The sequence below is a fragment of the Lachnoclostridium sp. genome, from assembly GCF_031997925.1.
GTDB lineage: Bacteria > Bacillota > Clostridia > Lachnospirales > Lachnospiraceae > Lachnoclostridium.
Genome location: NZ_DAMADT010000020.1, coordinates 1 through 52317, shown reverse-complemented (window position 1 = coordinate 52317; position 52317 = coordinate 1). Strand labels below are relative to the sequence as shown.

Sequence of the window (52317 nt, the reverse complement as noted above, 5' to 3'; positions counted from 1 at the left end):
GTTATTGTAACAATTACAAAAAATAATAAGTGTTAAGATTCCAATGATCATCAATATTTTTCTCTTATTCATTTTACCTCCAATATAATCCCTTATTTTTACAACTAGTATCTAAAAGATGTTTGTCAATTATATGTCATAATTTGGTATTATATATGCACATTAATAAGTTTATTACTTATTCTAAAAATAGGTTTTTTGTCTAAAATTTTTATCTAATATTCGAGATGCGCTTAAGTATTGGCGCGTGGGCAATGCACCTCGTACCTCATCACCTGACAAAGAGCCACACTAACAAAGTCAGAAGCTTAACGATGTCGTAGGCATCTGTAGCATACAAAAGGGAAGGTTCCTTTTTGAACCTTCCCTTACGTATTATTTTCTATCTTAAGAGGGTATTACTGATATAAACAAGGTGCAATATCAGCTGAATTGTAATTTTCTGAATTATACCACTGGCAACCAGTATCTACATCTTCTACCTTCTCACCCTTTGCTGCTGCAACAGCTAAGCGAACTGCATTATAGCCAATGGATACTGGATCTTGTGTAACAGAACCATAGAAAACCTTATTCTTAATGGCATCAATCTGAAGTGCACCTGAGTCGAAACCAACTGCTATAACTTTACCTTCACCAAGCTTATTTAGACCTTCATTAGATCCATAAATTGCAACTAAGTCTTCTCTGTTTAATAATGTTAATGCTTCGGTCTTTCCTGCATTATCAGTAACTTCTGCTGGAATACGAACTTCAATGATAACTTTAGCACCATCTGATTTACGGTTATACTTATCATGACCTTCTACGCAGGAATTATTTTCACCAATTAAAGAACTCATCTTGTCAACAAAACCTGAAGTACGTTTTACAATGGAATCTGAGTTTGCTTCTTGGGATACTACACCTATACGAACAACATTGGATGGATTTGTTACTTTGTCTTTAATCGCTTCGTACATCTTTGTAGCTGCTAATTCACCTGCTGCATAATTATCTGTAGCTGCATTTGCTTTCACAGCGCCTTCTGGAGCACCTGGTACACCTGAATCAAAACCAATGATTGGAATACCTTGTGATTGAGCCTGGCTAAGTGCATCCAAAGCTGCTTTCGTATCAAGAGCTGCAAGACAAATTGCAGAAGGTTTTTTATTAATTGCATTGTTGATTTGTTCTACTTGCGTAGCAATTGCACCTTCACCCTCTGGACCTACAAAGTTTGTTTTAACTTTAAATTCTTGTTCTGCTTTCTTACTTCCTGCTAATACCGCTTGCCAAAAGTCATGTTGGAACCCTTTTGCTACAATTTCGATCGTCATTTCTTTACCGGTACCACTTGTAGCTTTGTCATTGGAATTGTCCTTCTTACACCCAGACAGTAGACCTAACATCATAACTGCTGTTAAGGAAATCGCGATAACTTTTTTTGCTTTCATAAACAAATCCTCCTTTTTTAATAGCTTTTATGTAAACTAAAAGCATACAAAATTAAGTTTTAACTTCGAAATAAGTTAATGTGATTTATTTTTACGGTTTTCTTATCTTTTTTAACAAGATTTTCTTTTACGATTTCTAACATCTAAGTAAACAGCGATAATCAATACAATACCGGTTATTAATAACTGATAATGTGGTTGTAAATCAATGAATGGAAGTCCTGTCTTTAATACGCACATAATAAATACACCGATGATTGTACCAATTACAGTACCAACTCCACCTGCCAAAGAAGTACCACCAATTACAACGCCTGCAATTGCTTCAAGCTCAAATCCATTCCCTGTACTAGGCATTATTGTAGAGTTGATTGCGGCATATGCGATACCAGCAATTCCAGCAAAAGTACCACTTATGACATAGGCTAATATCTCCCATTTCACGATGTTCACACCAGATAGTCTTGTTGCTTCCTTGTTACTTCCCAATGATAATATGTATCTTCCTGGTTTTGTTTTTGTTAAAATAATAGTCATCACTATCATGCATATCAACAATAGAATAATACCTGTTGGGAATCCAGATGGAAAATGCTCTGTGGAACCTGTACGAAAAATTGATTTATACCAACCATCTGTAGAGGTTCTAAGTGGAAATGTTATACTCTTAGTCTTTGTTATAATAGAACCTAATCCTCGTGTCACCATCATGGTTCCAAGTGTTGCAATAAATGCTGGAAGTTTCATAACTGCAACCATAATTCCATTACATAAACCAAAGAAAGTGCCGCATAAAACGATAATAATAAGGCATAACCATAACGGAACTCCCTTTTCATATAGCACACCACCAGTAAGTGCGGAACAAATTAATACCGTACCTATAGACAAATCAATTCCACCAGTTACAATAACAAAGGTTACACCAATTGCCATGAAACCAATATAATACGAGGAGTCAAAAATACTGACTAATGTACTCATGGTACGAAATGCTGGACTCATCAAGCAGAAAAATAGATAAATTACGATTAATGCAAGTAGCGCTGCAACCTTCTGAGTTCCGATTGACTTTATTTTGTTTACTAATTTATTCATTAATTTTCCTCCAATTACTCCCTTAACGTTGCGTATTGCATAATATTTTCTTGACTTGCTTCTTCAATAGACAGCTCTCCTGTTTTCTTGCCTTCACACATCACAACAACACGATCACTCATACGAAGAATTTCAGTTAATTCCGAAGAAATCATTATGATTGATTTTCCTTCTTTAATTAACTCATTCATCAAGGTGTATATTTCACTTTTTGCACCAACATCAATTCCTCTTGTCGGTTCATCAAAGATTATGATATCGCTATTTCTGATTAACCATTTTGCAATAACAACCTTTTGCTGATTTCCACCGGAAAGGTTCTTAACATAGGTATCTGCCGATGGAGTTTTTGTATTTAGTAGTTTAATATATTTTTTTGAGTCCTGCCTAATTTTCTTATTCTTTAGAAAAATTCCTTTCGTATAGTGCTCTAGGGTAGCTAGAACAGAATTATCCGCAACTGACTTTTCCACTATAATTCCAAATCGTTTTCGATCTTCTGAAAGGTAACCGATACCATATTTAACCGCATCCATTGGAGAATTTATCGTTACCTGTTCACCTCTAACATAGATTTCACCACTATCTATCTTATCTGCTCCAAAGATTGCTCTTGCAAGCTCTGTTCTTCCAGCTCCCATAAGTCCTGAGATACCAAGAATCTCTCCTTGTTTTAAATCAAAACTAACGTCTTTTACCATTCTACCTGCATTTAAATTCTTCACTGATAGAACGACCTTAGCATCCTCTTTTACATTACTAAACTGTTTTGGATCTTCATAGATAACACGTCCAACCATCATATTAATAATGTCAAATTTACAACATTCATTGGAAATTAACGTACCGACATATTCACCATCACGCATGATTGTTACGCGGTCTGTGATTACCTTAATTTCATCCATACGATGAGATATGTATATTATAGCTATCCCTTTTTTCTTTAAATCTCTAATAACTTTAAATAATTCATTGATCTCTACTTCTGTTAAAGCAGCGGTTGGCTCATCAAAGATAATAACTCTTGCGTCTGTTGATATTGCTTTTGCTATTTCAACCATTTGCTGTTTTCCAACTGTAAGGTTACCCATAATTTCTTTAGGATTAATTGAAATATTCAATTTATCAAACAATGCAAGTGCTTTCTCATTCATTTTATTGTCGTTGATAAAATAACCTTTCATATCTTCTCTGCCTATGAAAAGATTTTGTGCGACGGTTAAATGATTCATCATGTTCAACTCCTGGTGAACAATTGTAATACCTGCATCTTTTGCTTCCCGTGGATTTTTAAATTCGATTTCTTTCCCGTCATAAAGAATCGCCCCTGAGTCTTTGCTATAAATTCCAGTTAGAATCTTCATCAATGTCGATTTTCCAGCACCATTTTCACCCATAAGTGCATGTACTTCTCCGGTACAGACTTCTAACCTCGCATCATTTAAAGCTGGTACTCCTGAAAAGGCTTTATTAATACCCTTCATGGTAATAATAACGTTATCCAAAGTCCTCACCCTCTCCTTAGTTGTTCATATTTGCTAACTTTTCTATAGTATAGAGCATTTATTTGTGTATTTTAATAGATAAATCTATGAAAAAAGGTTAAAAAACTACTTTTAAAGTAGTCTTTTAACCCTTTCACTAGGGATCAATTATTCTTCATTAAATGGAAATATTAACTTTCGGTTCATTCCAACAAACATGTTATCTTTTGTGATTAGAGCACAACCAGAATCTAATTGCTTTGGGACATATTCATTATTTAGAAGCTTCATCGCTTTTTCAATCCCTAGATATCCTATGTTAAATGGCTTCTGTACTACCATTGCTTCAAAAATACCTTCTTCTAAATATTGAATTTGTTCCATTGAACTATCAATACACACTAACTTAACTTTTGATTCCAATGACATATCTTTTATTGCTCTTGCTGCTCCTGTTGCTGAATATTGATTGAGTCCAACAATAACACTAATGTCTGGATACTTCGTTAGTAGCTCTACAGTACCTTCATACGCTTTGTCATAATTAGAATCACAATAGTAAATAGCTTCAATTTTATTGCTATCATCACTCAGTCCGATTTTAAGTCCTTCTTCGCGGTCCATCGCTGTCTTCGAATTTTTTACAAAACTAATGACACCTATTTTCCCACTCTTTCGAACCAAATTTTTGGTAACCGCACCTATTCTTATTCCCGCTTGTATATTATCCGTAGCGACGGTAATATCTGCAATATCTTGTTTCATTCCAGAATCTATTATGACTAGCTTAATACCTGCATCCTTTATTTCTTTTGCAGCATCATATGTTTTTTCATAATCTGCGGCTGCCAATAAAATCACATCGGGCCTTCTCTTAATCGCCTCTTCAATAAGTTCATTCTGTACCAAATAATCCTCTTCTTTTTCAGGAGCCATAAACTCTAATGTTATCTCATATTCCGAGGCTGCCATCTCCGCCCCTTCTACTAAGACACTCCAAAAATCGCTAGAATCATCTAAAACTTTTGGGATGCAAATCATATAGTATTGTTTTGGTTTTTCTAAAGACCTTATGTAACTAAAGAACGCAAGACTTAACACGAATAACATAATTACACTGATCAAAAATACCTTCTTTTGTTTCACTTTAACCTCCAATCCTGAGTTTTCCTTTATTGACCCATTCTTTTTGGAAGAGTAATCATTACTTTTGTCCCGTAGCCTTTTTTACTCTCAAAACTTAATCCAAACTCTTTCCCATAGTGGAGTTGTATACGATTGTGTATATTCCGTACTGCCACACGATTGGTTTTATGTGTAGACTTTCTTTTTTCAAATAGATGAGAAACTTCGTCTTCATCCATCCCAATTCCATCGTCAATTACCTGAAGAACAACCGTACTTTCCGTTTCATATCCATCAACCAAGATTGTTCCTCTACCTTCCTTATACTTCACACCATGGTATAAAGCATTTTCTACTAACGGTTGTAAGATTAATTTAATCACATAATAGTTTAGAATAGATTCTGGAACTTGAATGTCATAATTTAGTTGTTCTTTGTAACGCATTTTTTGAATGACAAGATAATTCCTTACATAGTCAACTTCCTGCCTTAGCGTTACTTCTTCTGCTTCATTGCTGATACTTTGACGAAATAGTTTTGCTAAAGATGCTGTCATCGTTACTACTTCTTGATTCTTACCTTCCTCCGCCATCCAGACAATGGAATCCAAGGTATTATATAAGAAATGAGGATTAATCTGTGCCTGCAAAGCGCGAAGTTCACTCTTTCTTTTCTGCTCTTGATCTTTTACCCTCGCTTCCATCAGTTCTTCAACGGTCTGAATCATAATGTTATACGATTTACCTAAGTTTGCGATTTCATCACTACCATAGGTTTCTACTTTTTCGTGGAAATTTCCCTTTTCCACTTCCTTCATCGAATTTCTTAATTTCTTTATAGGTTTGGTTATCGCCCTTGATATCAGTATGGATAGTAACATAGCGATAAGAAGAATAACCACCGTACTAATGAAATAAAGTTTCTGTGTCTGTGTTCTTTGCAAGAATAATTCCGATACATTGGCAACACCAACTGCTGTCCATCCGGTTTTTTCCGACCTAGAAATCACATAAAGTTTTTTATCTGTTCCTTCCGTTAGGAAATAACTCTCCTTACATTCCTTTACTTCTAAAGTCTTCTCATTGATCAATCCATTATAGATCAGTTGTTGTTTGGGATGATAAATAATATTTCCTTCTTCATCAAGCAAAAAGATATAACCTTTATAGCCTAAATTTATTTTTTTACAAAGATTATTAATAACATTGTAATTTAAGTCAACCAATAAAGCCCCAATCACATCACCACTTTTTTTGTCTTTGATTGCTCTACTTAAACTAACAACCCATTGATATTTTCCATTCACAATATTTTGTACATGAGAGGAAGAAATATAAATCTTTCCATTTCCTTCAATTGCTTTTTTGTACCATTCTTTTTGTTTTACATCGAGGTAAGGATTAACCTCATCCACCCCTTGATTAAGTATGTATCTGCCATTGGTCCCAATGATTGCGAGATTTGTAATATCACTTCTTATGTCTAGAATTGTTCCAAATTGATTCATTACACGCTCTCTCGCCAACTGCCTGCTATCTAGTTCCTCATAATCACTATTTAAAAAAGTATGTACGTCCGAATCCATCAATACCAATTGTGAGATATTTTCCATATAACCAATATAAGAATCAACATCCGAATTCATTTGATTAATGAGCTCTGTTGTATATTCCATTGAATTCATAACAACAGAGTTTTCTGTATAAGTCATAGATATCCTAGTCGCTATAATAATCATTGGAATTATCAATATAAGAAATGACACTAAAATCTTTGATCGTATTGTCTTAAATTGAAAATTCATCGTTTAACCCTCAATCATTTCTCTTAGCAAATTCTTTTGGAGTCATCTTCGTTGCTTTTTTAAATGCGATGTTAAAATAATGAGGATCACTAAATCCTACTTTTAAAGCAACTTCATAATTCTTAAGGTTTGTATTTCGTAATAGTAGTTTTGCCTGCTCTAAGCGTATTTGATTTAAGGTATCTAAAAAAGTCTCTCCAGTGGATGCTTTATAGATCGAGCTAAAATACGATGGGCTGATTAATAGTTCTTGACAAAGAATAGATAAACTTAAATTAGGATTGCTATAATGTTTATTCAAATAAGCCTTCGCTTGTGCAACTAACTTTTCGTTATTACTTTCCTTCCCAATACTTAACTGACATGCTATTTCATTTAGATAGTTCTGTAACAGCTTCATTGCTTGCTCTAAGTAAGGTGCTTTACTTATCTGTTCTAATATGTCGTTTTCTTTTGGTATTTGACTATTATTTTTCATATCTGCTTCTTCTAATAACTTACGGGTTAACAATATAATCCTTTGTAAATAAAGCAAGATTCTATTTTTATCGAGATATCCAATATAAAATTCCGTTTGCAGCTGCTCAACTAATTTTTTGATGCCTTCCTTATCATTCCCTTTGATTGCTGTCTGGAAATTCTCCAGATACTCGTAAATGGCTACTTTATCCACCATTTTAATCTTATCCATTTCCCAAAGATAAATATTTTGATCTAAATAGCGATAGGAAAGTGCACGTTTTGCTTCTTCAAACGAGGTTGTTAGGTTATGAATGCCATGCACCCATCCTCCCATTCCAATCTGAATATGAAAAGACATAGCTGCTTCAATATTTTTTTTGATATCGTTTAGAATTTGGTGAAGTTTATCCTCAAGATTTCTTTTCTTAGACGTATGAAAGATTAGGTATATACCATTATCCACACCTTGAAAAACGATACAATCTTTATAATCTTTTATCGTTGTCTCAATAATTTTTACTATAGTAATTAATATTAAAGCACTTTGTTTCGGCTCATCACTCTCAAACGATGTCACCATAAAAGATACGACTCGTAAATTAGAGTCTTCGATATGTATTTCTAGACGTTGTAAATCAGTTTTTAACTGTTCGCTAGGGTTTCCTTGAAGCATCAAATCAGATAATACTTGTCCTTTCACCAAAGTTAAACTTTTATTGTATTCTTGTTTCATTATTGTTATTTCTTGCTGTTCTTTCCGATTCTTATTTAAGTCATTAGTAAGATTTATTAAAACATCTCTTAGCTCTTGTGCGGTAACGGGCTTTAATAAATACTCGACTACTTTATACCTCATTGCTTGCTTTGCATATTCAAATTCATGAAAACCACTAAGTATTACAATCTTAATGTCTTTATGGTTCTCATATAAGAATTTACTTAATTCCATACCATCTAAATATGGCATACAGATATCAGTGAGAACAATGTCCACTTCATGTTCCGTGACAAACAGAATGGCTTCCTTACCGTTTTTACATGTTCCAACCAATGATAATCCCAAATCAGACCACTTGATACAGCGGCTAATTGACTCTCTTGCTAAATCCTCATCATCCACAAGTAAAACCCGATACATCTCCTTCTCCTTTCAAAAATCCTACTCCGTGTTTATTGGTATGTAACCCCTCGATTTCATTGTTTGTTTCATTGTTAGTCCCCTCTGACTCACTGTAATTATACAGATATTTTAGTATCATTGTTAGTTCCCTGTACTTCATTGTAAGTATACAGATATTTTAGTATCATTGTTAGTTCCCTGTACTTCATTGAAAGTATACAGTTATTTATTTTCTTGGTAAGTACTTTCTTTGTATGTATCGCTTTTTGTTCCTAGCTAGTGCACTTTTTATTGTATGTATCTGCTTATTTTTGTTACATATATAAATTAATTATAAGTTCTCTCTCCTATTAAGATTTTATCTTCTGTACCCCCTCTTATATCGTATGAAACAAGAAAACTCCTAACTGATTTGTAGTAAAATTGAGTTAATAACACAATAACCATATCTCAGAAAGGAGCTGCACTTATAGGATAACACATAATAGATGGTTTTTATATATTTTTTTCATTCCACAAAAACGTTGGTTAAAACTTTAGTTAAAACATTGCTAGATACCTAGAGAACTAGTCAACGTCTAAAACAATAGGTTTTCGTTTGCTTTATTTAAGGCATGAAAAAGTTCCAAAGCATGGCTTTCTTGTATTTTATCTGCTTATACTAACTTTTCGACATTTTCCTTTCATTGTACGCTTAGGAAGTTCGTTCAGAACTAAATTTCCTTTTCCATTTAGGATTTCTACATAGGTAATACTATCTCGTATATCAATTACACCAATATCTTCATTTCCATTAACACCTTCAATACCACTAATTGTTCCGACAACCTCACACGTTCTAAGCTTTGATTTTCTACCGCCACTGATCGTCAGTTTCATAATTTCTTTTTGAAAGACATCACCCTTTTTCTTTTTTCGTTCCTGTTTTTTTTGTTGATCTTCGTTGAATTTTTCTTTATAGAAAAGCTCTCTAACTTCTTCCTCGGTCGGTGGTGTAACGATTTGGATTGGAGTACCAGTAAACTTTTCAATTAAATTAAGCATCTTCATTTCTTCCTCACGAATGAAACTAATTGCTTTACCACTCTTTCCATTTCGTCCTGTTCGTCCAATTCTATGAACATAGGTTTCTTTTGACATAGGTAAATCATAGTTAATAACGTGTGTTATATCATCAAAATCAACACCTCTAGCTGCCACATCCGTAGCGATCAGATAGCGAAATCCGCCGGTACGAAAATCATCAATCGTATGAATTCGTTGCTTTTGATCAATCAGCCCATGCAACATACCACACCAAACTTTTTCTTTTTTCAGTTTATAATATAATACCTCTACCATTTCTCTGGTACCACAAAAAATCATCGCGTTCGTTGGATTATTTTTATATAACATACGAAGGAATAACTCGTACTTATCCTCTTCTGTTACAAAACAACCTAACTGTTCAATACTATCCACAGTTTCGGTACCATCTTCAAGCTTTACTTCAACCGGAGAATTCATAAACTCATCGGTTAAAGCATACAACGCTTCTCCCATGGTTGCAGAAAATAGCATTATTGTTATATTCTCTGGTAAATAGGAAAGAATTCGCTTCACATCTTCTAGGAATCCCATATCAAGCATAAGATCAGCTTCATCTATGATAACATATTTCATATTATTGCATTTTAACGTTCCGCTCTCACAATGATCCAACACTCTTCCCGGTGTTCCTACAACAATATGAGATTTTTGCTTTAGAGTAAGTGCTTGCTTATCAAATGGAAATCCACCAAATACCACTGGGACCTTAACTCGTTTCATACGTCCAATGTTAAAGATTTCATCCTTAACCTGGTAGGCTAGTTCTCTTGTCGGCTCCAAAACAAGAGCTTGAGGTAAATTCTCTTCCCAAACAATTGCTTCACATATCGGAATGGCAAAAGCTGCTGTTTTCCCACTTCCTGTTTTTGATTTTGCTATAATGTCTTTTCCTTCTAAAGCAAGTGGTATTACTTTTTCTTGAATTGGTGTTGGTTCTATATAATGAAGCATAGATAATGCTTGAATAATCTCCCCACAAAGTTTGTATTGTGTAAATCTATTATCTAACATGTAGTAGTTCCTTTCCTACGAATGATCTGTTTCTATTATACCCATACATACGATGAATGCAATGAAAATTTGCTATTCTACAGATTATTTTATGTTTTTAAATCGTAAAAACTTCTATTCTGTAATCGATATTTTCTGTCTTATTCTTTACATTCTTGTCCATTCGTACTAAAATAATAATATGTTTTTAAAAAAGAGGAGAAAATAATGAAAAAATTTTTAAAAGAGTTCAGAGAATTTGCTTTAAAAGGTAATGTTATGAACTTAGCAGTCGGCGTTATTATCGGTAGTGCGTTTCAAGGAATCGTAACTTCTTTAACCGATAACATTCTATCCCCTATCATTGGTTTGTTTACTCGCCAAAATTTTGACTCATTACAGTGGGATATCTTTGGGATTACACTAAGATATGGTGCCTTTATAACTGCATTAATTAACTTTATCATCATGGCTTTTGTTGTCTTCCTTTTAGTAAAAGGGATGAACAAAATACTGTCCTTTGAAGATAGGAAGAAAAAAGTTGATGTAAAACCAACAGAGAAGGATTGTCCATATTGCATGACAAAGATAAATATCAATGCAACTCGTTGTCCTCACTGTACTTCTCAACTTGAAACAATTACGGTAAATGAAAGTGACAAGTCTTAAAAAGACTTGTCACTTTTTTCTGCCTTATGGGCTAAATTTAATGCGTTACGGGACTCAGTTATACATGCATTATCTTACTATATTTTTGTTTCGCTATGTAAATTTGACTACTATAAAGTATAGTATCTCACATTCTAATTTATGAAACAATAAGTACCACCCATATTTTAACTGTTGCTATTTTGTTAATTATTTATTACAATAATATTACATCTTAATTAGTAGGTCCCCCTACTAACCTTACTTATATACCTACAGGAGTAACTATATCCTGTTTTGTAACACCAAGACAGTTATAATGAAAAGAGGTATTTATGTTAAAAACAAAGCAGCTACTGATAAAACGTATGATTGTAATGTTTGGTATTGTATTTACACTTGTTTGTCTTAGTCCTAAAATAGTAACTTGGGCAGCAAGTAAATCAGAACCAAACGTTGGAGTAAGTACCACGAAAGAGACACCACTGAATATCCGTGCATCTGCCAGTACATCCTCTACAAATGTTTCTTCCTTAAATCCCAATGCTCCAATTCAAGTAATCGGAAGTTCTGGTGACTTCTATAAAGTAATCTATAGTACAAGTGGAAACGTTGGATATGCACATAAATCATATATCAATATTTCATCTACCCAATATGGAACTGTAGTTACCAATGGAGGAACACTAAACTTACGTTCATCCGCATCCACTTCTTCTCAGATCCTTGGTAATATCCCAAACCAAACTGTTTTACCAATAATGAGTACAGAGAATGGATGGTATAAAGTCGTGTGGGGTAAAACGGTTGGTTATGTAAGTAGCAACTATTTTAAACCTGTCACTTCTATAGAGAATTCAGCACCAGATAGCTCTTCTTCAACTTCCCCTACTAGAAATGAGATTATAGAATATGCGAAAACATTTCTAGGTGTTTACTACCAATGGGGTGGAAATTACCCTCAAGGAAGTAGTTACGGTTTAGACTGTTCTCATTTTACTTATCAAGTATTTAAGAAGTTTGGTTTAATGAATTCCTATATGGTTTCTGCTGACCAAGCTAATTACGTAAAGAAAATTGCGCGAAGTGAATTAAAGCCGGGAGATTTAGTATTTTTTAAATCAAAATCAAGTGGTAATGTAGTACATGTTGCAATCTATATTGGAGATGGACAAATCATTGGTGCTAATGGTGGAGATTCCAGTGTAAATTCAATAGAAACCGCAAAGAAAAAGAATGCAAAGGTAAAGATTCAATCCATTGATTATGATTCAAGAGAAAAAATATATGGACGTATTCCAGGACTATAACAATCTGAATCTGAAATAACAATACTTTCACAGAAAAATAGTATTTATATTATAAAAATGCACCTTGTTTAGGATTTTACAGTCCAAACAAGATGCATTTTTTTCACCATTTTTAATCAAACTATGATTGAAACCATTCACTAGGAGTTGGATTAAAGTAATGAGTGGAGAACTCAAGTACTTTATATTCTTGAATTCCATTCATTTTTAGAGGTTCATTCGATAAATATTCCTCTACTTCATTCAGAGATTCTCTTTTCATAATAGTTAATCCACCACTCATATCTGATTTAAGACCAGACATTAATACGAATCCTTTATCCATAGCTTTTTGTGTATAAGCCATATGTTCTTTCAAAATATCATCATCCATTAAATCTGGATTTATTATATTACCTTCAATAATAAAATATTTCATTTTTTCTCCTTCAATTACGAGTAAATCTATTGTTTTCATAGACAATAGAATATATCTTTATCTTAGTATTCTCTATATTTAGTTTCATTATGACATATTAAAATTGTAAAACTTTAAAAAAATCATAGGATGAAAAACATAATGTTAGATAAAATTACTTTGAAAGAGACTTGTCACTTATCTTATCTCTTTCCAGTAACCGTTTTTTTCTTTCCAATTGCCGTTTTCTTCTTTCCAATTACCGTTTTCTTCTTTTCTTGCAACTGCTGCTTCTTATCTGGAATTGTTTTCTTATTACCTAATGTAGACACTTTCTTCTTCGTAGAGGACATTTTTTTACTTTCCTCTCCCTTTTTAGATTCAGATTTCTTGTGAGCTTTCGTTTTCTTAGCACCTTCGTTTAGTAAAACCTTTTCTTCATTCTTTATAGATTCCTTGCCTACATTCTTTGAAGCATTTTCTGACTTTTGACCTCTGACTGGCTTTTCCGTCTTCTCAAGTATTAACATTGGCCACTTGGATGGAACTTCTGGAATAAGCACACCAATATGTTTTTCAATTTCTCTTAAATAATCCAAGTCATCAATATTGCATAAATTGATTGCATTTCCACCTAATCCGGCGCGTCCTGTTCTTCCGATACGATGAATGTAAGTTTCCGACTGATTTGGGATATCGTAATTTACCACGTAGGATAACTCTGAAATATCAATACCTCTTGCTGCAATATCAGTTGCAACCAATACTTTAATTTTCCCCTCTTTAAAATCACTAAGAGCAGTCTGCCTTGCATTCTGACCTTTACCACCATGAATTGCTTGTGTCTTAACTTTTGCCTTGTTTAACTTATCTGCCACACGATCAGCACCATGTTTTGTTCTTGTAAATACGAGAACCCTTGACATCTTATGCTCTTTGATTAAATACGTCAATAATGAGATTTTATTTAAACGATCAACAAAATAAACACTTTGTTCGATGGAATCAACCGTACTTGTTACAGGACTAATTTTAATTATTTCAGGATTGTGTAGTAAATTAGTTGCTAGTGATTCAATTTCCTTTGGCATCGTCGCACTAAACAGTAACGTCTGTCGTGTTTGCGGTAATAATTTTATCACTTTTTTTATATCATTTAAAAAACCCATATCAAGCATTTGATCTGCTTCATCCAGTACAAACATCTCGATTTTATCTAACGTAATATAACCTTGACCGATCAAATCATTAAGGCGCCCAGGAGTTGCTATTAGAATATCTACTCCCGCTTTTAAAGAATTAACTTGTTCGCTTTGTCCTACTCCACCGTAAATAACACTTTGCTTAAGCGTCGTATACTTACCAAAACAATCAAAACTTTCATATATTTGAATTGCCAATTCCCTTGTTGGTGTAATAATAAGGGCGCGGATTCCACTGCCCTCATCTTTCGATAAACTCTGTAAAATAGGTAATGCAAATGCTGCTGTCTTACCAGTTCCCGTTTGGGCACATCCTAGGATATCTTTACCTTCTAGTACTAGAGGGATCGTCTTTTTTTGAATCGGTGATGGCTCTACAAAGCCTTCTTCCTTGATGGCTTGCAATAACGGTTTTATTAAATTCATTTCATTAAAATTCATTCTACTTCCACTTCTAAATATAACATTGTTTTTTCATCTGCAGGCAGATTTTATTATTATTATATTTTCTTTTTTTTAGGTAGCCTCTAGTATAACACATAGTTCTATGATTTACTATTTATTTAAAAAATAACAATAACAACAAATTTATTTTCACATTTCTAATCTTTTTTTTGAACTGTCTCATGTTATATATAGGATGTTAACTTCGAATTTTTTTATTAGACACAATTTATCCCAATATCACTTTCTACAATAATCGATATTTGTTTTTCGATTCATTATCAAAGTAGCATCGTCATAATTTTACATATAAAAAGACCCAAGTCCGAAGACTTGAGCCAATCTTTTATCCCAATATATCTACCAACTAATGTCAGCCTTTAATCCCAGTATACCTACCAACTACCTCTCCATAAGATTCACAATCTTCTACTTTTCCGAAGTACTCAGAATAATAACCAATAATTCCATCAAAATTATGATTACCTTTCACAAAGCCTTCATGAGCACTAGATTTTACAATTCCTTCATATGGCATTGATCCAACAATACCACCAACCATACCATATCCATCAACCATAGATTTATTAATACATTCTACAATTTCACCAGTGTTATAGCCACTGATCCCTCCAGTTGCATTATAGGAGAAGATTTCACCTGTGCTAATGCAATTTGACAAGCCACGATAATTGTATCCGGTAATTCCACCAGTATTTATAATTCCTTTGACCTCAACATTAGTATTACACTGTACAACATTGGAACCATTTCTCCCAATCAATCCACCAACATTTTCGTTACCCCGAACTCTTCCACTAGTATAACAGTTTGAAATCTTCCCTTTCAACGTATCACCGCATAAGATTCCGACACAAGCATCTCCAGTGATATCAGCATCTTTTATTATTAAATTCTTAATTTCTCCTCCTATCGCTCCAAATAACCCTAATCCATTGGAATAAATTCGATTGATTCGTAAGTTATAAATTGTATGATTTTTTCCATCAAATGTGCCTCGAAAGATACGATACTGGGTCGATGAAAATACACCTATAGTTTCCCAATTTGGATAACAAGATAAATCTAAATCATTTCCTAGCATGATTGTCTTATTTGACATACTTTTCCCTCGAATTACTAATTTTGCAAGTCCAGCAAGTTGATCCGGATTATTTATTGTAAATGTCGTCTTGCTTTCATTATACCAAGAAATATCTGGTTTCCCAGTTCCTTTAATTGCATTTGATGGTGCTTTGCTTGTAGGGGATATAGTAGTTGTGGTTGGTACTAAATATTTAACAGTAGCACCTTGTTTCTTCAAATAATCAGCTATTTTAATTGCTTCTTGATACAGATATACAGTAATATTATTTTTAGTACTTTTCTCGACGGAAATCCATGTATACAAACTGTAACAATATATTACACGGTTTTTTACTTCAGATAAATTTTCTGGCGCTTCTTGTATACTCTCTGGTAGTACTATTGATAATAAGTTATTACATCCTTTGATAGCATCTTGATAAACATAAAGCAACCCTTTTGGAAAAGTAAGTTCTTTTAACTTAGAACAATATAAAAATGCACCTGCTTCAATATTCTGTAATCCTTCGCACAATTTTACCTTGATTAAATTACTACAACCTTTAAACGCTTCTATTCCGATGGAATCAACAGTTTCTGGTATATAGACAGAATTGAGGGTCTGATTCCCAATAAATGCACCTGGATGTATTCTTCTAACTCCGTATGGTACATAATAATAAGTGTCCTTCACTCCTTGAGGATATAAGTATAAAATCTCGCCGTCTTTACTAAATAATACATTTGACTTTATCATGAAATTTGTATTATTCGAAGACACTATAAGTTTGTTTAACTTTGAATTATTTCCAAATGCCCCATAATAAATTTGCTTTAAAGAATCCGAAAAAGTTATAGAAGTTATTTCAGTACATCCTTGAAATGCCATTAAATCTATCTTTTCTACTTCATCAGGTAGAACAACCGCCCCTACCTTCCCTGGTGGACAATAATATAATACTTTTAGGTCTTTACTATATAAAATTCCATCAACAGCAGTAAGATATGGATTTTCAGGATCTACTTCAACTTCAACCAGATTAGGATAACCTGGTGTTATTGGTTGAAAGCCTTGAACTCGGCTGTAATCAATCTCATAACATGAATCGGGTAATACATATTGTACTTCCTTAGGAATCACAACTCTTCTTACCGTAGAGCTATTCAGAATAGACCAATCTACAATACATCCTCTAATATCTTCTCTTGATTTTAAGTAAATTACTTCATCCTTCTTTGATATGGAATCAGCTGCATCGACTTTCAAAGGAATCATAATTATGTAAATTAAAAATAGCATAAAACATGCGTTCAGTTTATAATACGTCTTTCTATTCATTTTTCCTCCTTCCCATCGCTTGGTTTTTATTATATTTTGATATTATTTGCCCCCAATGGCCTATACGTTTATATGAAATCCATTTGCATAAAATATCTGTAAACTTTCCGAACTTGCGGTAAAACAAATTAAAGGCGAGATACGGTAAAATTTGATTTTTTGATTTTGGCATACGCATGATGATGTTCTTAAAGCTGTATACTTTCCGATAAATCCATAGGTATCCTTGATCTAGCTCTTCTTCCGTCATCTTAGTTGGAGTAAAAACTACATGCGCTGTGTTATAAAGTGAAAGATCTGAAGTTATAATCCGTCCTTCTGATTTCATTCTCTCATATAATGCTGTCCCAGGGTATGGGGTCAGAATATGAGATGTGACCGTTTCTATTTTATGCAATACTATCCAGTCAAGCGTGGATTGAAATATCTCAGAAGTATCACTGTCAAGTCCAAATACAAAACTTGCATTAATCATAATACCTCGACTGTGAATAGCATTTACTAGCTCCTCGTACTTATTAACAACATTTTGCTTTTTATGAACATCCTGTAATGAACCTGGATTTATACTTTCAAACCCTATGAACAAACTTTGACAACCGCTTTCTTTCATTTCATCTAGCAGATCTGACATCTCTAGAATGTTTGCAGAAACAGCAGCGTTCCACTTCAGACGCATGGGTTTTAATTCCTTTAAAAGAGCACGAGTCCAGGTTGGATTTCCTATGAAATTATCATCAATAAACATAATATGACGTGATTTCAATGCACTTATTTCATTCATAACATCCTGTACGGGGCGATTTATATATCGACGTGAAGCACTACTGTTATAGCAAAAATCGCATCGATACGGGCATCCACGACTAGTATGAACCACATTACAATACAAGTATTTGTCAGAGTCAATCAAATCATATGCAGGCGAAACAATATCTTGGCCTGTAAGTTTACCGGAACATATGTATTTACTTTTTAGGCAGCCATCTGCAAAATCCTGCATGATATAGGGCCATGTGCCTTCTGCCATACCGATGCAAAGAACATCGAAACTCCCATCCGAAATTGTACTCGTTGCTGTCGTGATATGTATACCACCTGCAACAACCGGTATGCCTCTTTTTCGAAACTCATCTGAGATCTCAATAGCACGTGGAAGGACATCTACTGTCACTGTTATACCAACAATATCTGGATTATCATCAAATGAAATAGCTTGTATATTTTCATTTTCAATTGATATTCTATGCGATTCACGAAGTATGGTTGCTATCGTTAGCAGTCCAAGAGGAGGTGCCATATGAATTTTTATTTCTGTATCCATTGGCCTCTTTTCCATTTTAGGTTGGATTAATTTAACATACATATCATTACTCCTGTTGAGTTTGTCATTGAGAAATAATTTTAGTTAAATCAGCGTATATACTTTATATTTTCTTATCACGAACTACATAATTAAAATTCTATACTTTCCTCTATCTTATTTGATTAGCTTTGGAAATTTCAATATATCATAGATTATTTTGTTCTTATTATTTATTGTAAAATTAATCATTACGGTGAATTTCATAAAAATACAATAGAGAATTATTGTTTTCATCCTTAGATTCAGCAACAATACGACGACCGACAAGACTCACAACAATACCATAGCTTTCACCATACTTAGTTCCTCTGTAAAGATAAAAATTTAAAGCATCTTCATTTTTTGAAAGTAATAAATCACAATCTGCAAATATAGACTCAAGAATTATAGGATCTTTTATATTGTCAATAAACTGAACATTCTCATAACCGGTGTCTCCTACAAGCTGTCGCCCCTCCTTCACTGTGATTGGATTTGCAATTATACAGAAGAGCAAGACGTCTACGGTTAGAATACCAAATATAATAGAAACTAACCATCTAGAATCTTCTATCCTGTTTTTTTTCTCACATTCTTTTCGTGGTAAAATATATGTTATAATTATATAAAATAATATCACTGATAAACAAAGATATATGTTTATTAAATAAGGATTTCTGAATACTATTACCCACAGAAAAAATAGCCCAAGACATACCAAAATGATATCATTAATTATATTGCTTATCTTCAATTTTGATTTGGATTTCTGTTCTAATCGTTCTTTTCTATCTTCTTTATTTAAAAAATAAGATAAAGCATATATAGGCGGACATATTAATGCATAAGTAAAACCTGTTTTCAAGTTGCCACCATATACTTTGTACTCATAATACCAGAATATCAATAACATTAATCCCCACGATAATCCAGTGCAAATATAACTAATATAATGTTTGATAAAAATACTTATTTTTCTCATTTTACCCACCCTGCTACATCCTGTTAAGATAAATAATGGTAATGCCGATGAATTCTATACATAACCAGTTTATCTCCTCCAATCGTTCTGGTAACTCTTGATAATCGTTTCCCTAGTTACCTCCAAAAAGTTGAATACACTTGTTATTATAATGACATTAATTTTATTTAATGGATAGTTCAAATAAACATATTGATACAGAAAATTCAATGCAAATTACGGAGGAAATTCAAAACGCAATACTCATACTTTTGTCCCTTCTCATTTAGAATATAGTTCATTTCACATATTCATCGTTCATATCGTGAACTTCATAAATCATTCTTCTTTATAAATTTCAGTTACTCTGTTGTTTTCTAACTTAAACAGATAATTTCCGTACAGTGTAATTTGTTGGCTGTCTTTGTACATAAGAAAAGATTCTGAGTAAATGTATCCATCTAAGAATCTAGCTGAATAAACATTAAACCCAAGCACTTCAAAATTCCCCTTAATAACTTCACTACAATTGACAATAATATTATCCATTTTGCTTCTAAGCATTTTAATATTGTCATTGTAAAAGTTCATTACATCAGGTTCAATAGTAATATCTAACTTTCTATAAGGTGTCTGCTCAATCAATTTAGAATAGAATATCTCCAATGTATCTCCTATTTCCAAATCAAGTGGCAAGTTATTTTGAAAACAAATGCTTAAGAATAAAGCGCCAATATCATAACTAATAATTCTGATTGGGATCAAGTTATTTATGTTACCAATTCTTTTAACTAATCGATTCAATAAGTCCAAGTATTTTCTTTCACTTAAAGTTCTTAAAACTTTGTTCACTCTCCCATTTAGATACTGCCTGTCGAGATACTCCTACCTTATCAGCAAGCTCTTCCTGTGAAATTCCTTTTATTTTTCTTAAATTTTGTATTCTATCTGCTATATTCATAACTGACACTCCTTTCATTTGATGGTGTTATGATAGCAAAATTTGTGGTTGCAAAGCCACCATTTAAAGTTGTTTTTTTGTCAACTGTCGGTTGCAACCGTTATATTATATGTGAAGAGATGATTTTATAAGATTTCTATAGCTTTTTTAATTCCGTCTAAAGAAGCAAGTTCACATTACTCACTAGCATCTGGCATCAACACTATTTATTTTTAATCCCTCTATTTTTAATTCTTCATATGTTATTCGTATTTCATTTTAATTTCTCTATTAATGTATTCCACAAATTTTTCTTATTTACTAATTGTATCATTCATAGTAATTTTTTACAATTACTGTTTCATAGTCTCTAAAGGCTGGTATAGTCTGGTAATAATGAATATCCAATACCATCACAAGTTGTATCAGGTAATATATTTTACAAATTTGCTTTATGTAAGTTAGTGGACAATAGTTTCGGCAAATTAAAACAGCCTTGACTGCATTCCGGAAGAATAGTATAGTACAAGAAAAATAATAACTTTTTTAAATTAACTTATAATCAAGCAATTGAAGAAAGAGGTCTATATGAATAAAACAATTTATATTGCTGCCGGATGTTTTTGGGGTGGAGAAAAATATTTTTCTTTAATACGTGGAGTTTTGAGTACCAAAGTTGGATATGCAAATGGAACCACCTCAAATCCAACCTACGAAGAAGTTTGCCACAACAACACTGGTCATGCAGAAACTGTTGAAATACAGTATGATGACTCCATCCTTCCTCTTGAAAAGCTTTTAAATTTATACTATGATGTTATCGATCCAACTTCCATCAACAAGCAAGGTGGAGACAAAGGTATTCAATATCGTACTGGAATTTATTATATCGATGAAGCTGATTTAGAGATTATCAAATCATCATTAAAAGAATTAGTAAAAAAGTATGATAAACCTATTGCAATTGAAGTAAAGCCATTACTTCAATTCTTTGATGCCGAAGAGTATCATCAGAAATATCTAGATAAGAATCCAAGTGGTTATTGCCACATAGGGCAATGTGCGTTTGATTCAGCAAGGAATGCATAATTAAAATACATTAATCTAAATAAAAAAATTCCTCCAATCAAGAATTATTATACTTAATTCTTGACTAGAAGGAACCATTTACCACCATTGACACAGAATAATTTACACTACCAGATAATTTGTTGTGCTGTAATAGTAGAAGAAATCCAAACGGTACTTTTTAAGTAACATCGAAGCTACCGTTTGGCTTTTTATATGCAAACACGTACTTTTTACTTATCAATATTCTACATATTTAAAGTACTTAGACTAATCTTTTTTATATCTTTGGACAACATCCCTGAAGTTCCCATCCACCAGTATATCCCTAAAAGTACAACCACTCACCAACTATATTAAGGCGAGTAGTATTTCCATTGACTAAAACGGTTCAAGTGACATCCTACACTTTAGATATTATATTCCGTTGTATTAGCTGTAGATTCACTATTGTTTGTATCTATATTGCCGTTTAATTTATTATCAATATTTTTTAGAACTTCATAATCTCTCTAAATCCATAGATCAGGAAGGATGAAACAGCCCCAACAAAAAATAACATCACAGGTGATAATAAACTTAATTTCACCCTCAAATCATAAAAGTTATGACGATAATTTAGTTTAGCATTAAAATCAATAATATAGATTCCCCATAATATACCGATTATAAATGATAGCCAAAATATTAATTTAGCAAGTGATTTTATTGTTTTCTGAATATTATCAAACATAACAAACCTCCAACTATTTTTATGTATCGTAGCATAAATTACATAATATTACAATACATAGCTTGATAGAGTGGTAGGAATAATATATTACACGGTTGAAGTCCTACAATAAATCTATAAGTTATTCCTCTAAATCTTTCCCAATGATACAAAATCTCACTAGCAGAAATTAATAATACAATCTTCTTCACAATATCTACCATTCTGATCTACTAATGCAGCTTCAATAATTACAGTTTCATATCCATAATAGAATCTAGTAGTTTCAATATTGTAGCGATGAGCATTAATAAACTCCAAGAATTCAATATCATAATACGTCATTCCTTCAACAATTTAACCATTTCTTTTTCTGACTTCTACAACCATATCTGCATCATCTACATATTAACATTTGATGACCTTCAACTAGTTAAAAAGCCCTAACTGTTATTTTATTAGTTGTATATGCCGAATAGTTGATTCCATTTTTGAGAAATAAGCTCTATTGATGTAATAATCGAAACTATAACGTTTTCCTAACTTCTTTCTAAGAGTTTCTTAATTATTTATACTATTTGACCAAATTTATATCATATTATTATGTATGTTGCATAATTTTACTAACACATCTTTCCTTTTATAAACAAATACAGTATAATATTGTTGTGTTTAATGTCATTTTACGTCATGTTATTTATACGAAACATCCATGGCAGAAAGGTTGAATTATGAAAAAAAGTAAAAAATTTAATAAGAAAAAGAATACTAGTATTATTATGAAATTACTTGCTTTAGGTCTACTTCCTTTATTAGTCTTGGATATTGTTCTAACTGTAAGCAGTACTAAAATACTAAAAGAAAGCATTAAGAGTGAAATTGAGAATTCACTCAAGTATGTATCTGCTTCCTTAGTTGAAACCTATACTAATTTGTATCCAGGTGATTATACTACGAACGTCTCTGGTGGCATTAATAAAGGAAAGCAACATATCTCCGGTGACCATCGACTCGTAGATTCTATCAAAGCAAGTTCTGGCTTTGATTGTACCTTATATTTTAATGGTATGAGAATTATTACGACCATTAAACGAGAACAAGATGGTGGACGTGCCGTTGCCTCCTCTCCAGACCCAAAGGTAAGACAGTATGTTGAGATGGAGGGAAACATCTATTATAGTGATTCCCTCGTCATTGAAGGACAACGCTATTACGCATATTATCAACCACTTCGTGATCCTGATGGTAAAATCGTTGGAATGGTTTTCGCTGGAAAAGAATATAGTTCCGTTCAAACATCGATTGACTCGCAGATTTTACGTATTTTAATTATTTCTATTATATTTATTGTACTTTCCGCTATACTTACTGTTCTTATTTCTCGTAGACTCAGTAAAGCCATGATAGAAGCAAACAACTTTTTATCCAAGGTCTCTGAAGGTAACTTAGCTACTTTCTTGCCAAGAAAATATTTGAATCGACGAGATGAAATTGGGCATATCTTGCAAAACTCTGCATCCTTACAGCAGCAATTACTACATATCGTAAGTAAGATAAAAGCATCCACTGAAGAATTAATCATCTCCTCAGATACTCTATCTGCTGCTTCTGCTTCCACAGATACAACAGTAAATGAAGTATCTAATGCAATGGATGAAATCACGAAACAGGCAATGACACAAGCAAAACAAACACAAACTGCTTCAGATAATATTTCCATGATTGATACTCAGATGAATTCTATTACAGAAGCAGTTGATGCTCTTACTAAAACAGCACTAACAATGTCAAAAGCAGAAAAACAATCCACTCAGATTCTTCATCAACTAAGTGAATCCAATGACCAGACGATGAGCTCCGTTGACAAAATATCAAAGCAAACTGATATTACGAATCAAGCTGCACAAGAGATTCAAAAAGCAGTTGGTCTTATTCAAGCTATTGCAGAAGAAACTGATTTGTTATCCTTAAATGCAAGCATCGAAGCTGCTAGGGCAGGCGACTATGGCCGTGGATTTAGTGTGGTTGCTGAAGAAATCAGAAAGCTAGCAGACCAATCTAGAGCTTCCGCTAACGAAATTGAATTAATTATAAAGAAGCTTCTTCATGAATCTAATACAACAGTTGAAGTTATGAAAGAGGTAAAATCCAGTATTGATACTCAACAATCCTATCTTCATCAAACAGAACAAAACTTTGCATCGATTACCGAAGGTATCAATATTTCCTCAGATAACGTTAAGAATATTCGTACAAAAGTCGATGATTTAAATGATTCAAAGAATACTATCGCCAATGTCATTCGTTTACTTGCCTCGATATCACACGAAAATGCAGCTGTAACTCAGCAAACTTCAAGCTCAGCACAGGAACTAGACATTACAGTAAATAACTTAGCTCGTTCCTCTCAGGCGCTTAAAGACATTGCACGTGAATTGGACAATCAATTATCTGTTTTTATAATTTAGTGTTACATTCTGATTCACTCATGGCTACTACAATTGCGATATAGAAATCTGATAAAGTATAACATGCAAATATCCCCTCTCCTTCGTGGGGATATTTCTTTTTTTCAAAAGTAAATTCTTTTATTTTAAATCGAATGTCACCCCATTAATCTGCTAATACTTTATATAATTCAGTCATCTAATGAAAGGAGCTTTCTAAATGCGTGTTCGAAGAACAATAAAACCAATAGTCGCAATAACAAAAAATGAAAATGAGTCGCTTGCCATAGAAGAAGGACTTCAACTTATTCAGTTTTCTACCATGATATCACCTGAAGATGTGGTAGTGATAACACCTAACTGGGTCTCCCCAGCCAGTCCTTGCAGTGGCAGAGTTGTAGGACCTGAAAGTTTACGGACCATTATACGACTAGTAAAAAGTTGTAACCCTAAAAGAATTGTCGTTGCAACTGGTCCTGGTGATGAGGATGTAATTAGTCTGATGGAACAAGTAGGATTTGCAAGTATTATCAAGGAAGAAAAAGTAGAATTCATAAATCTAAACCAAGGTCCATTTATTAGTATTGATATCAATCATCCTTGTCCCTCAAGACTATGCTTAAATCAGCTTTATAATGAAATGACCTTCCTTATCTCCTTTACCCAGCTTAAAATTCATGAAGAAGCCACCATTTCTGCTGCGATTAAGAATATTACTATGGGTTGGCCTGCTGGGGACGAACAAGGTTATCCCAAAAAGGAGCTTGGAATTCATGATGATTTGCATGATTTTATCGCTGCTATGTTTGAGAAATTCACAATTGATGTTTCCATAGTAAGCGCAAGTCCTGCTATGATTGGTACTGGTCCACACAAAGGAACTGCCATTCATACTGGAATGGTTTTATGTGGTACGGATCCTGTAAGTACCGATGTAGTTGGTGCAAGGTTACTTGGCTTTAAACCACAAGCAATCCATTATCTCCATAAGATTATTAAAAAGGGACTTGGACGAAGTACCTTTGATACGAAAACAAAAAAAGGAATCCATTTTTCTGGAATTTTAATTGAAGATGCTGAAGAAGAGTTTAGCCGTTTAGCCTATAAAAAGCAGTTTGCGGTGGACTCTAATCAAGAGGACTCCTAAGTACTACTCTTGTGCTTACTCAAGATTGTTTAGATATTGAGAAAAAGTTGCTAAATTGATAGTTTTCCTATCCTATTAGCAACTCTTTTTCAACACCATTTAAGTTATTATTGACATCAAAACTCGAATCTTGCAAATCATTTCTGATTTCTTTGATACCAAATCAATGCAACATAAATAAAAAATACCCCTAGTATATTAAATACAACATTACATTGTTATTTTTAATAGGATCTTGCATTATAGACAACTTTATAATCATCGTACTCTGGTATACTTATTTTTTCAAAATTTAAAAATAATGATTTGGGATTTTCTAAAATGGAAGAACCAACATCTATATTAGTTTGATTCCAGAAATTATCGATAGCAACAATTTTTTTATCTTTATAATAAACTACATAAGCCTCTACGCATAGTCTATCATTTGAATTGTTATTTACATGTAAATTAAATAGTTCAATACTATCATCGATTCTCTTCATATCATTATAATATACATACGAGTAAGGTGTTTTTTCTACCGCTACATCAACACTATTTTTTTCAGTTAATTTTGATTTTAATCCATTGTAATTAAAAAATATACTTTCAATAATAATTTTATAACTCTTATAAGACTTATTTGTTTTTTCAAATGTCAAAACCTTGCTATCGTTTCCGAATAAATTAGTTTGAAATTTATTGCTAACTGATACAATTTTGTCATTTTCATCATAGAATGCTAACTTATATTCAAAATATAAGTCAATTCTGCTATTATTGGTTAAGATACAGGAAATTACATTTTCATACTCACCATATTCATAACCAAAATTATCAACGGCATCCATTATATTTTTTTTCGAAGGATCAACATGGACAATACAGCTAAATGAATAATTTTCAAAAGAAACATTAATTTTAGTATTACCAAAAGATTTACCTGTTACCACACCATTTTCATCGACTGTAGCTATATTTGTGTTAGCTGATTTCCATGTTATTTTAGAGTCCTTGTATTTTATTGGTAAATAGCAAATTTTTAAGCTGAATTCACCATCTAACCCCAGTATAATAGAATTACGTTCAAGTTGAGGTTTATGAACCGTAACTAAACACTTCAATTTTTTATTATTTATCTCTGCTGTAATTTCTGCAAAACCATTTTTAATTCCAGTTACCACCCCATCTGAACTAACTGTAACAATTGACTTATTATTTGTAGACCACTTAGCCTTTGATTTAGTGCCAGTTATTTTTAACTGGAATGTTTCTCCAATATCTAAATTAATGGTGTTTTTGTTTATTTTAATCGAAGAAGCTTGAGTATAAACCATAATAGGAGCAAATAATGATGCTAATACTAATAATATAAATACTAATAAAAAACATGCTCTCTTGTAATTTTTAACTATTTTCATTTTCCTCCATGTAAATATTTACCATAATTATACACATGATATTAGTTTATTACAAGATATTTAATCCTAATTTTATTTTTATTATTTCATTCGAAAATACATATATGTAATATCATGGGTAAAATACATTGCTTTTACTATACCCATTGCATTTATTTATAATTTCATATAATGGTTTAAACATTAAAATAAGCCCATAGACTATGGACTTATTTTAAAATTTAAATTGTTGTGGTCATATGGTGACTTGCTCTCTAGTAATCTAATACGTCAATTTTAGCTTTGATTTACTGTTATTTGATAATCTCGTTTTACTGAGAGTATAATCTTTATAGTTGCCTAATGCCCATCCATTGTGATCTTTCATTTCTTTTTGTGACACTAATAAATATTTCGTAGAATCTTTTTGACTATCATTCCAGGTGGTATCAACTGCATACCATTTTTTATTTATTTTAATAATGTTCCAAGCGTGGCCATCGTTAGTAAAATCGAAATCTTCCGCATATGCAGTAACAAGTACCGTTTCATAACCCATGGTTTTTAGAAAAATGTCAATTAATTCAGCATATCCATTACATACGGCTTCACCATATAGAAATGCATTTGCTCCGCTACCTGGGTTTTGATCAGGAAAGGATTTATAGGTTACATGATCACAGATATACTTATTGATTTTGCTAATTCTCTGATAGTCCGTCATGTTATCCATTTTCCATGATTTTATCAGTTTTTTTACTTCACTAAAGGTTTTCAGCATATTATCGTGATCACCTGTATAATGTTCAAAGCTACCTTTACCACGTAATTCTACTGTAACACATAATTCTTTCTTTTCTTCACTCCACATGTATCTGCTTTCTTCAGAGCTGTAAAACTCAGGATCCCACAAATATTCGTAATTATAATCCAGATAATATTGGTCGTTCCATTTGGTGTACATCTCCTTACTTAAATTAGTGATTGAGTAATAACCATCAGCAAATTTGATCTCATCCTCAGAGTAGATATTCTCTTCAATATAATCCTGCTCGTTGGGATCAAACTTATGGAAAACCTTATAGTGGAATAAGTCAATCAGATAAGGTATCTTCCAATTTGATTTGTCCATGTATTTCTTTGCATAGCTGCTGCTAGGAGTAAATGGCGATTCCTTATTTTCATCTAGCAATTTTTTTATTTTTAGTGAATCATTACCCTTAATAGTAAGTGTAATTTCATTATATCCTTTTCCAATTAGGGAATAAAATTGTTTCCAATATTCATCATAAGAATCTACTGTTATGCTTTTACTATTTACTTTAGAACCTGCTTCTGCTTTGGAAACTGGTACATTACAGACAGCAAATATAACTATAAGTAAACATATGATAATTTTTTTCATTTTCATTTTACCTACCTCAACTCTTCCTTTGTAATATTATGATTGTAATTTCGTTATCGTAGCTTTCGTTTCAGCAATTTTATACTTCATGAAATTAATCAAGTTTTTATTTGCAAAAGTGCTTTGTAAACTTGCAAATTCTGTTTCAATAGCAGCGATATCTGAAACTAAAGCAGAAATGTCTAATGAGTTAATAGGATCACCCTCTAACTTCGTCTGATAGAGTGTGTCTGCAGAATTTGCAATTTGTACTATTTTACTATTGAAAGCGGCTTCAATATTGAAAATTTCTTTGTACTTGGTAGCGGTAGAATCAGGATAAAACGGTAGCACAGGGATACATGGTTTATAGCTAATATTTTGATTTGCTATATCTTCCTTCTTCGTTACAAAACGAAATGCTTCATTATAAAAATCATAAAAATAATAGCTGTACACAGAGATTTTATTAAGATTATAACCTAGTATTACATTATGGTTTCTTTGACTATCAAAATTTGTAGGTCTTGGGTTAGTGCCATATTTTATCCAATCTTCTTTTTCCATGCAGGTAGTAATATGTACAAACTGATTTACTGCTTCATTCTCAGAGACAATGAATTCGTAAAAGGAGTAATCTTTATTACCTTCTTCACGAAGTTCTTTCATATCGCTGGCTAATTGCATAATATTAAAATAATAGTAGGCTCCGTCTAATTCGACTGCGTTGCTAAAAGTAAGATAGATTTCTTCTCCTTGATCTGTATGAAAGCTTCCGGCATCATGTACAAGTTCACATCTTATACCACAGACATTTAAGAGAAGTTCAAATAACAAGCCAATGCCCATTTCATTTGATTTTCCAGATAACAGTGGATCCAGATAATAGTAGCCTTTTTCATAGGTTCTTAAATTCGCTTTTGTAAATTTGCTTTTATAATTATCAATTACTTGAATGTTCTCAATAATCCACTCAGCAATTGCCATCATTTTTTCGTAATCGGACATATCCTTAGTTACTACAGTATCAATGATTTCTTTCGCTTTCCTTGCTGCTTGGACTTTCTTTTCGGAAACTTCTTCAAACATCTCAGTATCATATAGTAAATCATAGTTTTTATAATAATTGGTGGTTAACGCCATAAAAACATCTTCATGGGCGATATCAGCATCTAAAACCTTATCGTATAACTCTTTTTCCGTATAAATGCGAACCTTGCATTGTGCCTTTTTCTTTCCCCAGGTTGCAGTAATAATGCATTTACCCGGTGCTTTGGCTGTTAATATCCCTTTTTTACTAACGGTAGCAATCTTGGTATTACTGGATTTCCATTTGACATTACTTACATCTTCGTAGCACGGTGTATCGATATCATCCCCAAATAAATTTAGATAATAATACCCCATAGGCTTTAGCTCGACCTTGTCTCCAACTTTTGCTACTACTATTTTTTGTTCGATTTCTATTCCAACAAATTTAGTTGCTGCATTTACTGATTGAAGGGAAAGAGGGAATAGTCCCAGTAACAATGTGAGAGTGATTAGAAGACAGATTGGTTTGTGATGTTTTTTAACTTTTACTAAATGATTTAATTTAGCTAACATAATTTGCGCCTCTTATATTTTATTTGATTTATTAAGTGTTCACTTATCCATAATATACCAGACTACTTGTATTTTCAACCAATTTTTCTATTGTTATGATAATTCGTCAATATCGGGAGTGTTCTATATTTGACTATCATTACAATGTTGATAACATACGTGTTAAGAGAAATTTAAAAGGACTGAGTCCTGTTCAATACAAAACTCAGTCCCAAGATATCTCAATTTAAGGGGATTAGCCGTTAATAAATGAAGATTCTTTAATACTTATAAATCTATCGTATTTATTTATCGAATAAAATTTTTCCTATATACATACCATCTCCAAATGATGAAATACCTGACATACCTGCAGTCACTTCTCCACCTGCATATAACCCTTCGATAGGTTCATTCTTTTCGTTAAGTACACGATATTGATCGTCTCTTACTAATCCACCACCAGTAATATGTCTTGCTACAACTCTTGGTAATGCATAGTAAGGAGCTTCATCAATTGTACTGTTCTTAGAGAAAGAAATTCTTCCGAATTCTTCATCCTTAAAGTTCTTTGCAGACTCATTATACTTAGTAATAGTAGCCACAAATACTTCTGGATCAATACCTATTTGTTTCGCTAAATCTTCTAATGTATCAGCACGGAATAATTGTTTACTTTCAATCATCTCTTCTACATCATATCCATTAAAAGTATGTCCATCTTTAATTAAAGAATTTGTATTATCACTAATTAGGTAGTGCATCTTATCTGGTTGTTCTAAAACAGCAGCTGATAATGTATATCTATCCAGTGTCTCGTTAACAAATCTTTTTCCTTCTTTGTTTACGAATAATGCATCTCCATCATCTCCAACAATATTCTCTGTTGTACTTGTAAATGGATCCGCCATAGGGAATAGCATTATGTCATCCATAAGTGCAAGTTGAGCTCCAACTTTTTCAGCCATAACAATACCGTCACCAGTCATAGTTCCTACATTTGTTGTTGCAGTAACATCTTCTATACTTTCCCACATTGTATTATATTTCTTTACCATTTCCATATTTGCAGAGAATCCACCTGTAGCTATAACAACACCTTTATTTGCTCTAATACGGTATTCAGTACCCTTACTATCTTTTGCTACAACTCCAACAACCTTTCCATCTTCAACGATTAACTCTTTACCTGGAGTTTCAGTCATAATTTCTACTGGATAATTATTCTTTTCAATTGTTTTATTGAAAAGATCAAAGTATCCATGACCTTCATATCCTTCTAATGGAGAAGACCATCTTGGCCATGTATAACCAACTATACCTGTTAACGGCTTCCAAGTCATTCCCATTTCTGTTAACCAATTAGCTGTATCATCTAGTAATGTAGCAAATCCAAACATACTTTCAGGTGTAGAATAGGATTCTAATTGTAAGTAATCTAATGCAGCAAGATATGTAGAATCAAATACCTTTGTTGAGCCACTTGCTAAATATTCATCATATTGTTTCTTTAATTCTTTTTGCATATCAGCATGAACTTCATCAACTGGCTCTATAGCTAATATGTTCTCAATAACTTGTGTATATCCTTCAGTATTTTCTGGACGTAACTCATCTGGGGCACTTATATATTCAAAGTAACCACCACTTACAATGGCATTTCCTCCTATAGATGATGCTTTTTCTAATACTATAACTGACTCTGCTCCACTCTGTGCTGATGAAATTGCTGCACTCATTCCTGTAGCACCACCGCCAATGATAACTACGTCAGCTCTCTTTTCAACTACTTCGTTTGAAACATTTTTATCTACTTTCTTTGCCTTTAAAGCTTCAACATCACCATTTGCTTGCTTAACACAATCAGCAACAGCTTCAAGAATAGCATCACATGTAATTGTTGCACCTGAAATTGCATCGATATTTAATGATTGATATTCTACCACCTCACTAGGGATTCTTTCAATGGCACTATCTGTAAGTCCTTTTGTTTCTTTGTGTTCTGTTACTTTAACAGAATCAATTTTATCTTTACTGAACTTAACTTCTACTTTAACAGGACCATTCTTACCGTTTTTACTTACACCTGTATAAGTTCCAGCAGTATAACCAAGTCCTACATTATTTTCAGTTTTACTACATCCAACCATAGAAAATAATAAGCATGTACACATAATAATAGCTAATATCTTTTTTATCTTTTTCATTTTTCGACTCCTTTTCTTTTTCTTAAATATTATGTAAAGATTATGCCATTATTTTCATTATATTCCCCACACCTAGTTTGGGGTCAACATACTTCGTCATTTTTTTATCAATATCTAGATTTTATTTGAAAGGCATCCAAATATAATGATAATCAGCTATAATTTCTTCTGGTTCACTAGTTAATATAGTGGGTGCTATTAATATCGATAATATATCGCCATCTAATTCTAAATTATTTTCCTTTAAATAATTTAATCCTGGTTCCACTACGCTATAATAATCTTCAGTATCTTGTGTTACCCTAACAACTCCCCCAATGCATTTTCTAGTATTATAATATTTCACTCTCAGATTATCTAATCTAGGTACAAACTCTGCAAACTCTTCTTTAACACATAATCCAACTTTTGCTATTACATTGTTTGTTAAATTTTTGTACTCTATTATCGGGCAAAATTTAACGAATGGAAACTTATCACTCCAGGATCTTATTAACTTTCTATCCTCTTTACCCTTTAATATTTCGTTATTTTCTTCACATTTCAAATAGTACATTGCAGGTCTTTCGCAACAAGAGAATTTATTATATTTATTTAATACATCATCTATTAAAAGTGACATATCCTTAATACATTTTAAATGAGCTTCTTTCATTTTTATTTCATATAATATTTCCTTTTCTCTTTTTAAAAGTGTTTCCTTTATTTTACCAGGAATAGTTCCATTACATAACTTTGCTGCTTCTTTAATAGGTATATCTAGGTTACGATAGCTTCTTAATCCTATCGCCGGTCCAAGATTTTCAAAATAATAATATCGATATCCATTGCCATGCCACTTAAACGATTCGATTGCATTATACTTTTCATACAAGCGAACTCCCTGAGGAGAAATCCCAATTAAATCGCATATCTCACTCATCTTCATTTCAATTTCTTTCATGCTTTATCCTCCAGTTACTAAATTTTGTCGAATTATAACTCCTATCGTTACTCTAATTTTATATATTATATCACTATGTCAATTATATTTGTTTCACTAAATAATCTCATTATATAAAAAAATCACGACTACCTGTTAAACGGGTGGTCCTGATTATTTCAAGCATTAGCTAGCTTTTTAAAATGGGAAAGTTGAGTATTTTTTTATTATTTAGTCTCTATAAGCAACGTGTCCTTGCAGGCAACCTGATTTCGAGTCATTACTTTATATACCTACAATATGCTATTTTACTGTGTTTTTGTTTTGTTTGACTACATTTTGACTACACTTAGTTCAATATTGTTTCATTGATTTTCACAAACAAATTTATATATGAAATATTTCTTCTTAATTATATACTCTAACAGTATTGGAAAGCAACATGCTTTTTGTATTGATTAATATTGTCTCTAATGGTAATATTATACTATGTTATGGGAATTCGAGGAGGAAATATGAACAAGAAGACTTATCAGGAACTTTATGATGCACAACTTATAGATATTGAAGTTGTAAAAACTGATTCTAAGGATAGTATTGATCCAGAGAGAGTATGTGAAAAGATAGGGGCTGACAGTTGGACCGTCTATGAAGCCATTCCTGACATAAGTGAGTTAAACATATTTATTAAAGCAAGAGAAGTTAAGCACTTGAAAACAATAAAATCATGTGTAGTTTTTTTTACTGTTATAACATTACTGAATATTTTAATGACGATATTTCTTTTTTATAAACTTTAAGTTTATTACAACTACTAGCCCCTCAGAATAACGAGGGGCTATTTTTTACATTCCTATGGCGGATAGTATTTCTTTTACTTTCTTATCTGTTGCAGGTCCATAAATTCCATCTGGTGTAACTCCCATTAATTTCTGAAGCTTTTTAACATCATCTCCGCGCATATATGGAGTGGTTAGCTCAAGTTTCCGCTTAACATCTTCAGTATACGTAATCCATGGAAGCTTACCATGCTTACACCACTTATTCTGATAAGTAAGTTTAGTGATAGCTACTTTGTTTAATGATGGGGCACATTCAACACACTCGCCATTTCCAAGATAAAGACCAACGTGTCCACTGAACCAGATTAACTCCATAGGTTTGATATTTGTCATATCTGTGCTTACATCTTCACATAAATTTATAAACCCGTTTGCGTTAGTGTCTGGTACCGTATTAGATGCATACTTACCCATCTTGCCATCTTCCCAACCCCATAGAATAGCTTTAATTAGGTTAACACAATCAAAGCCATAATAACCATTGCCTACTAACTTTTTAAGTACTGTAATACGTGATGACGTGTACCAAGAAGGGAGTTGTTTAGACTTTTGGTCGATAATCGCATTTGTTACTAGCTGGCCAGTACCACCATAAAGGTAGCATGTCTTAAAATTGGTAGCAATATCTAGGACTTTTTCCTTTAGCTGCTGATCCGTCATTAACTTCTTGTAATTACTCAATTTTTTCGCCTCCCCTAATTTGTGTTATTGCCTGTAATACCTTGTCATATCCCACCATGCTGCATAACCAACTCAATAAAATCAGCGCGATTAAGTATACCGCCATCTGAATGTTGAGAGCTACTTGAACCAAAATGACATAAGCAAAACCAACGAATACCGATAACACTATTGATGTAATTCCGGCTAGCATGTTGGAATAGTACGTCTTTCCTCTTTCATCTAAAAGTTTCTTAATTCCTTCCACGAAAAGACTGGTTAACACGGATACCACGAGTAACAACATTAAAAATATTTCAAATTTCATCTTCCTTTACCTCCGTTTTTGTTTTAGATTTCTTAATACCGGCAAGTATCCATAATTCACCTGTTGTAAATGCGAACCATGCAGCAATTAAAGTAGTAGGCTCATTCCCTGTTACTTCAAACACACTTAGTGTCTTGTATGCAAATAATGCATTTAAGACTATAACGATAAAAACTATAAACTTAGAATACTTAGCCTTTTTCTTTTTCTTCATTAACACACCTTCTCTATATCTGCTATACGATGATTTACAACCTTTAATTGTTCATCATGTACAGCATCTTTCTCTTCTAATCTAAACACCCTTTCAACGACATTGTTATGTTTCTCAACTTTCTTTTCTAGTTGCTCTATTCTGTAATTCGTCAGCTTGTTTGCCGTCATAATACCAGCAACACTTCCAAAAGCAGTCCCAACCAATGAAAGTAACGCCACTATTAAAGCTTCATTCATATAGTCCTTTCTGCATACAAAAAGAGCGCCATAAGCGCCCGTATGTATGCTACCAATATTATTTTGTTACATCATCAATAATCTGTTGTTTCTGTTCCTCTGTGATCCAGCCTTTTTCTTCTGCCTTGATTAATACTTCAAGGTTTCTGGTGTTGATATAAATTCTTTTTAATGTTTCATACATAGTCTACACCCCCAATGTTTCCATAACTAAAGTGTCTACAGTTTCTTCAAGTGCACGGATTCGCTTCGTTGTCGTGTCTACATCTTTAAGATCAAATGTAGCTATGTCACCATCTAGCCTTGCAGATTTAACTTCTTTATCTCTGAAAAATGCAAGTGCTTCTCCTTCCTCGTTAACAATGCTATATTCCTCTAAATTGCTTGTTGTTAACTTATCATAGGTATCCTTGAAATCCTGTGATGTGGTAACATTAATAGCAAATGAGTTACTTGTAGCACCTATAATTTCTATTAAGGTACCGTCTTTTAGTTTAATTTGTTCCATTTTTTCTCCCTTCATGATTAGAATGTCCGAATTATAATTCCTTGTTCATCGATTTTCATAGTAGATGTTTTACCTCTCGCTGAAACAATTGATTCGTATATTGCATTTCCATCCAGTTTGACTTTTATTTCTGCGCTTCTATTTTTATCAAGACCACTTACAACTGCTTCTTTAATCGCACATGTCATACTAGACAGCGGTGTTTGTTGATTACCTGTGCTTTGATGTTGCAGAATGGTATCAACTTTTTTTTCTAACTCATTAAATCTCTTTTTTGAAATCCACATAATATCTCCCTTCTTAGTTCGCTAAATAATGATTTATTCTAGCACTCTAGGAGTTCCTAGTTGTTTATTAGAAATGTTTAATGTATTATAAAAAAATCTACTATAAGCAACTTGACCGCAAAATAATGCCACGTAATCTGTATATACAACAGCGTCTACAATATAGGCATCAGAAACTTGATTCCCAGTTGGAAAATGATGCTTATTATCGGCTCTTACTTCGATAAAGTACTTTCCAGTTTTAGTAATTGTATCTAACCAGTCAATTTTTTGGGGTTGCAAAGATTCGTTGACCCAACCTTTCCATCCTGTCTGCCAATAAGTATTAGTATATTTTTCACCAGTCAATCTATTGAACATAGTTAATTGTATGGTTTTATCAGCACTCATTTCACAAGTTGCAAATCCAGTACTCCAATCAATGTTAGAATTCGTTGGGATTCCTGTTATCGTTGATGTTTTAATATATAAAATTCCTCTAGTCGGGGCATTTGCTAGAACATATGAAAGCAAGTCAGTTCCTGCATTGGCATGGAGATAATTACTGGCATACCCTAAGTACTTTAAAGATTCATTTAACTTAGTAACTTGATTTTGTAAATCTGTACCTACCTCTGCGCCTAAAACAAATCCGAGTTGAGTTGTAGCAGCATTATGTGCAATCTTATTAACATCTATCTTATTTGGCACATTAGCGGTTCCATCGGCTTCGATAACTACATCTCCACCACCTTTAACAAGACCTGGTGTTGTTTCATTTGCAATACCTACACCTACTATTGCTTGTGCCTGATCTCTTGCTAATTCTGCTTGCTCTTTATAATACTTTGCATTATCTGCAACATCTTCACTAACAACTCCACCCACTGCATACCTTTTAGCCATATTTGCGCTATTTTCTGATTTTTCTTTTGCTAATTGACAATCTGCTAAGTAGTTAGTTTGTAGCTTATCCCCTGTAATACTACCGTTGATAATCTCTGCCTTTGTCTTTCCTGTGGCATCTACAGAGAACTGAATAGTATTTGATGTAACGAGATCAACATTGTTAATGAAAGAAGAAATATCTATGCTCTGTTTAGAACCATCGGCAAGGATTAGATCAATGCTTTGTGTGGTAGGATTGTAACTAAAATTCGTTACTATCTTTTCCATTGCAGTATCTATTTTGGTCGTGGTTCCGTTTTGATGAGTAAATGTCAATACACCGTCAGCATAGTTATATGAAACAGACTTGATAAGAGGATTGATTGCTGTAACTTCTGCCTTTGTTGTATCCATACCAACTACTCTATCGTCTATAGTATTAATAGCATTATCCATTTTATTAAGATTTGTAGCTCCTACCGCGCTAGTTGTGCTAGGCTGATTCTGCCAGTTAATTCTACTATATGCTTTATTCATTCTTCCCCCTCTCCAGCAGCTCTTTAACCATAGATTCTAGTTTCTCTATTTTATCATTCTGCTCATTTATTGTTTCTTCCTGTATCCGTAATCTTAGCTCATGATCCTGTACTACCGGAATTGTAAGAACATGTAGATTATTATAATTAACCTCATGCATACCATCAGGACATAGTTCCCTCTCTTTATCATTTAAATCGCTGTTATTCTTCGTAACAACATCGTATTTATACATCGGAAAGAGTTCTTTTACCTGCTGTGCTTTAACGCCAAAACAAGTACCCATCTTACCGGTTGTACCATCTTTGTACTTAAACGATATTGGCTCAATCTTCATATATTTATCTATCATGGCCTGTAGAGGTTGAATATCATCTTTTAATCTTTCATCAGAAGTACCGCTAATTTTACTAACCACAAAGTTTGTAGTTGCTGCTCTATTCCCACCATCTCCATCTACAAAACGTATCGCGTCATAATTTCCTGTACTTGTTGGTGTATCTCTTATAGCCATTACATCGGTATCTGACCTATGCCAATGTAACTTACTTGGATAATCACTGTCATGTTTGTGTCCAATAACAGAAAAAACATTTGATAATCCAGTGAAAGACATTACTTGCTCTCCTTGCACCTTTAATTCCATACAATTCAATGATGTAGCATCTATTTTCGTACCATTATTTGGCTTTAGTTCATCTACGAAAAATGTTGTTGCTAAAGCTACACCGTTTAGTCCAATCTTAAAAGCATTATTTGCTGTAACTAAACCTTCAAGAGCAATCTTGGAACCAATGATTTTTACTTGCTCAGGAGTTAAATTAATCTCTGCAATAATATTTCCTTTACTAACCTTTTGTGATATCTGTCCTGCCTGGATAGATAGAGTAGCAGCTAATTCAACTTCCTGATCTATAGCGCGTTTTGCTTCTGCAGTTATTGCATTAGCATTTTGTTTCACCTTAGTGGATAATCCATCAGCTCCATTAACTTCTATTTCCAACCCATCTACATCTTTTTTTATTCTCAATGTTTGTGATTTAAGCTGAGTAACCTTTGAAGTTAGTGAATTATCTACTTGCCTTGTCTCGTTTCCTGTTGCCGTATATTCGTCACTTAGAGCCTGTATTCCTGTCAATGTTCTATTGAAAATAAAAGTCTCAATAGCATCATTATTAGTGACGATTGAGACTGCATCACCAACCTCCATATACGGTAATCCAATTAGGTTAGTCGTATGAGGTCGATAATATTTATTTTTAATTACCAGGAACATAGCATTTGCAATATTAGTAAGCTGAGTAGCATTCATACCATAACAAATAAAATTATCTTCAACTATATAAGCATTTCCACCGGAACCAATTGAAACACCAACATCACCATCATCTTGACGAATAATAAGTTTATCAATAGGTTTTACATAGTATTCTTCATACTCACTATTCTTGTATCCTGCAGTACCTAAAAATTCATTGTTTTCCGATGGAAATAAATCTTCACTTGGATATAATGTCTCACTCGGATATAGCCCTAAGGCAGAAAGTCCAATGTATTTAAACTTGCCTACCCTTGACATATGACCAAAATAACCGTTAATCTCACCGATTCTCTTTGCAACATCACGAGCAACTAACTTTTCAGGTGATATAGTTTTTTGTATACTTACATTATCATTGGGCAATGTTTGATCTTCATATCCAATACCAAGATGATTAAATAATGATAGTCTGAAAGATTTAATCGTCATTGGCCATGTTAGTGCATTGTACCAGGCAGCAACATCTACATCTAACTTCTTGCAATAGTCATATGCTACAACGTCTTTAAAGCGTTTGTCAGCTTGTTTCTTGGCACTCTCTATTACAAATACACCGAGTGGAATTTCATAGGTGTTATTAACCCTCTGAACGACTGTGAGCGTCATTCCTTTTAGATCAGTCTCAACATCTGCAATAGTTACTTTAAGCTGAGATGCTTCGCAACCTCCGAATGTTAAATCTGTAGTGGAACATAAACTTTCTGACAGCATAAAGCTATCACTTACTATCTGATTATTTGTTACTGTTAAGGTATTTGTTCCATCGAAAAATTTAAGTATTAATTCTTTATATGCTAACTCACCAGTACTAGGGAGGTTATCGTTTTTATAAATATTCTTTAAATATTCGCTGATATTTAACATAGTTGACCTCCATTAGTATTCAATTAGTGCTATTCTTATCGAATCATAAAGTATATCTTTTTTTTCAATATATAATTTACAGATGATGAATTCAACGTCTGGAATGTAAAAGGCACCAGACGCATATTGTCCAGTGCCAGTGTTAAAATATTCTGCAGTTACTTTATCTTTATTTTTTAAAAGATTCCTTAATTCTGTAGTGTTACTTTCGAGCATCGGTGGAGTATTAAATTCTATCTTTGTTCTTTTGTGAGGAAGTATTTTACGTCTTAATACACCATCTCCATCCGTGTATGAATCTTCATCTAATATTTGATTTGGAGTACATGTGTATGTACTTGGTTGCATTAAATTGAGAGGAAATATTTTTCCGTCCAATTTTAATAAATATCCATTAAGCATAATTCCCTCCATTTTTATTATCCGAATGCAGGACTACCAGTTCTGTTAAAATAATCAATACTTTCATCCTGTACCACCTTGAATAGTCCTTTAGAATTTGTATCAAGTCTTAAATTCGTCTTTAGTCCACCACTGTCTTTTAACGCTCTTGTAAACCCATTGTAGGCTGCTTGTTCAATACCATCTGTTATCTGCATATTATTAGCAACAACATTTCTGTTACCCATTTTACCAAGCATTTCAGGCCCATTTTCGTTCGCTACAAACAGCTCTCCAGTTGATGGGAAACCACCGGTTGCGTACGGTGCTGCCTTTATCTGATTTCTTGCATTAATATTATTTAAACTACTTGTATCAACGTCTAGTCCAACTTTGATATTAGGAAGTTTAAATTTAGAGACAGCTCCTGATATTTTACCTAACCAACTACTTATTGCTCCATTAGATGAAGTGTCCTTATTAAACTCTTTATTAAAATCACTAATCATGCCTTTGGCTTTTGTGGATATATTGGCTTTTATTAAAGCTAGGTCTATTGATTCTACTGCAGCTTTAACCTTATTAATATCAGCCTCACCAGTCGATGAATATTTAGCTATAAAACCACTTGCATACTCCCACTCTTTATTTAAAGAGTTTTGAGATTCCTTGGTATCTTTTATTGTAACATCAAATTCTCCAAGTTCTTTTGTAAGTGTAAAAATATCACTGCTGAGACGTGAAACATATCCTGCGTCTGCCTTCATTTTTTCCATGGTTCTAGATGTGTTATTTTTATAATACTCTTCCTGTTCTTTTAACTTATCGTTTAACTTCTGCTCTACTTCATTTCTTTTTTGTGTTTGTTCTGTAATTAATTTGTCTGCTAAATACTGTTTCTTTGCGATCTCTATTAGGTTCTCTCTCGCAGCCTGTACTAAATAATACTCCTTTGTCTTTTGGATTAAGCTGTTGATTTCATCCTTAGTTCCTTTATAAGCACCAGTCTGACTATCTATTAATCCAGAAAGTTCAGGAATCTTATTTATTAACTCCTGTGCATAAGATACTAACAATGCCTGTTCCTTATTCGTAAGATTTGTTTTATCGGCAAGTTTAAAGTATTCATTGGCTAATATAGAAACGGCTCCATATTCTATTTCAACTTTCTCTTTTGTTTTGTCGTAGTTCTCTAGCATAGTATCTACTTCTTTATTAAATCCACGTGCTTTTTCTTGTAGTTCATTTAGTCCCTTAATATATTGTCCGAACTGTGAACTATCAAACTTTGCTTTAGCTAATGCTTCTGAAGCTCCTGCAAGTGCTGCAATTCCACCAGCAATCCACAATAATGGATGAGCACTAATAGATGTTAATAGCCCTTTAAAAGCATCTTTAAGATTCCCTATAATTCCAATTACTCCACTAGCAAGTTGGAACCCTAAGAAAGCAGTAACAATACCTCCTATAGCGCCACCAATAGCTATAGCAACATCTTCCGGTATGGCTTTTATTGCAATTGCAATTCCATTAATAGCTTTTGCTAACATATCAGCAGTAGTTGCAATAATTGGTTTTAATATACTGGCCATTAGTTCAATGAAGGTTATTAAGCCACTACCAACACCTATTACAAATTTTGAAAGAGCACCATATAGGTTTTTTAATGCGTCAGTTAATTTACTCCAATTTATAGAGTTTAATAATCCTGTTCCTACGTCAAGTAACCTTGGAAGTCCATTCCCTAGTACCCATTTACCAATCGGTTTCAATCCATAATTATAAAAGTTAATAATATTATCAAATACAAATTTACCTATAGGTTTTAGTGCATCTCCAAACCTTCCAAGTGCTTTTGTCGTTGGTGTTAAGACTTCCTTTAATTTCTCTAGTGATTTCACAAAGCCAGTGTTTTTATTAGTTGCATTTACTGTAAAAGAGTTATTTGGTTTATTATTACTTCCATTTGAAGAAGCGTTAGACCCAGTATTAGAATTTACTTGTTTTAGCTCGTCAAATGGAGCTACTGCTTTCTTAGCCTTTTTACCCGCAGTTTCAATAGAATTTCCTAAGTCTGTGTATGTATCTGAACCTGTTTCCGCATCACCAATATCTATCGAAATTGCCTTCCCGAAGAACGCTTCTGACATAGCTGAAAAAATTGACGTTATTTCTTCTAGCTTATTTGCAAATGCTGTGAGTACAGGTAAAACAACATTATAAATTGGTAAAAATGCTTGACCAATATTTAGTTTAATGTTGCTTAGACTAGCCAGAAAACGTGCTTGTTTGGTTTGTGTAGTTTCCGCAAGAGTATCACCATAACGTGAATATGTTTGCTCTAAAATAGCTGCTAATCGGATTTGTTGCTGTACTTTAAAATCTAATTGAGACCATGATTTACCGTTTGCAAACTTTTTAAATGCATTAGTAGATTCAATCATGGATATATTTGTGTATACCCCTAAATCTTCAATTGCCTCGGTGCTTCCTAACATACCACTACGAATACGGTTAGCCACATCATCGTATGTACGACCAGTTTTAGATGCAATAATAGCACTTGCCTTCATAAGCTCTTGCGTACTCTCTGCAGTTTCCTTAGATGTACTCAAGAAGCTACCTAGCAAATTAGAAAATGTAGATCCATACTGATATGCATCTTTTCTGGCTATTCCTAATCCTTTTGATTGAGTATTTACCCAAATTTGGAATGTTCTAGATGATTTTTGCATATTGCGGTTAATATTATCCATGGATGATTCTACTGTCATAGCCATTTTTGTAGAATCTTTAATGAACTTTCCAACCGCAATTGTAGATAATGCAATGCCTACACCTTTCATTGCTTTACTTATGCCACTTTGGAAAGTATTAAATTTCTTTTGAGTATTTAATAGGCCTTTATTTATATTACTAAAATCCGCACCACCACGAACAATAAAGTTACTCTTTTGCTGCCCCATCTATAACCACCTCACCTCCAAACAATGAATTTAATACCTTTACTTGCGCTAGCATTTCTTCATTTGTCATTTTTTTATTGCTCTTTTTGGTATTCAAAATTTTGTCGATATCGACTTTCTTTTGCCATACCCACCGACTGATTAAGTATGCTTGAATAAACATAAGATCGCGCTGATTTTCAAACTTTATTTTATATTCTTCTGCTTCTCGTTCCTTTGCTTTTTTATATCCTTTTAAAGCTAGACTTAATTCATACGGAGTAATCTCCCAAAACTCTGATATGCTTATATTAATAGAGGTAGCTAAGATAAAAGAGTTTTCTATGCTAAACTCTTCATTCTCGCTACCTTCTACTCGTTTTTTTCTTCTACCACTACTGATTCGTTAATTCCAAATGCTTCGTTAATAGCATTTGTGATATCTTCACCGATTTTTGTAATATTTGAATACTCATCTACGAGATCCATGATTCTTTCAGGTGTTAGATTTTTATCCTCATGCACCAGTCCAGCCCATATTACTACCGCTGTCTCTTCCATGCTTAAGTTATTAAAATCCATCTGAGATATTTTTATTTTTAATTTTTTTTCTACTCTATCAATTGCTCTCATTCCATATTTCAAGTTTCTTGTTTTGTCTAATTCAATTTGATAATAACTCATATTTATCACCTTTCTTTTTAAAAAAGAGACCAACGTTAATACGTTAGTCTCTTCCAATCTAATTTTTACGCTCCTGTAATTGATAGTGTTGGTTTTCCACTAACTTTTATTGTGGCTCCGAAACCGATAGTACCGTCTACGTCAACATCACCAACTTTAAAACCAGTTACTACGCCTTTAAACTTCCAGCTAGCTATTGGTGTAGTTGGGAATGTAATTTCATAATCTTCCGCAACACCTTCATCAATTGATGTTTGGAAATCTATTTGATTTGCCTCACTACCTGCCTCGAAAAATCCCTCGATAGGCACTTCTCCTGCATCCTTAAAAGCCCCGATAAATTCACGATATCCTCCGGCACTAGCTAATGTAGTAACATCAATTGTATCAGCTGTCACTTCAATTCCACCGATTGATGTTAATCCACCGATTGTTTTAGCTGTTGGCCCTGTTCCCTTTTTTAATGTTGTTCCTAATGCTCTATTAGCCATTTTAACTCCACCTTTCTAATAATAAATTGTAAAATCTATAATTCCTCTGTTTATCTTTAACTGACTTTCCCAAGTTTCATCGATATTGTTTATACTTAAATCTTCAATAAAAATACTGCTATCACTACCGACTTTCTTGTGAGGTAATGATAACAGCACTTTTTCAATTTTATCCCTTAAATTCACCATGTCACCATACTTAGTTGCCATTACTGAAAACATAAAGCTCAGTGCTTGTTTATCTGTATATCCTTCAAGAGTTTTAATCTTTTTAGTGGATATTCGTGCATATACCAAGTAAGGTTTCTTAGCTTCTTCTGGTGCATTAGTAGGGTATATTTGATCGTTTAATTCTGGTATAGCTTTTAAGATTTCATATCTCAATTCCTTCTCCATCACTTCAACCCTGCCTTTGCTATTTCTTGATCTATTTTCTTTTTCATGGTATCGACAATTGTTTTCTCGACTTTCTGTGCATCATTATTAAGTGCATTATGAATAAATTTTAAACCTGGCATATAAGTACCGTCTCTTAAAAAATAGCCGTATTCCTGTGAAAATGGATAATATGCTGTGTCACTTTGAGCATTAATTGGATTAACTATGTCTTTCTGGTATATGTCGTTATATTCACTATCAAATACAACACTAAATACCTTTTTACCTTTTACCTTTGATCTTTCTCCATTAAGTTTCATTCCTTTTTTTAAGAATCCATAATCAACAGGTGCGTTTGATTTTGCTCCAGATAGTACAATATTCATACCTTTTCTTGCTGCAGTTGTTACATATTTTTGCGGAACTTTACCAAGTTTATCTAATGATTTTTGTAGTGCATTCATTCCTTCGATTTTAAAAAATGATTTCACTGTTATTTCACCATCCTGCAGTAGCATAGTAATTCTTTATGCATTGATTTGACATCAATCGGCGGTCCTATAATTTCATACACATCTGACCCATGCCTTATGCGCATTTCACTGGTAATATCACGCTTATATCGCATGTTGAATTTAACATCAACATTGCTGTCCTTAGATAATGCGCTAAAAAACTCATTTCCAAGTAATGGTTCTTTGCTTGCATGTGTAGTTTTATATTCTTTCCACTCGTCGACTGGCTCGCCATATTCATCAAAACCATTACTGCGCTGGAGGAATGTTATTTTATGTCTATAATCACCTGGATTAAATATTCTAGCCATAGCAACCTCCTACAATAAATTTATACAATGCATTCCGAGGATGGTTTCAACTACTCTATTTAAATTGCTTTTTTCTAGGTACATTGATCGATTATCATACATATCTTGGCATAGTACATACAATGCAATAGTAATATCCTCATGAGTATCTATCTTTGTATCATCAAGACCGGTATATGATCTGATATAAGCTTTAGCAGCATCAATCAATATCTGTATTTCTGGTTTCGAATAATCTTCATCTTCAAGCCTTAAATACTCAACGATGTTGCTTACTTGAACTTCGCTTACTTTCACCTGATTTCACATCCCTTTCTTGCTTTTCAGGTTTAACCTTTTCTATGTATCCAGCTTGAAAAAGATCTTCGATAACTTCTTTATTCTCACAATCACATATTTCACCTTTATACATAGAAAAGGCACCTGAAAAACTCTCAAGCGCCTTAATCTTCATAGGAATCTCCTAACTATGATGCCTTCTGCACCAATGTGGCTAACTTCTGATTATCAGTAACTTTAGAATCAAACTCAAACCAGGAAACAACGCCTACTGCATGCTGAGTAGCATATTTCTCCAACAAAATCTGAATCTGAACATCTTCGCGCATATTTACAGATAATCCAGATAAGTCTCCGTATAAAACAGACTTAGCACCAGCAGAGATCACAGGCATATTATCAGACAAATAAACTGGTTTTCCAAGTAATCGATAAGGAAACTCGCTTGTATAGTCATCCTGTAGTAGATATCTGTTATTTGCATCTTTCAACTTCTTTACTGCCGTAAATGTAGTTGGATTCATAATCCAGCAAGCATTACCTTGGTATACTTGCTTAATCTTAGCCTGTAGATCAATTAACTCATCTGCTGTAATAGCTGTTGCTGCTGCAGTTGTTAATGTTGTAGCGGTTGAGAGAGCACCGGTTGCTTTTCCAGAAGTACCAATTAATAACTCTTTTTCAAGGAAAGTAGCAATTTCCTCAGCCATCTGTGATACGATAAAGTTAACAACATCAACATCACCATTATTAATAACAGATTTACCAATAAGGGTTAATGCACCTGCTAGGAATCCAGTTAAATCAACGCTTGTAAATGCACCTGCATCTGCCGTAATGTCAACAAACTCTTGCTGGTACCCAACAGTGATATCATGTGTGGTATTTGCTTTACCCCATACAGGTACTTTTAACGTACCTTTGACGTGATAAATAGTAGCCTTTGCATAAATCGGACAGATATCTTTTACAGCCATAATAATGCGATTTGCAATCGTTACTGGTATGATTGCTCCATTGTTGCCCATTGTTAAGTTTTGTTCACCTGCACGTGTTTCAGTTGGTAGTCCTGACTGTCCTCTTACATAATTAGCAAATGCTCTGATTTCAGCATCCTCTTTGCTTTCATCTGCAGCTTTAGCAGGTTTCTTAGCTTTGATATTTCTTGCTCGCTCTTCCGCTTCGATAGTTGCATCGATTGATTTAATCTTATTTTCAATTTCTGTGAACTTTGTACTTTCTTCTTCTGTAATTGCTCTAGTTTCAGCCTGTGCTCCGTCTAGAATTCCTTGTAATTCAGTTTCTAAATCTGCTCTTTGCTCTGTTAATCCTTTTAAAGCTGCTCTAAATTCTGCGATTCTTTTTGATTTGTTCATATGTTATCCCTTTCTTTGTAATAAAATAAGCCGGTTATTTACCGACTTTTAGTTTCATAATTCTGTTTTCATATTCACTGTAATTAATAGTTTCTTTAGGTGTTTCAACCATATTTTCAACAACGATCTTACTTTCACTCGCTCGATTTTCAATCACTTTTTCACCATCCGCTCTTGTTTCGATGGATGTAGCTGTGTAACAAGGATTCATTCGATTATCAATGATTGATACTTCAAATATATCAAGGTCCTTGATGTGTCTTATTGGCAATCCATCGGCTCTTTTCTCGATGCTATCATTTGTAGCATACATTCCAAAAGACCACCCTTTTAATTTTCCCTCTTTAGCCTTTTGAATTACTTCACTGTCGGTAACTGAGCATACCGCTCTTAATCCGATGTTATCTTCCCATAACTCTAAGTTTCCATCGGCCACTGATCCAAGTTTTCTTTCTTTATCGTGATTAAGTAATAAATCAACGTTTTCTGCCCTTCCTAATGCTCTTTCAAAAGCTCGCTGCTCAATTACCTCAATCACTTTACCATGCGGAGTAATTACCGGGTTGCTCATGCGCTCTACGGCATTTACATATCCATCTATGACTACGCTATCACTTCGAATTTCTATTCGCATATTATCACCACCTTGATATTATAAAATCGCTAGAATTTTATTTTTATCGTTTAAAACAGCAACAGTGATTGCATTATTTATTACAATCGCTTCATTCTCTCCATTTTTAAATGCTTCAAGTTGCGTTCTTAATTTTTCTTTATCTTCTTCCGAGATCATTCTTTCAGATTTAATAATAAACTTAAGATTTTGTTTCAAAATTCTCACCACCTTTCAAATTTTCCATATCTACCGATGTACCTGTATTTGCTATAAATACTTCTTTCGTTTTTGTATTATAAAGTACTGCACCTAATCCTAAATTGATAAAATCAAGACCTAGAGGTTTCATATCTTCCTGATACCTTGCTTCATCAATCGTCATAACTTTACTATCAATAGCTGTTTTATAAGTTTCAAATCGATCTTTTGCACTTCCTCTAAGTAGTTCTTTCGTATCAAAAGCATAATAAAAGGACTTCTTCTCCTTTTCTAAGAGTAAGTCCTCGTTTAAAGCTGATTCGATTATTTTCATAAAAGGAAGAACTGCGAGTTTAACAAATTTTTGTATTTCTTCCTCTGGTCTTATTGTTGCGCTTGAACCGTTAAGTAGATTAGGTGACATATGAAATATCTTACATATCTCAGCAGCATTTGAAGTCTTTCCTTCGTTTAACTGCATTTCAACTGCGGTATTAGATGATTCCTTAAACTGCAATCCTTCGTTAAGTATAATTACATTTTCAGCATTATTCGAATACTGGTTTCTAAAAGACTCTTTTAAATCATCAATTGTTTCTTTTGTTACTTTCTTTTCGCTTGTAAGATATCCCTTTTTGTTTCCACCTTTTCTCACAAGTGCATCTTCAAATTTTAAAGCGTTATATGCGACTGATAATATCAAATCATTCTCGGATACAATACTTTCTCCATTAGCACCATTTATCGTATTTCTCAGTATTTTTATAAAATCGTAAGGCTTATACAATGTTCCTTGTACTGATATATCAAAATCTTTAAAGATTGGATCTGTATTCTCCTGTATTGTAATATTTTTTTCATCAACATAGTGAATACTTTTTACTTTTCCTTGCTCTTTATTGATATAGATATAAGCACCTTTTCCAAGAAAATAATCTCTAGTAACTGCCCTCCACATCTCATTAGCGCTTAATGTGTCACCTGTTGATTCATTTAGTAAAGTAACCCTATAGTCATCAAATTCTTTTGTTTCTTTTTCACCGTTCATTATACTTTCTTTGTATAGTTTAATTGGTGTAGATGCTATTATATCGCCTATTAGGCTAATAGCTCCTGACACAGTAGGTATTTGCATTGCTTTGTCTTTTGTCATTTCAGTCTTTGCTAATAATGCTTGCAATAAGGCATGTTCGAATGACACTTCTTCTGCTCTTTTTTCTTTCCTCGTAAAAAGTCTCACCTTCTTACCTCCTAGCCTGTTTGAAATACGAAGTCATTTTGACTATTTAATAACTCTTGCTCTATTAGGTATGTAGAGTTTATATTGCCTACTACCTGGTCAACTTTTCCGGTGGATTTCTTCTTATTAACATACTTATTCTTGTTTGTGTCCTCAGTACATCTTGCATTCTGATAATTTATTTCTAACATTAAATTGTCATCATAATGATACTTCTTACTTAATATTTTTTCTTTAAGTAACTTTGTTGGTGAGTGTAAAACACTTGAATGTTGTTTTATTTCAACGCACTCTATACCTGCATTCTCAAACTTTTGTATTGATGATAATGCGTTCCAACGATCATAACCCAACTGAACAATTTCCACTCCGTATTTATCTTCCAACGCAAGTATGAAATTTTCAACAAACGTATATGATATGACTTCATCTCCACAGGCAAAGCAACTGCCATCTCTTATCAATTTTTTATAGTCAACACCTTCTCTCTTTGATTTAAAGTCTATTTTATCTGCAGGAATAAAACCAAATGTCTTAGTGTATAATTCACAATCTTCCAGTGTTTCACCTTCGTAAGTCTTCATATCAACGCATACATTATCATCTGACATAGACAAGTCTAGTCCTAACCATACTCTGCGACCTTTCCACCAATTGTCTTCTGACTTTCTCTTGCATTCTCTTACTTTTGTAACATCAACATATCCTTCTACTCCGAGACCTTTATACTTAATATTGTTATGCTTACAAAGGTAATTCTCTCTTTTATTCTCATAAAGAATAGCATCTTCACGCATGTCTTTTATCGCATCGAATATATACTCATTTTCTACAGCAACAGGATTACTTTGATATATAACTAAGTCGTCTGTTTGCCATTGGTCATTAGTAAGTAAATCATCATCAGGCTCAAATAGTAAAGAAAACATTCTTTTATTCTCTCTTAATCCATCTAATGTCTTCTTTGCTTTGTCTATTTCATCAATCATAACATTATTGTCATTAGGATATTGAGTACTGATTATTATACCTAACTTGTTCAATAATGTAATTTGTGATGACCTCATAGATTCAACCGGATAACTATCCATTGCTCCTGCTTCATCAGCTAGAAATGCATTAGCAAGTTTTCCATCCATTTTATCCTCTGAATACGCTAATGGGGTATACTCACTTTCAGTTAGCAAACATCTTATTTCGCTTCGTAACGTTTTAAAAACTGGTTCTAGTTCATCACATAATAGCGGACTTGATTTAATTATCTTCCTTATAGCAAGTTGTAATTCCTTTGATAACTTTAGATCAGGTGCAACTGAAAAAAACCTAGAAAATCTAGGCTCAGTTAACATTAACAATATGAAAATTACTGCAGAATCAAATGTCTTGAAGTTTTTTCTTGCTATTTCTTCTAGCACTGTTATGTAATAACGAATGTCTAGGCCTTTGTCATTCTTTAACTTCGTGCAAAACGTTGCTGTTATAAGTAACATTGCATGGTTTGACAAACCAATATCCATTTGAATATTTAAGTCTGGATGAATCATATAACCTAATATTTTTATAATCTTAGAATAAGCTTTTTCATCGATATATGCTTCATCATCATTACCATCGGCTACATTTTTCCATAACTTACACTGTTTTTTTACATACTTCGGAACTTTTCTATTATCATGAATTAATGCAAATTCACAGTATTTATATGCTCTACTTTCTCGTATCAACTAATCACCGCCTAAAGCTTTTAGCAAAGCATTAGTTTTGCTTTCAGTTTTCTTTGGTATGCTTCTTAGTGCTGATGCTATGGTCATGACATTTTCTTTTTCAATATCTAATAGCATTTTCCTTTTAGTTTGTATTTGTTTGTCACATTCTAACATTGATTCGGTGAAACAAGCCATGTCTCTACCAAACTGTCTAATAAGTTTCGCTTGTTCATCTTCTGGTGCATTGTCAATAGTATCATCGAACTTTTCTTGTAACATTAATGTTATTTCATAAAATTTAGCTCTTTTTTCGATAAGGTCCTTACATTCTGCTTGAAGCATACAATATCTGTTTAAAACTGGTTCATATATAGCATCGTTTTTATCAATTTTTTTCAGTAGATCATTGATTCGTTTGAACTCTTTATTAGCCATAGGATTGCTTTTTACTTCTGGTCTTGCCTTCATAACAACACCAGTTGTAAGCGCTTCTTCGCCTTGTTTTCTCTGACTTAATTCCTTTTTTGTTCTATGCGATTTATTTTCATTTGCTAATACAATATATGGCTTTGGTGGCGTTGGCATTTTGCAAAACCTCCTTTCAAAAGCTGATGTGGGAATAAATTATGCGTGATGGTGGACACGTGGTGTTAAGAAAACCATTGATAATATACTTTGACTACCGGGGGGATACTACTGCTTCTCCTCTTTCTCCCTTATGATGTTTAATATTATGTCTAAAGATATATCTCCACGCTCTGCCATCTCATGATGTAATTCACATAATGTTATTAGGTTATCATTATCTAGTCTCTTTTCGAAATCATCTTCCAGTGATATCGCATGGTGCACAGACAGGTTGAAATATGTATATCTGTTTAATGTTCCTTTCAGATTCCTAATACATGCTTGACACAAATATAAGTCTCTCTCTTTTATTTCATCTCTTTTCTTTTGCCATGTAGATGTCCATCGAAACTTATCTTTATCGTTACCTTGTTTCTTCCTCTGTGGCTTCTTTCCACAATCGTACTTACTATCATGTATTCTCATACAATACTTACATGACTTTAGCATTATAAACAACTCCTTTACATTCTCGCTCCCACCCCTGCGAATCTTGAATGTTAATCCCTCTATCATCTGATAGTTACCATAATCGGAATGGTCGGATTCGAACCGACAACTAGCTGGATACAACAGGTACTCTAACTATTGATTTACATTCCGTAAAAAAGCTGATGTCTCGTTAATGAGTTCATCAGCTTGCTATATACATATGATCTTATAATCTTTACGCCTACACCATGTGTAAATATCTTGGGGTAATATTTATCTTAATATCATTAGATGGTGTAGGCTTACGTTTGACTTTACACCTTGACTTCCATGT

At 33.2% G+C, this 52317-nt stretch carries 53 protein-coding genes and 1 tRNA gene; 7 read left to right on the top strand and 47 right to left on the bottom strand.

The window, feature by feature from the left end:
- Positions 1-398: 398 nt before the first annotated feature.
- The 7 genes from RTP52_RS13235 to RTP52_RS13205 form a co-directional block, all read right to left on the bottom strand.
- Entirely contained in the window at positions 399-1436 is a 1038-nt protein-coding gene (locus RTP52_RS13235; protein ID WP_312371935.1) for an ABC transporter substrate-binding protein, read from the bottom strand.
- 111 nt (positions 1437-1547) lie between these two features.
- The gene (locus RTP52_RS13230; RefSeq protein ID WP_312103215.1) at positions 1548-2534 is read right to left on the bottom strand and encodes an ABC transporter permease; all 987 of its coding nucleotides are present in this window, start codon (positions 2532-2534) and stop codon (positions 1548-1550) included.
- A 14-nt stretch (positions 2535-2548) separates the two neighbouring features.
- A complete protein-coding gene (locus RTP52_RS13225) occupies positions 2549-4042 on the bottom strand; it encodes a sugar ABC transporter ATP-binding protein (RefSeq protein ID WP_312371933.1) in 1494 nt (497 codons plus the stop codon).
- Between the two features lie 147 nt (positions 4043-4189).
- Positions 4190-5167, bottom strand: coding sequence for a substrate-binding domain-containing protein (locus tag RTP52_RS13220; protein ID WP_312371932.1), 978 nt, complete (start codon positions 5165-5167; stop codon positions 4190-4192).
- A gap of 26 nt (positions 5168-5193) precedes the next feature.
- Positions 5194-6951, bottom strand: a complete 1758-nt coding sequence (locus RTP52_RS13215) for a sensor histidine kinase (protein WP_312371931.1) — start codon at positions 6949-6951, stop codon at positions 5194-5196.
- A 10-nt stretch (positions 6952-6961) separates the two neighbouring features.
- Entirely contained in the window at positions 6962-8551 is a 1590-nt protein-coding gene (locus RTP52_RS13210; RefSeq protein ID WP_312371929.1) for a response regulator, read from the bottom strand.
- 630 nt (positions 8552-9181) lie between these two features.
- Positions 9182-10633, bottom strand: a complete 1452-nt coding sequence (locus RTP52_RS13205; protein WP_312103227.1) for a DEAD/DEAH box helicase — start codon at positions 10631-10633, stop codon at positions 9182-9184.
- Between the two features lie 207 nt (positions 10634-10840).
- Here RTP52_RS13205 and mscL point away from each other — a divergent pair, with 207 nt between their 5' ends.
- Complete coding sequence (mscL, locus tag RTP52_RS13200; RefSeq protein ID WP_312371927.1) at positions 10841-11281, top strand: large conductance mechanosensitive channel protein MscL; 441 nt, start codon at positions 10841-10843, stop codon at positions 11279-11281.
- A 314-nt stretch (positions 11282-11595) separates the two neighbouring features.
- Positions 11596-12570, top strand: a complete 975-nt coding sequence (locus RTP52_RS13195) for a C40 family peptidase (RefSeq protein WP_312371926.1) — start codon at positions 11596-11598, stop codon at positions 12568-12570.
- 121 nt (positions 12571-12691) lie between these two features.
- Here the strand turns inward: RTP52_RS13195 and RTP52_RS13190 are convergent, their stop codons facing one another.
- The 7 genes from RTP52_RS13190 to RTP52_RS13160 form a co-directional block, all read right to left on the bottom strand.
- A complete protein-coding gene (locus tag RTP52_RS13190) occupies positions 12692-12988 on the bottom strand; it encodes a YciI family protein (RefSeq protein ID WP_312371925.1) in 297 nt (98 codons plus the stop codon).
- A 182-nt stretch (positions 12989-13170) separates the two neighbouring features.
- Positions 13171-14610 (bottom strand): DEAD/DEAH box helicase, encoded by a 1440-nt coding sequence (locus RTP52_RS13185; RefSeq protein ID WP_312371923.1) that lies wholly within the window; start codon positions 14608-14610, stop codon positions 13171-13173.
- A 376-nt stretch (positions 14611-14986) separates the two neighbouring features.
- Positions 14987-17038 carry a leucine-rich repeat domain-containing protein gene (locus RTP52_RS13180; protein ID WP_312371921.1) on the bottom strand — a complete coding sequence of 684 codons (2052 nt, stop codon included), beginning with the start codon at positions 17036-17038 and terminating at the stop codon, positions 14987-14989.
- Positions 17031-18404, bottom strand: coding sequence for a B12-binding domain-containing radical SAM protein (locus tag RTP52_RS13175; protein ID WP_312371919.1), 1374 nt, complete (start codon positions 18402-18404; stop codon positions 17031-17033). Before RTP52_RS13175 ends, RTP52_RS13180 begins: the two co-directional genes overlap by 8 nt.
- A gap of 181 nt (positions 18405-18585) precedes the next feature.
- A complete protein-coding gene (locus RTP52_RS13170; RefSeq protein ID WP_312371917.1) occupies positions 18586-19365 on the bottom strand; it encodes a hypothetical protein in 780 nt (259 codons plus the stop codon).
- Between the two features lie 318 nt (positions 19366-19683).
- Positions 19684-20196 (bottom strand): hypothetical protein, encoded by a 513-nt coding sequence (locus RTP52_RS13165; protein ID WP_312371916.1) that lies wholly within the window; start codon positions 20194-20196, stop codon positions 19684-19686.
- A complete protein-coding gene (locus tag RTP52_RS13160) occupies positions 20168-20305 on the bottom strand; it encodes a helix-turn-helix domain-containing protein (RefSeq protein ID WP_331661518.1) in 138 nt (45 codons plus the stop codon). Before RTP52_RS13160 ends, RTP52_RS13165 begins: the two co-directional genes overlap by 29 nt.
- Before the next feature lie 567 nt (positions 20306-20872).
- On the opposite strand from RTP52_RS13160, the gene msrA reads away from it, so the two are divergent.
- Positions 20873-21373 (top strand): peptide-methionine (S)-S-oxide reductase MsrA, encoded by a 501-nt coding sequence (gene msrA / locus RTP52_RS13155; protein ID WP_312371914.1) that lies wholly within the window; start codon positions 20873-20875, stop codon positions 21371-21373.
- A gap of 472 nt (positions 21374-21845) precedes the next feature.
- On the opposite strand, the gene RTP52_RS13150 is transcribed toward msrA, so the two are convergent.
- Together RTP52_RS13150 and RTP52_RS13145 are read right to left on the bottom strand one after the other, a co-directional pair.
- Entirely contained in the window at positions 21846-22085 is a 240-nt protein-coding gene (locus RTP52_RS13150) for a hypothetical protein (protein ID WP_312371912.1), read from the bottom strand.
- Positions 22086-22244: 159 nt separating this feature from the next.
- The gene (locus RTP52_RS13145; RefSeq protein ID WP_312371910.1) at positions 22245-22409 is read right to left on the bottom strand and encodes a hypothetical protein; all 165 of its coding nucleotides are present in this window, start codon (positions 22407-22409) and stop codon (positions 22245-22247) included.
- Between the two features lie 386 nt (positions 22410-22795).
- On the opposite strand from RTP52_RS13145, the gene RTP52_RS13140 reads away from it, so the two are divergent.
- On the top strand, positions 22796-24532 hold the full coding sequence (locus tag RTP52_RS13140; RefSeq protein WP_312371909.1) for a methyl-accepting chemotaxis protein: 1737 nt from the start codon (positions 22796-22798) through the stop codon (positions 24530-24532).
- Positions 24533-24731: 199 nt separating this feature from the next.
- Positions 24732-25658 carry a DUF362 domain-containing protein gene (locus tag RTP52_RS13135; protein ID WP_312371908.1) on the top strand — a complete coding sequence of 309 codons (927 nt, stop codon included), beginning with the start codon at positions 24732-24734 and terminating at the stop codon, positions 25656-25658.
- 224 nt (positions 25659-25882) lie between these two features.
- On the opposite strand, the gene RTP52_RS13130 is transcribed toward RTP52_RS13135, so the two are convergent.
- The 3 genes from RTP52_RS13130 to RTP52_RS13120 form a co-directional block, all read right to left on the bottom strand.
- Positions 25883-27061 (bottom strand): Ig-like domain-containing protein, encoded by a 1179-nt coding sequence (locus RTP52_RS13130; protein ID WP_312371906.1) that lies wholly within the window; start codon positions 27059-27061, stop codon positions 25883-25885.
- A 262-nt stretch (positions 27062-27323) separates the two neighbouring features.
- Positions 27324-28451, bottom strand: a complete 1128-nt coding sequence (locus RTP52_RS13125; RefSeq protein ID WP_312371905.1) for a transglutaminase domain-containing protein — start codon at positions 28449-28451, stop codon at positions 27324-27326.
- A gap of 30 nt (positions 28452-28481) precedes the next feature.
- Positions 28482-30029, bottom strand: coding sequence for an Ig-like domain-containing protein (locus RTP52_RS13120; RefSeq protein WP_312371903.1), 1548 nt, complete (start codon positions 30027-30029; stop codon positions 28482-28484).
- Between the two features lie 95 nt (positions 30030-30124).
- Between RTP52_RS13120 and RTP52_RS20560 the strand changes: the two genes are divergently transcribed.
- Positions 30125-30259, top strand: coding sequence for an IS3 family transposase (locus tag RTP52_RS20560; protein WP_369124611.1), 135 nt, complete (start codon positions 30125-30127; stop codon positions 30257-30259).
- A gap of 54 nt (positions 30260-30313) precedes the next feature.
- Here the strand turns inward: RTP52_RS20560 and RTP52_RS13115 are convergent, their stop codons facing one another.
- Together RTP52_RS13115 and RTP52_RS13110 are read right to left on the bottom strand one after the other, a co-directional pair.
- Entirely contained in the window at positions 30314-32215 is a 1902-nt protein-coding gene (locus RTP52_RS13115; protein ID WP_312371902.1) for an FAD-dependent oxidoreductase, read from the bottom strand.
- 121 nt (positions 32216-32336) lie between these two features.
- The gene (locus RTP52_RS13110) at positions 32337-33158 is read right to left on the bottom strand and encodes a MerR family transcriptional regulator (protein ID WP_312371900.1); all 822 of its coding nucleotides are present in this window, start codon (positions 33156-33158) and stop codon (positions 32337-32339) included.
- A gap of 494 nt (positions 33159-33652) precedes the next feature.
- On the opposite strand from RTP52_RS13110, the gene RTP52_RS13105 reads away from it, so the two are divergent.
- Positions 33653-33937: a hypothetical protein gene (locus tag RTP52_RS13105; protein WP_312371897.1), complete on the top strand. Its 285-nt coding sequence runs from the start codon at positions 33653-33655 to the stop codon at positions 33935-33937.
- Positions 33938-33982: 45 nt separating this feature from the next.
- Here the strand turns inward: RTP52_RS13105 and RTP52_RS13100 are convergent, their stop codons facing one another.
- From RTP52_RS13100 to RTP52_RS12975, 26 genes are all read right to left on the bottom strand, one after another.
- Positions 33983-34660, bottom strand: a complete 678-nt coding sequence (locus RTP52_RS13100) for a C40 family peptidase (protein ID WP_312371895.1) — start codon at positions 34658-34660, stop codon at positions 33983-33985.
- A complete protein-coding gene (locus RTP52_RS13095; RefSeq protein ID WP_312371892.1) occupies positions 34653-34967 on the bottom strand; it encodes an aminopeptidase in 315 nt (104 codons plus the stop codon). The genes RTP52_RS13100 and RTP52_RS13095 overlap by 8 nt, the downstream gene beginning before the upstream one ends.
- Positions 34957-35181, bottom strand: a complete 225-nt coding sequence (locus RTP52_RS13090; RefSeq protein ID WP_312371889.1) for a hypothetical protein — start codon at positions 35179-35181, stop codon at positions 34957-34959. The genes RTP52_RS13095 and RTP52_RS13090 overlap by 11 nt, the downstream gene beginning before the upstream one ends.
- Positions 35181-35420 carry a hypothetical protein gene (locus RTP52_RS13085; protein WP_312102719.1) on the bottom strand — a complete coding sequence of 80 codons (240 nt, stop codon included), beginning with the start codon at positions 35418-35420 and terminating at the stop codon, positions 35181-35183. The genes RTP52_RS13090 and RTP52_RS13085 overlap by 1 nt, the downstream gene beginning before the upstream one ends.
- A gap of 58 nt (positions 35421-35478) precedes the next feature.
- Positions 35479-35604, bottom strand: a complete 126-nt coding sequence (locus RTP52_RS13080) for an XkdX family protein (RefSeq protein WP_312371887.1) — start codon at positions 35602-35604, stop codon at positions 35479-35481.
- 3 nt (positions 35605-35607) lie between these two features.
- Positions 35608-35928 (bottom strand): hypothetical protein, encoded by a 321-nt coding sequence (locus RTP52_RS13075; RefSeq protein ID WP_312371885.1) that lies wholly within the window; start codon positions 35926-35928, stop codon positions 35608-35610.
- A 17-nt stretch (positions 35929-35945) separates the two neighbouring features.
- Positions 35946-36215: a hypothetical protein gene (locus RTP52_RS13070; RefSeq protein WP_312371883.1), complete on the bottom strand. Its 270-nt coding sequence runs from the start codon at positions 36213-36215 to the stop codon at positions 35946-35948.
- 33 nt (positions 36216-36248) lie between these two features.
- Positions 36249-37619, bottom strand: coding sequence for a hypothetical protein (locus RTP52_RS13065; RefSeq protein ID WP_312371882.1), 1371 nt, complete (start codon positions 37617-37619; stop codon positions 36249-36251).
- Complete coding sequence (locus RTP52_RS13060; RefSeq protein ID WP_312371879.1) at positions 37612-39804, bottom strand: tail fiber domain-containing protein; 2193 nt, start codon at positions 39802-39804, stop codon at positions 37612-37614. Before RTP52_RS13060 ends, RTP52_RS13065 begins: the two co-directional genes overlap by 8 nt.
- 12 nt (positions 39805-39816) lie before the next feature.
- Positions 39817-40206: a DUF6711 family protein gene (locus RTP52_RS13055; RefSeq protein WP_312371877.1), complete on the bottom strand. Its 390-nt coding sequence runs from the start codon at positions 40204-40206 to the stop codon at positions 39817-39819.
- A gap of 17 nt (positions 40207-40223) precedes the next feature.
- The gene (locus RTP52_RS13050) at positions 40224-43151 is read right to left on the bottom strand and encodes a hypothetical protein (protein WP_312371875.1); all 2928 of its coding nucleotides are present in this window, start codon (positions 43149-43151) and stop codon (positions 40224-40226) included.
- Positions 43152-43502: 351 nt separating this feature from the next.
- Positions 43503-43814: a hypothetical protein gene (locus RTP52_RS13045; protein ID WP_312371873.1), complete on the bottom strand. Its 312-nt coding sequence runs from the start codon at positions 43812-43814 to the stop codon at positions 43503-43505.
- Between the two features lie 65 nt (positions 43815-43879).
- Positions 43880-44305: a phage tail tube protein gene (locus RTP52_RS13040; RefSeq protein WP_312371870.1), complete on the bottom strand. Its 426-nt coding sequence runs from the start codon at positions 44303-44305 to the stop codon at positions 43880-43882.
- A 15-nt stretch (positions 44306-44320) separates the two neighbouring features.
- The gene (gene gp17 / locus RTP52_RS13035; RefSeq protein WP_312371867.1) at positions 44321-44701 is read right to left on the bottom strand and encodes a tail completion protein gp17; all 381 of its coding nucleotides are present in this window, start codon (positions 44699-44701) and stop codon (positions 44321-44323) included.
- Positions 44701-45174 (bottom strand): HK97-gp10 family putative phage morphogenesis protein, encoded by a 474-nt coding sequence (locus RTP52_RS13030; protein WP_312371864.1) that lies wholly within the window; start codon positions 45172-45174, stop codon positions 44701-44703. The genes gp17 and RTP52_RS13030 overlap by 1 nt, the downstream gene beginning before the upstream one ends.
- A 2-nt stretch (positions 45175-45176) precedes the next feature.
- Entirely contained in the window at positions 45177-45509 is a 333-nt protein-coding gene (locus RTP52_RS13025; protein WP_312371861.1) for a phage head closure protein, read from the bottom strand.
- A gap of 9 nt (positions 45510-45518) precedes the next feature.
- On the bottom strand, positions 45519-45806 hold the full coding sequence (locus RTP52_RS13020; protein WP_312371858.1) for a head-tail connector protein: 288 nt from the start codon (positions 45804-45806) through the stop codon (positions 45519-45521).
- A complete protein-coding gene (locus RTP52_RS13015; RefSeq protein WP_312371855.1) occupies positions 45769-45963 on the bottom strand; it encodes a hypothetical protein in 195 nt (64 codons plus the stop codon). The genes RTP52_RS13020 and RTP52_RS13015 overlap by 38 nt, the downstream gene beginning before the upstream one ends.
- Before the next feature lie 13 nt (positions 45964-45976).
- The gene (locus RTP52_RS13010) at positions 45977-47164 is read right to left on the bottom strand and encodes a phage major capsid protein (protein WP_312371852.1); all 1188 of its coding nucleotides are present in this window, start codon (positions 47162-47164) and stop codon (positions 45977-45979) included.
- A 34-nt stretch (positions 47165-47198) separates the two neighbouring features.
- Positions 47199-47798, bottom strand: a complete 600-nt coding sequence (locus tag RTP52_RS13005) for an HK97 family phage prohead protease (protein WP_312371849.1) — start codon at positions 47796-47798, stop codon at positions 47199-47201.
- An 18-nt stretch (positions 47799-47816) separates the two neighbouring features.
- A complete protein-coding gene (locus RTP52_RS13000) occupies positions 47817-47996 on the bottom strand; it encodes a hypothetical protein (protein WP_312371846.1) in 180 nt (59 codons plus the stop codon).
- Positions 47980-49218, bottom strand: a complete 1239-nt coding sequence (locus tag RTP52_RS12995; RefSeq protein ID WP_312371844.1) for a phage portal protein — start codon at positions 49216-49218, stop codon at positions 47980-47982. Before RTP52_RS12995 ends, RTP52_RS13000 begins: the two co-directional genes overlap by 17 nt.
- 11 nt (positions 49219-49229) lie before the next feature.
- A complete protein-coding gene (locus RTP52_RS12990; RefSeq protein ID WP_312371842.1) occupies positions 49230-50942 on the bottom strand; it encodes a terminase TerL endonuclease subunit in 1713 nt (570 codons plus the stop codon).
- Positions 50943-51509, bottom strand: coding sequence for a hypothetical protein (locus RTP52_RS12985; RefSeq protein WP_312371840.1), 567 nt, complete (start codon positions 51507-51509; stop codon positions 50943-50945).
- Between the two features lie 108 nt (positions 51510-51617).
- A complete protein-coding gene (locus tag RTP52_RS12980) occupies positions 51618-52001 on the bottom strand; it encodes an HNH endonuclease (RefSeq protein ID WP_312371838.1) in 384 nt (127 codons plus the stop codon).
- 82 nt (positions 52002-52083) lie between these two features.
- Positions 52084-52154, bottom strand: a tRNA-Tyr gene (locus RTP52_RS12975).
- Positions 52155-52317: the final 163 nt, after the last annotated feature.

Bases quoted from the DNA above. Each gene is read 5' to 3' on its own strand.
- RTP52_RS13235 (WP_312371935.1), bottom strand. From the start codon at position 1,436: ATGAAAGCAAAAAAAGTTATCGCGATTTCCTTAACAGCAGTTATGATG.
- RTP52_RS13230 (WP_312103215.1), bottom strand. From the start codon at position 2,534: ATGAATAAATTAGTAAACAAAATAAAGTCAATCGGAACTCAGAAGGTT.
- RTP52_RS13215 (WP_312371931.1), bottom strand. From the start codon at position 6,951: ATGAATTTTCAATTTAAGACAATACGATCAAAGATTTTAGTGTCATTT.
- RTP52_RS13210 (WP_312371929.1), bottom strand. From the start codon at position 8,551: ATGTATCGGGTTTTACTTGTGGATGATGAGGATTTAGCAAGAGAGTCA.
- RTP52_RS13205 (WP_312103227.1), bottom strand. From the start codon at position 10,633: ATGTTAGATAATAGATTTACACAATACAAACTTTGTGGGGAGATTATT.
- mscL (WP_312371927.1), top strand. From the start codon at position 10,841: ATGAAAAAATTTTTAAAAGAGTTCAGAGAATTTGCTTTAAAAGGTAAT.
- RTP52_RS13195 (WP_312371926.1), top strand. From the start codon at position 11,596: ATGTTAAAAACAAAGCAGCTACTGATAAAACGTATGATTGTAATGTTT.
- RTP52_RS13190 (WP_312371925.1), bottom strand. From the start codon at position 12,988: ATGAAATATTTTATTATTGAAGGTAATATAATAAATCCAGATTTAATG.
- RTP52_RS13185 (WP_312371923.1), bottom strand. From the start codon at position 14,610: ATGAATTTTAATGAAATGAATTTAATAAAACCGTTATTGCAAGCCATC.
- RTP52_RS13180 (WP_312371921.1), bottom strand. From the start codon at position 17,038: ATGAATAGAAAGACGTATTATAAACTGAACGCATGTTTTATGCTATTT.
- RTP52_RS13175 (WP_312371919.1), bottom strand. From the start codon at position 18,404: ATGTATGTTAAATTAATCCAACCTAAAATGGAAAAGAGGCCAATGGAT.
- RTP52_RS13170 (WP_312371917.1), bottom strand. From the start codon at position 19,365: ATGAGAAAAATAAGTATTTTTATCAAACATTATATTAGTTATATTTGC.
- RTP52_RS13160 (WP_331661518.1), bottom strand. From the start codon at position 20,305: ATGAATATAGCAGATAGAATACAAAATTTAAGAAAAATAAAAGGAATT.
- msrA (WP_312371914.1), top strand. From the start codon at position 20,873: ATGAATAAAACAATTTATATTGCTGCCGGATGTTTTTGGGGTGGAGAA.
- RTP52_RS13150 (WP_312371912.1), bottom strand. From the start codon at position 22,085: ATGTTTGATAATATTCAGAAAACAATAAAATCACTTGCTAAATTAATA.
- RTP52_RS13145 (WP_312371910.1), bottom strand. From the start codon at position 22,409: ATGACGTATTATGATATTGAATTCTTGGAGTTTATTAATGCTCATCGC.
- RTP52_RS13140 (WP_312371909.1), top strand. From the start codon at position 22,796: ATGAAAAAAAGTAAAAAATTTAATAAGAAAAAGAATACTAGTATTATT.
- RTP52_RS13135 (WP_312371908.1), top strand. From the start codon at position 24,732: ATGCGTGTTCGAAGAACAATAAAACCAATAGTCGCAATAACAAAAAAT.
- RTP52_RS13130 (WP_312371906.1), bottom strand. From the start codon at position 27,061: ATGAAAATAGTTAAAAATTACAAGAGAGCATGTTTTTTATTAGTATTT.
- RTP52_RS13125 (WP_312371905.1), bottom strand. From the start codon at position 28,451: ATGAAAATGAAAAAAATTATCATATGTTTACTTATAGTTATATTTGCT.
- RTP52_RS13120 (WP_312371903.1), bottom strand. From the start codon at position 30,029: ATGTTAGCTAAATTAAATCATTTAGTAAAAGTTAAAAAACATCACAAA.
- RTP52_RS20560 (WP_369124611.1), top strand. From the start codon at position 30,125: ATGATAATTCGTCAATATCGGGAGTGTTCTATATTTGACTATCATTAC.
- RTP52_RS13115 (WP_312371902.1), bottom strand. From the start codon at position 32,215: ATGAAAAAGATAAAAAAGATATTAGCTATTATTATGTGTACATGCTTA.
- RTP52_RS13110 (WP_312371900.1), bottom strand. From the start codon at position 33,158: ATGAAAGAAATTGAAATGAAGATGAGTGAGATATGCGATTTAATTGGG.
- RTP52_RS13105 (WP_312371897.1), top strand. From the start codon at position 33,653: ATGAACAAGAAGACTTATCAGGAACTTTATGATGCACAACTTATAGAT.
- RTP52_RS13095 (WP_312371892.1), bottom strand. From the start codon at position 34,967: ATGAAATTTGAAATATTTTTAATGTTGTTACTCGTGGTATCCGTGTTA.
- RTP52_RS13090 (WP_312371889.1), bottom strand. From the start codon at position 35,181: ATGAAGAAAAAGAAAAAGGCTAAGTATTCTAAGTTTATAGTTTTTATC.
- RTP52_RS13085 (WP_312102719.1), bottom strand. From the start codon at position 35,420: ATGAATGAAGCTTTAATAGTGGCGTTACTTTCATTGGTTGGGACTGCT.
- RTP52_RS13080 (WP_312371887.1), bottom strand. From the start codon at position 35,604: ATGTATGAAACATTAAAAAGAATTTATATCAACACCAGAAACCTTGAA.
- RTP52_RS13075 (WP_312371885.1), bottom strand. From the start codon at position 35,928: ATGGAACAAATTAAACTAAAAGACGGTACCTTAATAGAAATTATAGGT.
- RTP52_RS13070 (WP_312371883.1), bottom strand. From the start codon at position 36,215: ATGTGGATTTCAAAAAAGAGATTTAATGAGTTAGAAAAAAAAGTTGAT.
- RTP52_RS13065 (WP_312371882.1), bottom strand. From the start codon at position 37,619: ATGAATAAAGCATATAGTAGAATTAACTGGCAGAATCAGCCTAGCACA.
- RTP52_RS13060 (WP_312371879.1), bottom strand. From the start codon at position 39,804: ATGTTAAATATCAGCGAATATTTAAAGAATATTTATAAAAACGATAAC.
- RTP52_RS13055 (WP_312371877.1), bottom strand. From the start codon at position 40,206: ATGCTTAATGGATATTTATTAAAATTGGACGGAAAAATATTTCCTCTC.
- RTP52_RS13050 (WP_312371875.1), bottom strand. From the start codon at position 43,151: ATGGGGCAGCAAAAGAGTAACTTTATTGTTCGTGGTGGTGCGGATTTT.
- RTP52_RS13045 (WP_312371873.1), bottom strand. From the start codon at position 43,814: ATGAGTTATTATCAAATTGAATTAGACAAAACAAGAAACTTGAAATAT.
- RTP52_RS13040 (WP_312371870.1), bottom strand. From the start codon at position 44,305: ATGGCTAATAGAGCATTAGGAACAACATTAAAAAAGGGAACAGGGCCA.
- gp17 (WP_312371867.1), bottom strand. From the start codon at position 44,701: ATGGAGAAGGAATTGAGATATGAAATCTTAAAAGCTATACCAGAATTA.
- RTP52_RS13025 (WP_312371861.1), bottom strand. From the start codon at position 45,509: ATGGCTAGAATATTTAATCCAGGTGATTATAGACATAAAATAACATTC.
- RTP52_RS13015 (WP_312371855.1), bottom strand. From the start codon at position 45,963: ATGAAGATTAAGGCGCTTGAGAGTTTTTCAGGTGCCTTTTCTATGTAT.
- RTP52_RS13010 (WP_312371852.1), bottom strand. From the start codon at position 47,164: ATGAACAAATCAAAAAGAATCGCAGAATTTAGAGCAGCTTTAAAAGGA.
- RTP52_RS13005 (WP_312371849.1), bottom strand. From the start codon at position 47,798: ATGCGAATAGAAATTCGAAGTGATAGCGTAGTCATAGATGGATATGTA.
- RTP52_RS12985 (WP_312371840.1), bottom strand. From the start codon at position 51,509: ATGCCAACGCCACCAAAGCCATATATTGTATTAGCAAATGAAAATAAA.
- RTP52_RS12980 (WP_312371838.1), bottom strand. From the start codon at position 52,001: ATGCTAAAGTCATGTAAGTATTGTATGAGAATACATGATAGTAAGTAC.